Below are 44,798 nucleotides of genomic sequence, written 5' to 3'. Positions count from 1 at the left end.
GCGGGGTGGGAGGCTTCGACGACGTGCATGATGATTCGCCAGATTCGACTGGAGAAATTTTTGCATTCGTCGCGGGAGATTTCTTATCTAAAACAGCCTGTATTGGCTTATAAGAGAATCATGTAATTCTTTAAATAATGATTAATGGGTATTTTTATGCACGCTGAATTGGACGTGTACGACCGGCGCATTCTCGCGCTGTTGCAGGAAGACGCTTCGCTCTCCAGCGCGCAGATCGCCGAACAGGTCGGCCTGTCGCAGTCGCCGTGCTGGCGCCGGATTAAGCGGCTGAAAGAGGAGGGTGTGATTCGCGGCCAGGTCACCCTGCTGGATCGCAAGAAAATCGGCCTTAATACGCAGATTTTTGCCGAGGTGAAACTCAACGCCCACGGCCGTTCCAACTTCACTGAATTCACCGAGGCGATTCGCGGTTTTCCGGAAGTGCTGGAATGTTATGTGCTGATGGGGGCGGTGGACTTTCTACTGCGGATCGTCACGTCGGACATCGAGGCGTATGAGCGGTTTTTCTTCGAAAAACTCTCGATGGTGCCGGGGATTCAGGAGGTCAACTCGATAGTGGCCTTGTCGGAGATCAAGTCCACCACGAGTTTGCCGGTGTTGCGCTGATAGTTGCCATGGCCTGACTTGAGTGGCGAGGGAGCAAGCTCCCTCACCACAAGGGTTTTACAGGCGCAGCAGAGTTTTCCAGGCGCGATTCTGATACACCGCAATCGCCTGATGCATCCGCGCATCCAGCGACTCATCGGTGATCGGCTGGTTGGCCAGGTGCGCCAGCTTGTTCAGCTCGCCATACAAACGGTCCAGCTCGGCGATATCCAGCACCTGGCGTGCATGGTGCAGCCAGGCCAGGATGCGTTCGATACGCGGCAGTTGCTCGGCCAGGTCTTCCGGCTGTTGCTGGTAGCGCGGCAGTTGCAGGGCAACGGCGTCATCGGCCAGCAGGCGCGGCAGCCAGTTGGCCAGCTGTGCAGCGCCCTGGCGATTGCCACGCACGTTGCGATCCGCGGCCCAGGTGCGGGCCAGCAGCCAGCGGGAAGTGGTCAGGGAGAACAAACCCCAGCGCACGTCTTCCAGTTCTTCGGCGAACTGCTCCGGCGCGGCCTTGCGGATGTCTTCATCGTCGTCACCGGCCTGGACCAGCGGACGCCAGTCTTCCAGTAAGGCGTCCAGTGCGGCGCGCAATTCGCTGGTGGACTGACGCGGTGCGGCCTGGCCGAGGCTGCCGAGCAGGGCCCGCAGTTCGCCGAGGTTTTCCACCCAGTCCTGCAGCAGACGCCAGTGGCCGTTAAAACGGTATTGCTCGGCCAGGCGCTGGCTGCTGCCCAACAGATGCCACATGACGGCAGCAAATGCGTCGTCCAGCGGCATTTCGGCGTGCAGCACCGGTGCCGGCAGGCTCAGGGAGTAGCTGTTGGCGTCGAACAGGCGATAGCCACGCTCGGCCTTGCTGATATCGCACGGCATCAGCGCCAGGGTCGCGGCCAGTTCAGCGGCCAGCTCCAGCAGGGCGGCCGGGTCGCCTTCGCGCAGTTCCAGTTCCAGCTCGCAGATTTCTTCTTTCTGCTTGCCGGCAACCACGTGGCCCAGGTCCAGGGCGGCTTCGATCACCACCTTGGCCTTGCCGCGGCCCCAGGCGATTTCAGCGCGTTCGCGGACGAAATCGGTGGTGAAGATCGGCTTGAGGGTCTTTTTGTCCAGCTCGGCCAGTTGCTCGGGCCAGCATTCGCCGTCGAGTTTCTTCACGTCGAGCTTGGCTTTGGCCAGGTCCCAGTTGTACTCATTGCGTTCCGACAAGCCGGCGACGCTCTGGCCACGGGTCTTGAGGGTCTGGATCACTTCGTCGCCGTCTTTGCGCAGGCGCAGGGCCACTTTGGCCTGGGCCAGGTCGCGTTCCGGGGTGTCGAAGTACTGGTTCATCAACTCACGGCGTTCCCAGCCACTTTTGTTGCGTTTTTTCAGTAACGGGTGCTCACGCAGCGCGGCGAGGGTTTCGCGGCTGACACGGAGCTTGATTTCGGTTTCTTTCTGCATGGCCGGAAAATCCAGGATCGGGAGCGCAGCCGGGGAAAAGAGTGGCTGCCAAGGTCGTGCAGTGTACAGGACTGAGCCCGGCAACGTGCCGCAACGGTTTATTGTGTCACTCAGATAGCTCTATGATGGGGTTCGTCCGGGAAGTTGAGAGACAGCGCATGCCTTTACCGTCCATGAAAGAACAATTCGCCGCGCTGATTGCCGCGCCTTCGGTCAGTTGTACCCAGGCCTCTCTCGACCAATCCAACCGCCCGGTCATCGATTTGCTCGCCACCTGGCTGGCAGACCTGGGCTTTGCCTGCGACATCCAGCAGGTCAGCCCAGGCAAATTCAACCTGTTGGCCAGTTTCGGCACCGGCCCTGGCGGCCTGGTGCTGGCGGGCCACAGTGACACCGTGCCGTACGACGGCGCCCTATGGCAGACCGATCCGCTCAAGCTGACGGAAGTCGACGGCCGCTGGGTAGGACTGGGCAGCTGTGACATGAAGGGCTTTTTCGCCCTGGTGATCGAAGCCGTCCAGCCGTTGCTCGACCAGCCTTTCAAGCAGCCGCTGCTGATTCTTGCTACCTGCGATGAAGAAAGCTCCATGGCCGGTGCTCGTGCACTGGCCGAGGCGGGTCGTCCCTTGGGCCGTGCGGCGGTGATCGGTGAACCCACCGGCCTCAAACCCATCCGCCTGCACAAGGGCGTAATGATGGAGCGCATTGATATCCTCGGGCGCAGCGGCCATTCGTCGGACCCAAGCCTGGGCCACAGCGCCCTCGAAGCCATGCATGACGCCATTGGCGAACTGCGTGGCCTGCGCCTGGCCTGGCAGCGCGAATACCGCAATCCGCAGTTCAGCGTGCCACAGCCGACCATGAACTTCGGCTGCATCCACGGTGGCGACAACCCCAACCGCATCTGCGGCCAATGCTCCCTGGAATTCGACCTGCGGCCCCTGCCGGGCATGGATCCCCAGGTGCTGCGCGCTGCCATCCGGCAGAAGCTCGAACCCTTGGCCGAGCGCCATCAGGTGAAGATCGACTACGCGCCGCTGTTCCCCGAAGTGCCGCCGTTCGAGCAGGCCGAGGATGCAGAATTGGTGCGGGTAGCTGAACGACTTACCGGTCATCGCGCCGAAGCAGTGGCGTTCGGCACCGAAGCGCCTTATCTTCAGCGCCTTGGTTGCGAGACCCTGGTGCTTGGCCCTGGCGATATCGCCTGCGCCCACCAGCCAGGCGAGTACCTTGAAATGTCACGCTTGACGCCTACAGTGCGTCTATTGCGTGAACTGATTCAACATTACTGCCTGACACCTGCATAAATTAACCCCTGCCCATCCGTACATAGAAGGAGAGCGAGCGTGTCGCCAAGCCTGTTCCGACGATAACCAACAGCCCGCTGTGCGTTTTGCGATTCATCCTTTTTTGGCTGCTTTTTATTACAGGCCCAGGTTTTTATGCCCGAATACGTCAATTGGCTTCGTCACGCTTCGCCTTACATCAATGCCCACCGGGATTGCACCTTTGTCGTCATGCTGCCGGGCGATGGTGTAGAGCACCCGAACTTCGGCAATATCGTCCACGACCTGGTGCTGCTCCACAGCCTGGGCGTGCGACTGGTGCTGGTCCACGGTTCGCGCCCGCAAATTGAAACCCGCCTCGCCGCCCGCGGCCTGACCCCGGCTTACCACGAAGGCTTGCGCATCACCGATGCCGCAACCCTGGAGTGCGTGATCGATGCGGTCGGCCATCTGCGTATCGCCATCGAAGCGCGGTTGTCGATGGACATGGCGTCCTCGCCGATGCAGGGCTCGCGCCTGCGGGTGGCCAGCGGCAACCTGGTGACGGCGCGCCCGATCGGTGTGCTTGAAGGCGTCGACTATCACCACACCGGCGAAGTGCGCCGGGTCGACCGCAAGGGCATCAACCGCCTGCTGGACGAGCGCTCCATCGTGCTGCTGTCGCCGCTGGGCTACTCGCCTACCGGCGAAATCTTCAACCTCGCCTGTGAAGACGTCGCCACCCGCGCGGCCATCGACCTGGGCGCGGACAAGTTGCTGCTGTTCGGTGCCGATCTCGGCCTGATCGACGAGCACGGCCGCCTGGTGCGTGAATTGCGGCCGCAACAGGTGCCCGCGCACCTGCAACGCCTGGGCAACAACTACCAGGCCGAATTGCTGGACGCGGCCGCCGAGGCTTGCCGGGGCGGCGTAGGGCGCAGCCACATTGTCAGTTATGCCGAAGACGGCGCCTTGCTGACCGAGCTGTTCACCCGGGATGGCGGCGGTACGCTGGTGGCCCAGGAACAGTTCGAACTGGTGCGCGAAGCGGCGATTGAAGACGTCGGCGGGTTGCTGGACCTGATCAGCCCGCTGGAAGAGCAGGGGATTCTGGTGCGTCGTTCCCGGGAAGTGCTGGAGCGGGAAATCGAGCAGTTCAGCGTGGTGGAACGTGAAGGCATGATCATCGCCTGTGCGGCGCTGTATCAGATCGCCGACTCCGACGCAGGAGAGCTGGCGTGCCTGGCCGTGAACCCCGAGTACCGCCATGGCGGTCGCGGTGACGAACTGCTGGAGCGCATCGAGACCCGTGCCCGGGCCCAGGGTTTGAAGACGCTCTTCGTGCTGACGACCCGTACCGCCCACTGGTTCCGCGAGCGTGGTTTTGTGCCGAGCACGGTGGATCGCCTGCCGTCGGCGCGGGCGTCGTTATACAACTATCAGCGTAATTCGAAGATTTTCGAAAAGGCGTTGTAAGCCTGAAGGGGCGAGGGGGCAATCCTCTCGCCTGTCACTTTGGCGAGTCATGCTCCTCGGCGGATGCATCGGCCCTGAACACAGGGTTTGCCAATTTATACATATAACTGACATCAAAGTGACATTATCACCGGGTACGGTGAGGTGGATTGCTGGGACGGCAGAAAAGTTTCATCGATACAAAAACTGTAACAAATTGACGGAATGATGTGCGTTTGGCCATGATGGCGTCGCGTTTTTGATCGTGAGTGACGTATGACCCCGTTTGGTCAACACAAAACGATCTAAAAAAGCGCAAAGACATACTCTTTCGGAAAACGCTTATGGAGCGGCATCGCCTGTCGGCTTGACCGTCCCATGGAAAGCGTTATTCCTGAATGGTATGAAAAAGGACGAAACAATTCTTTTTGGGTGTATGAAAAACTCATTACCCTGCAAGGACCAAATTAACTGCGGTTAGACGAAAGTAGTAGACACACAAGGTTACGATTGACTTGTCAGTCACTATCCGGTGCTAATCGCGCATCTGTGGATCGAGGGCGTCAGACCCGAGACCTAAGAAATACAAAAATTAGAAATGAGAGGAGCGGTACATGAAGAAGTCAACATTGGCGTTGGCCGTAGCTTTGGGGGCAATCGCCCAACAAGCAGGCGCCGCTGGTTTTATCGATGACAGCAAGATCACGCTGGGCGTACGTAACTTTTACATCAACACCGACAACCGCGATCTGAAGCCATCGGCTACCTCGAACACCCGCAGCAAAAACGCTGAATGGGGTCAGGGTTTCGACCTGCGTTTCATCTCGGGTTTTACCCAAGGTACTGTGGGCTTCGGTCTTGACGCCATCGGCCTGTACGGCGTGCGTCTGGATTCCAGCCGCGCTGATCACGGTAACTACACTGGTACTGCTTCCGGCGGCACCGTGTTCCCAAGTGATGGCAACAAGGCCGTTCACGATTTCGCCAGCCTGGGCGTGACCGGTAAGGTCAAGATCTCCCAAACCGTGCTGAAGATCGGTACCTTGCAGCCGAACAACCCGGTGATCAAGACCAACGACGGTCGTCTGTTGCCACAAACCTTCCAGGGCGGCGAGATCTCTTCGAACGAGTTCAAGGACCTGACCCTGACTGCTGGTCAGATCGAGCACTCCAAAGGCCGTAACTCCAGCAACAATGAAGGTCTGTCCCTGGCCGGTGCCAACGGCAGCTCGAACTACGACGCTGGTAACTTCGTCAACAAGTTCTACTACGCCGGTGCTGACTACAAAATCAACAAAGACCTGACCGCTTCGTACTACTTCGGCGAGCTGAAGGATTTCTACTCTCAGAACTTCCTGGGCCTGGTCCACAACTGGGCGATCGGTCCTGGCGTCCTGAAAAGTGACCTGCGCTACTACCGCAGCCGTGACAACGGTGCCAACGGTGATACTGCCGGTTACTACACCTCCGGCTACTACTCGGATCATCCGACCAACGCCACCAAGGTCAAAGGTAAGGTCGACAACGACCTGTACAGCTACCTGGCGCTGTACTCGGTTGCCGGTCACACCTTCGGTGCTGGCTACCAGTACACCAAGGGCGACAGCGACTTCCCTTGGCTGAACCAAGGTGACGGCTCGTCGAACAGCACCATCACCGACATGCAAATCCAGAAGTTTGCCCGTGCTGGCGAACGTACCTGGCAAGCTCGCTACGCCTATGACTTCGCCAAGATCGGCGTACCTGGCCTGACTGCCGGTGTGGTTTACCTCAAAGGTAGCAACATCGACACCACCGTCGGCGAGCGTAACGAGTGGGAACGCGACCTGACCCTGGCTTACGTTGTTCCAGAAGGTCCGCTGAAAAACCTGGGCGTTGCCTGGAAAAACGCGATGTGGCGTACCGACCTGGCGAACACCCGTTCCCAGGACGAAAACCGCGTAATCCTCAGCTACACCTACGCGTTCAAGTAAGAGCGTAAAACCTTGCCCGGCGCAATGCCGGGCAGGGTGCTTTACTTTTCAAGCCGGGCTCAACCCCCGCAAGCCCGTCCTGAACCCCTCTTTGTACAGCGTCTCAAGGCCTTCTCGAACCTTGAAGCGGATGTTGATCCACGCCCGTTGCCAAGTCCAATGAACAGATTTTTAATATTCCTTTATCGTCTAGATAAATCGATATTTATTCTTTTTAAATAATCCGCGACACAGGCACAGTGGGCTCCATAAGCACTCATCAGGAGCCACACCATGAGCCTCAGACTGGGCGACATCGCCCCCGACTTTGAACAGGATTCCAGCGCCGGCAAGATTCGCTTCCACGAGTGGCTGGGCGATAGCTGGGGCGTGCTGTTTTCCCACCCGGCGGACTTCACCCCGGTGTGCACCACCGAGCTGGGTTTCACCGCCAAGCTCAAGGATGAATTCGCCAAGCGGGGCGTCAAGGCCATTGCGCTGTCGGTGGACCCGGTGGACTCCCACCACAAGTGGATCGAAGACATCAACGAAACCCAGAACACCATCGTCAACTTCCCGATCCTGGCCGACGCTGACCGCAAGGTCTCCGACCTGTACGACCTGATCCACCCGAATGCCAGTGACACCCTTACCGTGCGTTCGCTGTTCGTGATTGATCCGAACAAAAAGATTCGCCTGACCATCACCTACCCGGCCAGCACCGGTCGCAACTTCCACGAAATCCTGCGGGTGATCGACTCGCTGCAACTGACCGACAACCACAAAGTCGCGACCCCGGCCAACTGGCAGGACGGTGACGAAGTGGTGATAGTGCCGTCGCTCAAGGACGAGGAAGAGATCAAGAAACGCTTTCCGAAGGGTTACCGGGCGGTGAAGCCGTACCTGCGGCTCACCCCTCAACCGAATCGCTGACACACAACCACATGTGGGAGCGGGCTTGCTCGCGAATGCGCACTGTCAGTTGATGCATCTTTGAATGACACACCGCTTTCGCGAGCAAGCCCGCTCCCACACTTGCGCGCATTTCAAGTCTCACATAGCAGGGGTTTTAAGGCCGTTTCGACGGCCTTTTTTTATGCCTGCGATTTAGTCGGCAGCATATGCATTTAAAGAATAAACAAATGAAAAAATAAGATTTATAGATATATAAATTGGCTGATATGGTCTGTCCCATCTTGGCGCCATCGCCACATAGCGAACCGCCGACACTTTCCAAAGGAATTTCCTACATGCTGGTCGTAACACTTGGTGGTAGCCCCAGCCAACGTTCCCGGTCCGGGGTCTTGCTGGATCACACCCGCAACTGGTTGCAGCAACAAGGCGTGGAAGTGGTGAGTTATCAGATACGGGACTTCCCGGCCGAAGACTTGCTGCACGCGCGGTTCGATAGCCCGAAAATCATCGACCTGTTGCAGCAAGTGGCGAACGCCGATGGCCTGGTGATTGCCACGCCGGTGTACAAGGCTTCGTTTTCCGGCGCGCTGAAAACCATCCTCGACCTGCTGCCTGAACGCGCCCTGGCCCACAAAATAGTGTTGCCGATGGCCACCGGCGGCAGCATCGCCCACATGCTCGCGGTGGACTACGCGCTGAAGCCGGTGCTGTCGGCATTGAAAGCCCAGGAATTGCTCCACGGGATTTTCGCCGAAGACAGCCAGATCGCCTACGGCGAAGGCAGCGCCCAGGCGCAACTGGTGCCGGTGCTGGAACAACGCTTGAGCGAGGCTTTGGAGACGTTCTACAGCGCCATGGCCCGCCGCCCGAAACCCCTTGACCCCAATGTGTTGAATGAACGTTTGTTGAGTGCTCGCTGGAGCATTTAAGCCTTACCCAGCTTTACCTGAATTCGACAAGTACTACTCACCTTACTCAGCCGCCAACGGCCAAGCAGGTGCAGCCAACCCCCTAATCGTATATTTGGAGAGAGCGCCATGCGCACTGTCATCTTGCGTCGTGGTCTGGTCGCACTGTTTGCTGCGGCTGTGTCCTTCGGCGCCATTGTTCAAGCCCAGGCCGCCGAAACCTTGCGGATCGGCTATCAGAAATACGGCACCCTGGTGCTGCTCAAGGCCAAGGGCTCGCTGGAAAAGCGCCTGGCCGAGCAGGGCGTGCAAGTGCAGTGGACCGAGTTTCCCGGCGGCCCGCAGTTGCTGGAAGGATTGAACGTAGGCTCCATCGACTTCGGCGTGACGGGTGAAACCCCGCCAGTGTTCGCCCAGGCTGCCGGTGCCGATCTGCTCTACGTCGCCTATGAACCGCCGGCGCCTACCAGCGAAGCGATCCTGGTACCGAAAGACTCGCCAATCAAATCGGTGCAAGACCTCAAGGGCAAGAAAGTCGTCCTCAATAAAGGCTCCAACGTGCATTACCTGCTGGTACGTGCCCTGGAAGATGCCGGCCTGAAATACACCGACGTGCAGACCGTGTTCCTGCCGCCCGCCGATGCCCGCGCCGCGTTCGAGCGTGGCAGCGTCGATGCCTGGGTGATCTGGGACCCGTACCAGGCAGCCGCCGAGAAGCAACTGCAAGCCCGCACCCTGCGTGACGGCACCGGCATTGCCGACAACCATCAGTTCTACCTGGCCACCAAGCCGTACGCCGAAAAACACCCTGAAGTGATCAAGACGCTGGTGGAAGAAGTCCGCGCCGTGGGCGAATGGTCCAAGGCCAACCCGGAACAAGTCACCGAACAAGTTGCTCCGCTGCTGGGCCTGCCGGCCGACATCACCCTGACCTCGGTAAAACGCCAGGGCTACGGTGCGCAGTTCCTGACGCCTGAAGTGATCGCGGCGCAGCAGAAAATCGCCGACAGCTTCTACCAACTCAAATTGATCCCCAAACCCTTGAGCATCAAGGACGTGATCTGGACACCACCTGCCGCCGTTGCCAAAGCGCCGTAATCCGACTTCTTCAGGAGACAACTCCATGAGCCTCAATATTTTCTGGTTTCTGCCTACCCACGGCGACGGCCATTACCTTGGCACCGCCGAAGGCGCTCGCGCCGTTGATCACGGTTATCTGCAGCAAGTGGCCCAGGCGGCCGACCGCCTTGGCTTCGGCGGGGTACTGATCCCCACCGGCCGCTCCTGCGAAGATTCGTGGCTGGTGGCGGCGTCGCTGATCCCGGTGACCCAACGCTTGAAATTCCTTGTCGCGCTGCGCCCCGGGATCATTTCCCCGACAGTGGCTGCGCGTCAGGCCGCGACCCTGGATCGTCTGTCCGGCGGCCGCGCGTTGTTCAACCTGGTGACCGGTGGAGACCCGGATGAATTGGCCGGCGACGGTTTGTTCCTGAGCCATGAAGAGCGTTACCAGGCGTCGGTGGAGTTCACCCGCATCTGGCGCCGCGTACTGGAAGGCGAGACCGTCGATTACGACGGCCAGCACATCAGCGTCAAAGGCGCCAAGTTGCTCTATCCGCCGATCCAGCAACCGCGCCCGCCGCTGTATTTCGGTGGCTCCTCCGAAGCGGCCCAGGACCTGGCAGCCGAACAAGTGGAAATGGTCCTGACCTGGGGCGAGCCTCCGGCTGCGGTGGCGGAAAAGATTGCACAGGTTCGCGCCAAGGCCGCCAAGCTCGGACGTACCCTGCGCTTCGGCATTCGCCTGCATGTGATCGTGCGTGAAACCAACGCCGAAGCCTGGCAGGCCGCCGACAAACTGATCTCCCACGTGGACGATGAAACCATCGCCCGCGCCCAGGCGTCGTTGTCGCGCTTTGATTCCGTAGGCCAGCAACGCATGGCCGCCTTGCACGGCGGCAGCCGCGACAATCTGGAAGTCAGCCCCAACCTGTGGGCGGGCGTAGGCCTGGTACGTGGTGGCGCCGGCACGGCACTGGTTGGCGATGGCCCGACCGTGGCCGCGCGGGTGAAGGAATACGCGGACCTCGGTATCGATACCTTTATCTTCTCCGGCTATCCACACCTGGAAGAGTCGTATCGCGTAGCGGAGTTGCTGTTCCCGCACCTGGACATCGAGCGTCCCGAGTTGCCGAAAGGCGCCGGCTACGTCAGCCCGTTCGGCGAAATGGTCGCCAACGACATTCTTCCCAAAGCTGCGTCCCAGAGCTGAGGCGCCGCCATGAACCTTGAAAAGTTAAGTCATCGATTGGCGCCCTGGGCGCTGCCGATCCTGTTGCTGGCGGTATGGCAGCTGTCCGTCTCGGCCGGCTGGTTGTCGACGCGCATTCTGCCGGCACCCAGCGCGGTGATCGAAGCGGGTGTCAGCCTGGTGCGCAGCGGCGAAATCTGGACCCACCTGGCCATCAGCGGCTGGCGTGCGGGCCTGGGCTTTGTGATCGGCGGCAGCATCGGCCTGACCCTGGGGTTTATCACCGGCCTGTCGACCTGGGGTGAACGCCTGCTGGACAGCTCGGTGCAGATGATCCGCAACGTGCCGCACCTGGCGCTGATCCCGCTGGTGATCCTGTGGTTCGGCATCGACGAGACGGCGAAGATATTCCTGGTCGCCCTCGGCACGCTGTTCCCGATCTATCTCAATACTTACCACGGCATCCGCAACGTCGACCCGGCGCTGGTGGAAATGGCCCGCAGTTATGGCCTGTCCGGTTTCAGCCTGTTTCGCCAAGTGATTTTGCCGGGCGCCTTGCCTTCGATTCTGGTGGGCGTGCGCTTCGCGCTGGGCTTTATGTGGCTGACGTTGATCGTCGCGGAAACCATCTCCGCCAGTTCCGGTATCGGCTACCTGGCGATGAACGCCCGGGAATTCCTGCAGACCGACGTGGTGGTTCTGGCGATCGTGCTTTACGCGGTCCTCGGCAAGCTGGCAGACCTGGCGGCGCGAGGCCTGGAGCGAGTCTGGCTGCGCTGGCACCCGGCTTATCAAGTGAATAAAGGAGGTGCGGCATGACCGCTCAACAACCTCCACGCCTGCTGCGGGGCATTCCCCTGGCAGTGCGCAAGTTGCGCAAGGCTTTCGGCGCGCGGGAAGTGCTGAAGGAAATCGACCTGCATATTCCTGCCGGTCAATTCGTGGCGGTCGTGGGCCGCAGTGGCTGCGGCAAAAGTACCTTGCTGCGCCTGCTGGCCGGGCTGGACAAAGCCAGCGGCGGCGAACTGCTCGCCGGCTCCGCGCCGCTGAGCGAAGCGATTGAAGACACGCGGTTGATGTTCCAGGAAGCGCGCCTGCTGCCGTGGAAAAAGATCATCGACAACGTGGGTCTTGGCCTCAAGGGCAACTGGCGCCCGCAGGCACTGGAAGCGCTGGAAGCGGTCGGCCTGGCCGAGCGCGCCAATGAGTGGCCGGCGGCGTTGTCCGGTGGCCAGAAGCAGCGCGTGGCCCTGGCCCGCGCCCTGATCCACCAACCGCGCCTGTTGCTGCTGGACGAACCGCTGGGGGCGCTGGATGCCCTGACCCGGATCGAGATGCAGCAACTGATCGAGAACCTCTGGCAGAAGCACGGCTTCACCGTGTTGCTGGTGACCCACGACGTCAGCGAAGCCGTGGCCATTGCCGACCGGGTGATTTTGATCGAAGACGGCGAAATCGGCCTCGACCTGCACGTGGAACTCCCACGTCCGCGGGTGCGTGGCTCCCACCGCCTGGCGGCGCTGGAAACCGAAGTGCTTAACCGTGTGTTGTCGCTGCCCGGCACCCCGCCGGAACCCGAACCTGTTTCACCGCTGCCTACGCAATTGCGTTGGGCTCAATAACTCACTTGTCTTACACAGGAAGAACGACCATGACTATCAAAGCCATCAACGTGCGTAACCAGTTCAAAGGCACCATCAAGGAAATCGTCGAAGGCGACGTGCTGTCGGAAATCGACGTACAGACCGCGTCCGGCATCGTCACTTCCGTGATCACCACCCGCTCGGTGAAAGAGCTGGAACTGGTGATCGGCAGTGAAGTGATTGCCTTCGTGAAATCCACCGAGGTGTCGATCGCCAAGTTGTGATCAATGGTTCGCACAAACCCCGAAGGTGAAAGCCTGTCGGGGTTTTTGTCGTTCTCAAGATTGCTTTCGCGAGCAAGCCCGCTCCCACATTTGACCGAGTGCTACCTTTGGAATACGGTCGAATGTGGGAGCGGGCTTGCTCGCGAAGAGGCCCGGACAGGCAACAAAAAATCAGAGCGCAGCCACCCGCTTGGGCAAGAACGCCGGCAGATAAAGCCCCACATACGCATCAAACACCCGCATGCCTTCCTCGGCCATGCGCGGGGTGATTTGCCCATGCTGATGCACCGAGCGCGCGTAGACGCGGTCGCTCAGTTCCAGGGCCAGGGCAAACACGTCGACATCGGCGGGCAGGCTCGGCACCTCGAAGTGCCGGTTGAACACCTCAAACATCAGGTTTCCCAGCTCCAGGTCGTGCTGGCGGTCGGCCTGTGTCACTTCGGTCAACCCGTGCTGGGCCAGGATCAATTGGCGGGCGGCGGCGTCGTTGCTGTAGATGCTGAGCATGCGCTGCTCCACCACGCAGGACAGGTCGCGCCAGTGCTTGAGTGAATCATGATCGATGGGCGCCTGAATGGCCGCGCGAAAGGCCGCATGAACGTCAGCGGTCAGCGCCTCCAGCAACGCCGGCACGCTGGCGAAGAAGTGATACACCGATGACGGTGGAATCTGCGCCCGCTCGGCCACGCTGTAGATCGACAGGCTGGCCACGCCTTCGGCGGCCAGCAAGGTGCGGGCGGCATCGAGGATCGCGTCGATCCGGGCCTGGCTGCGGGCGCGGGGTTTGCGAGGAGTGGCAGGGCGATTCATTGAAGTCTCCTACAGGGCAGCGGGCATTGTACGCAGAGCCACTGGATGATCCATACCCTGTGGCGAGGGAGCTTGCTCCCGCTGGACTGCGCAGCAGGCCCAAGACCTGCACCTCGGTTCCGCCTGAAAGAACCCGGTGTTCTTATTGGGGCCGCTTCGCAGCCCGGCGGGAGCAGGCTCCCTCGCCACAACAGCCATAAAAAAACGCCGTAGGCCAAAGGCCTGCGGCGTTCTTTTTAGCCCGGCAACCGCTTACACGGTATGCAGGTACCAGTTGTACTCAAGGTCGGAGATGGAGTGTTCGAACTCCTCCAGCTCACTTTCCTTACAGGCGACGAAGATATCGATGTATTTAGGATCGATGTACTTGGCCATCACCTCGCTGTCGTCCAACTCGCGCAGTGCATCACGCAGGTTGTTCGGCAGGCTCTGTTCGTTCTGCTCGTAGCTGTTGCCTTCCACCGGTGCGCCAGGCTCGATCTTGTTGGTCAGGCCGTGATGCACGCCCGCCAATACCGAAGCCATCAGCAGGTAAGGGTTGGCATCAGCCCCGGCCACACGGTGTTCGATACGTACGGCGTCGGACGAGCCGGTCGGTACGCGAATCGCCACGGTGCGGTTATCCAGGCCCCAGCACGGCGAGTTCGGCACGTAAAACTGTGCGCCGAAACGACGGTAGGAGTTGACGTTAGGGCACAGGAACGCCATTTGGGCGGGTAGGGTCTCCAGCACACCGCCGATCGCGTGACGCAATGCGGCGTTCTGCTCGGGATCCTCGCTGGCAAAGATGTTCTTGCCGTCCTTGTCCAGGATCGAAATGTGCACGTGTAGGCCGTTGCCTGCCTGGCCCGGGTAAGGCTTGGCCATGAAGGTGGTGTCCATCTCATGGTCGTAGGCGATGTTCTTGATCAAGCGCTTGAGCAGTACCGCGTAGTCGCAGGCCTTTATAGGGTCGGCAACGTGGTGCAGGTTCACTTCGAACTGCGCCGGGGCACTTTCCTTGACGATGGCGTCGGCAGGGATGCCTTGCTCTTTTGCACCTTCCAGAATGTCCTGGAGGCAGTCGACGTATTCGTCGAGGTCGTCGATCAGGTAGACCTGTGTCGAGTGCGGGCGTTTGCCGGAGATCGGCGAGCGGGGCGGTTGTGGCCGGCCATTCACGTTCTCCTGGTCAATCAGGTAGAACTCCAGCTCGAATGCGGCGCAGATGGTCAGACCGAGGTCGTCAAATTTGCTTACAACTTGGCGGAGTACTTCGCGAGGATCGGCGAAGAAAGGTTCACCTTCGAGTTCGTGCATGGTCATCAGCAGTTGCGCGGTTGGGCGCTTTTGCCAGGGTTCATTGCACAGGGTGTCGGGGATTGGATAACAGATTCGGTCAGCATCACCGATGTCCAGACCCAGGCCGGTGCTTTCCACCGTTGAGCCGTTGATATCCAGGGCAAATAGAGAGGCAGGCAGGTTAATGCCCTTCTCGTAAACCTTGTGGAGGCTGGTGCGTTCGATGCGCTTGCCGCGCACCACACCATTCATATCCGCAATTAGAAGGTCTACGTACAGAACCTCAGGATGATCCTTAAGGAACGCGTTCGCTTCGTTAAGCTGAACGGCACGCGGGGGTACCGACATGATGCAACACCTTTGTTGTTAAAAATATCAATCATTGATCTCTTCGGGTTTCAGTCAACCCGAACGGCATGCCGAAGTCAAGCGAGGCCTTTTTTGCCCTAAAAAAGCGCCGTGAGGGCTTTTTTGGGGCTTTTTGGGGCAATTTTTTGGGATTGGGGCTCTTGGAACCAGCACGTTTGAGCGGGCCGTGTTGTATTTTTTACGGGGGTGTTGTGTAAAAAAATGAACAAGGCTAAGCTCGATTCAAACCCATAACAGCAATAATACCGGGGTGCTTCATGTCTCGCCTGCCGTTAATCGGCGTCACCGCCTGCTCCAAACAGGTCGGTCTGCATGCTTATCACATCAGTGGCGACAAATACGTCCGTGCAGTGGCCACCGCTGCCAAGGGCTTGCCGTTGATTATTCCGTCCCTGGCGGATCTGCTCGACCCGGCCAATATTCTTGACGGCCTGGACGGCATTCTATTTACCGGCTCACCTTCCAATATCGAACCCTTTCACTACGACGGTCCGGCCAGCGCGCCCGGGACTGCTCATGATTCTGCACGGGACCAAACCACCCTGCCGCTGCTGCGTGCAGCCATAGCGGCCGGTGTTCCGGTACTGGGGATTTGCCGTGGCTTCCAGGAAATGAACGTGGCGTTTGGCGGTAGCCTGCACCAGAAGGTTCATGAAGTGCCGGGCATGATGGATCACCGCGAAGACGACACCCAGCCGCTGGACATCCAGTACGGCCCGGCACATCCGGTAACCATCTCCCCGAATGGGGTATTGGCAAGCCTGGGCTTGCCGTCGACGATCCAGGTCAACTCGATTCATTCACAGGGCATTGATCGCCTGGCGGCCGGTTTCCAGGTCGAGGCCACCGCGCCGGATGGCCTGATCGAAGGCTTTTCAGTGCCCGCGGGCAAGGCTTTTGCTTTAGGAGTGCAATGGCACCCCGAATGGCAGGTAAGCTCTAACCCGCACTACCTCGCAATCTTCCAGGCATTTGGCAATGCCTGTCGAAAGCGGGTGATGCAACGCGACGCGGATGCTGCGTCAACTTACGCCTGACCTTTAATGGATGTCAGGAAACACAGCCCAGAGGCATTTATGAGTAACAACCTCGACCAGCTCACCGATTGGTTGAAAGACCACAAGATCACAGAAGTCGAATGCATGATTGGCGACCTCACCGGCATCACCCGGGGCAAGATCTCGCCGACCAACAAGTTCATCGCCGAAAAAGGCATGCGCCTGCCCGAAAGCGTTCTGTTGCAGACCGTGACCGGCGACTATGTCGAAGACGACATCTATTACGAATTGCTCGACCCGGCCGACATCGACATGATCTGCCGCCCGGACGAGAACGCGGTGTACCTCGTGCCCTGGGCCATAGAGCCTACGGCCCAGGTGATCCACGACACCTACGACAAGCAAGGCAACCCGATCGAGCTGTCGCCGCGCAACGTGCTCAAGAAAGTCCTCAAGCTCTATGCCGACAAGGGCTGGCAGCCCATCGTGGCGCCGGAGATGGAGTTCTACCTGACCAAGCGCTGCGAAGACCCGGACTTCCCGCTGCAACCGCCGATTGGCCGTTCCGGTCGCCCGGAGACCGGCCGCCAGTCCTTCTCTATAGAAGCGGCCAACGAATTCGACCCGTTGTTCGAAGACGTCTACGACTGGTGCGAATTGCAGGAACTGGACCTCGACACGTTGATCCACGAAGACGGCACGGCGCAGATGGAAATCAACTTCCGTCACGGCGACGCACTGTCCCTGGCCGACCAGATCCTGGTGTTCAAGCGCACCATGCGCGAAGCGGCGCTCAAGCACGACGTGGCGGCCACCTTCATGGCCAAGCCCATGACCGGCGAGCCCGGCAGCGCAATGCACCTACACCAGAGCATCATCGATATCGCCACCGGCAAGAACGTGTTCTCCAATGAAGACGGGACCAAGAGCGAGCTGTTCCTGCACCACATCGGCGGCCTGCAGAAATTCATCCCCGAGCTGTTGCCGCTGTTCGCCCCTAACGTCAACTCGTTCCGCCGCTTCCTGCCCGACACCTCGGCGCCGGTCAACGTGGAGTGGGGCGAAGAGAACCGCACCGTTGGCCTGCGGGTTCCGGACGCCGGCCCACAAAACCGTCGGGTGGAAAACCGCCTGCCCGGTGCCGACGCCAACCCGTACCTGGCGATCGCCGCCAGCTTGCTGTGTGGCTACATCGGCATGGTCGAAGGCATCAGCCCAAGCGCGCCGGTGGTGGGCCGTGGTTACGAGCGCCGCAACCTGCGCCTGCCGCTGACCATCGAAGACGCCCTGGAACGCATGGAAAACAGCAAGACCATCGAGAAATACCTGGGTCACAAATTCATCACAGGCTACGTCGCGGTCAAGCGGGCCGAGCATGAAAACTTCAAGCGCGTGATCAGTTCGTGGGAGCGGGAATTCCTGCTCTTTGCCGTCTGATGCGCCGGGCGCGCCCTTCAAACGGCGCGCCCTCACCTGAAACATCTAGGAGATTGGTATGTCCAGCAACAACCCGCAAACCCGTGAATGGCAAGCCTTGAGCAGCGATCACCACCTGGCGCCGTTCAGCGACTTCAAGCAATTGAAAGAGAAAGGCCCACGGATCATCACCAAAGCCCACGGCGTTTACCTGTGGGACAGCGAAGGCAACAAGATTCTCGACGGCATGGCCGGCCTGTGGTGCGTGGCGATCGGTTACGGTCGCGATGAACTGGCTGATGCGGCCGCCAAGCAGATGAAAGAACTGCCTTACTACAACCTGTTCTTCCAGACCGCCCACCCGCCGGTGCTGGAACTGGCCAAAGCCATCTCCGATATCGCCCCGCAGGGCATGAACCACGTGTTTTTCACCGGCTCCGGCTCCGAAGGCAACGACACCATGCTGCGTATGGTCCGCCACTACTGGGCGATCAAAGGCCAGCCGAACAAGAAAACCATCATCAGCCGCAAGAATGGCTACCACGGTTCAACCGTGGCCGGCGCCAGCCTCGGCGGCATGACTTATATGCATGAACAAGGCGACTTGCCGATCCCGGGCATCGTCCACATCGCCCAGCCTTACTGGTTCGGCGAAGGCGGCGACATGAGCCCGGAAGAATTCGGCGTGTGGGCGGCCAACCAGTTGGAAGAGAAGATCCTGGAACTGGGCGTGGACAACGTCGGTGCCTTTATTGCCGAGCCGATCCAGGGTGCCGGTGGCGTGATCGTGCCGCCAGACAGCTACTGGCCGCGCATCAAGGAAATCCTCGCCAAGTACGACATTCTGTTCGTGGCTGACGAAGTGATCTGTGGGTTTGGCCGCACCGGTGAGTGGTTCGGTAGCGATTTCTACGGCCTCAAGCCCGACATGATGACCATCGCCAAGGGCCTGACCTCCGGCTACATCCCGATGGGTGGCCTGATCGTGCGCGACGAAGTGGTCGCCGTGCTGAACGAAGGCGGTGATTTCAACCACGGCTTCACCTATTCCGGTCACCCGGTGGCGGCAGCGGTAGCCCTGGAAAACATCCGCATCATGCGCGATGAACAAATTGTTAAGCACGTGCACGACGAAACGGCACCCTATTTGCAAAAGCGTTTGAGGGAACTGGCTGATCACCCGCTGGTGGGTGAAGTTCGCGGTGTGGGCATGCTCGGTGCCATCGAACTGGTTCAGGACAAGGCAACGCGCAAGCGTTATGAAGGCCGTGGTGTTGGCATGATCTGCCGCACGTTCTGCTTCGAGAATGGCCTGATCATGCGCGCCGTGGGCGACACCATGATCATTTCGCCACCGTTGGTGATCAGCAAGGCCGAGATAGACGAGTTGGTGACCAAGGCGCGGCACTGCCTGGACCTGACTTTGGCGGCATTGCAGGGCTAAATGCTAGGCTCAGAACGCAGCGCCTGTCGGGCGCTGCTTCTGGGGTGTTAGAAAAGCGGGGCATTGGTTGAAAGCCGGCCCCTGAACTTGCCAGACTGTCGCCCTGTTTTGTCGCCCTTAGACGGGCTGCGAAACACGTTGTAAGTAAAGAACGAACGTGGCCCAAAAAAGAAAAAATTGGAGCATGACCGAATGAAGGCATTAGGTTTGAAGAACGCTGGCAAGACCCTCCTGGCCTTGTCCCTGATGGGGGCCATGGCAGGCGCGGCAAACGCCGACGATAAAGTGCTGCACGTTTATAACTGGTCCGACTACATCGCACCGGACACCATCGCGAACTTTGAAAAAGAGTCCGGGATCAAGGTGGTCTATGACGTGTTCGACTCCAACGAAACCCTGGAAGCCAAGTTGCTGGCAGGCAAGTCCGGCTACGACATTGTCGTGCCGTCGAACAACTTCCTCGCCAAGCAGATCAAGGCCGGTGTTTACCAGGAACTGGACAAGTCCAAGCTGTCGAACTACGACAACCTGAACAAGTCCCTGCTTAAAGCCGTGTCCATCAGCGACCCGGACAACAAGCACGCCTTCCCGTACATGTGGGGCTCGATCGGCATCGGCTACAACCCGGAGAAGGTCAAGGCCGCACTGGGCATCGACAAGATCGACTCGTGGGACACCATCCTCAAGCCGGAAAACCTCGCCAAGCTCAAAGGCTGCGGTGTGAGCTTCCTCGACTCGCCAACCGAAATGCTGCCAGTGGCACTGCATTACCTGGGCCTGCCGACCGACACCCAGAAGAAGGAAGACCTCAAGCAAGCCGAGGCCCTGTTCCTCAAGCTGCGTCCTTCGATCGGCTACTTCCACTCGTCCAAGTACATTTCCGACCTGGCCAACGGCAACATCTGCGTAGCCGTGGGTTATTCGGGTGACGTGCAACAGGCCAAGTCCCGCGCGGCTGAAGCCGGTGGCAAGGTCAAGGTTGCCTACGACATTCCGAAAGAAGGTGCCGGCAGCTTCTATGACATGGTCGCCATCCCTAAAGATGCCGAGAACGTCGACGCTGCCTACAAGTTCATGAACTACCTGCTGAAGCCGGAAGTCATGGCGGGCATTACCAACAGCGTACGTTTCCCGAACGGTAACGAGAAAGCTACCGCGTTGGTCGACAAAGACATCACCAGCGACCCAGGCATTTATCCGCCAGCGGACGTGCAAGCCAAGCTGTATGCCATTGCTGACTTGCCGGCTGCTACTCAGCGGGAAATGACCCGCAGCTGGACCAAAATCAAATCGGGCAAGTAAAGCCGCTTTGATACCTGTTTTGCTAACTGCCGCGATGCGCGCGGTGGTTAGCGAAACAATTAAATGACAGAAAGTTTTGCCGGATCGGTTTATCGAGGGTAAGTTGCGCGCCGGTTTTGTTGCCGGGCAACAACTTCGGGCCCAACTATTTAAGAGGACCTCCACTTGCCAATTTCTTTATTTCGCAAAGCCTTGCTGGTGGGTGCAGGTATCACGCTGGCTGTCAGCGTGCAGGCCGCCCCGACTGTGCATATTTATAACTGGTCGGACTACATCGGCCCGGACACCCTGGCCAACTTTGAAAAGGCCACCGGCATCAAGCCGGTCTATGACGTGTTTGATTCCAACGAAACCCTGGAAGGCAAGTTACTTGCCGGGCGTACCGGGTATGACGTGGTAGTGCCGTCTAACCACTTCCTTGGCAAGCAGATCAAGGCCGGGGCGTTCCAGAAAATCGACAAATCGCAACTGACCAACTACGCCAACCTCGACCCGGCGTTGCTCAAGCGCCTGGAAAAGAACGATCCGGGCAACCAGTACGCCGTGCCGTATCTGTGGGGCACCAACGGTATTGGTTACAACGTAGATAAAGTCAAAGAAGTGCTGGGCGTCGACAAGATCGATTCCTGGGCCGTGCTGTTCGAGCCGGAAAACATGAAGAAGCTGGCGAGTTGCGGTGTGTCGTTCATGGACTCGGCGGATGAAATGCTGCCGGCGGTGCTCAACTACATGGGCCTCAACCCCAACAGCACCAACCCTGAAGACTACAAGAAGGCTGAAGAGAAACTCCTGAAAGTGCGTCCCTACGTGACCTACTTCCATTCTTCCAAATACATCTCGGACCTGGCCAACGGCAACATCTGCGTGGCGGCCGGCTTCTCCGGTGATGTGTTCCAGGCCAAGGCTCGTGCAGCCGAGGCGGGCAAAGGCGTGAACATCGCCTACGTGATTCCGAAAGAAGGCGGCAACCTGTGGTTTGACGTGCTGGCCATCCCCAAGGATGCCACCAACGTCAAAGAGGCCCTCGCCTTCATCAACTATTTGCTGAAACCTGAAGTGATCGCTCAGGTCAGTGATTACGTCGGTTACGCCAACCCTAACCCAGGGGCGGACAAACTGATGGAGCAATCGATACGCACCGACGAAGCGGTTTACCCACCGCAGGCGGTTCTCGACCGGACTTTTGTCAACTTCGAGCTACCCCCGAAAGTGCAACGTTTGATGACCCGTAGCTGGACCAAGGTCAAGACGGGCAAGTAAGGCTTAACGCTCAAACTATCCAAGGCTGGCCCGTATTGGGCGAGCTGCACTCTTTTTATTCTGGGAGTTTCGTAAATGGCAGTTGCCTCCGGCGCCTATAAGAAAGCCCTCGAGGGCGACCAGACACCGAAAAAGGTGCTGGTCAAAATCGACCGGGTCACGAAGAAGTTCGACGAGACGATTGCGGTGGACGATGTGTCCCTGGAAATCAAGAAAGGCGAAATCTTCGCCTTGCTCGGCGGATCGGGTTCGGGCAAATCCACCTTGCTGCGCATGCTCGCAGGCTTCGAGCGCCCAACGGAAGGACGCATTTACCTCGACGGTGTGGACATCACCGACATGCCGCCGTACGAGCGGCCGATCAACATGATGTTCCAGTCCTACGCCTTGTTCCCCCACATGACCGTGGCCCAGAACATCGCGTTTGGCCTGCAGCAGGACAAGATCCCCAAGGCCGAGGTCGACGCCCGTGTGGCCGAGATGCTCAAGCTGGTGCAGATGAGCCAGTACGCCAAGCGCAAGCCGCACCAGCTGTCTGGCGGCCAGCGTCAGCGGGTGGCGCTGGCGCGTTCCCTGGCCAAGCGTCCGAAACTGCTGCTGCTCGATGAGCCGATGGGCGCACTCGACAAGAAGCTGCGTTCGCAGATGCAACTGGAGCTGGTGGAGATCATCGAGCGCGTGGGCGTGACCTGTGTGATGGTGACCCACGACCAGGAAGAGGCCATGACCATGGCCGAGCGCATCGCGATCATGCACCTGGGCTGGATCGCCCAGATCGGCAGCCCGATCGACATCTATGAAACGCCGACCAGCCGCCTGGTGTGCGAGTTCATCGGCAACGTCAACATCTTCGACACCCAGGTGGTGGACGACGCCGAAGGCCACGCGGTACTCAAGTGCCCGGACCTGGACCGCGATATCTACGTCGGCTACGGCATCGCCACTTCGGTGGAAGACAAGTCGGTGACCTACGCCATCCGCCCTGAAAAGCTGCTGGTGACCACCGAAATGCCGACCTGCGAGCACAACTGGTCCAGCGGCAAGGTGCACGACATCGCCTACCTCGGCGGCCATTCGGTGTTCTACGTCGAATTGCCGAGCGGCAAGCTGGTGCAATCCTTCGTGGCCAATGCCGAACGCCGTGGCCAGCGCCCTACCTGGGGCGACCAGGTGTACGTGTGGTGGGAAGACGACAGCGGCGTGGTACTTCGCTCATGAACATGAAGAAGTTCAAACGCCAGCTGCAACGAATAACCCCCGGTGGCCGGCATGTGGTCATCGGGATCCCTTTCCTCTGGTTGTTCCTGTTCTTCATGCTGCCGTTCTTCATCGTCTTGAAGATCAGCTTTGCCGAAGCCGACGTGGCGATCCCGCCTTACACCGAGATCTACACCTTCGTTGAACAGAAACTGCAGTTGGTGCTGAACCTGGCCAACTACGGGATGCTGGGCGATGACGAGTTGTACATCGCGGCGTACCTGGGCTCGCTGAAGATGGCGTTTTTCAGCACCATCCTCTGCCTGCTGATCGGCTACCCGATGGCCTACGCCATTGCCAGCGCACGCAAGGAAATCCAGACCGTGCTGGTGCTGCTGATCATGATGCCGACCTGGACTGCGATCCTGATCCGGGTCTATGCGTGGATGGGCATCCTCAGCAACAACGGGTTGCTCAACGGCTTCCTGATGTCCATCGGGTTGATCAACGAACCGCTGCAGATTCTCAACACCAACATTGCGGTGTATATCGGCGTGGTCTATTCGTACCTGCCGTTCATGATCCTGCCGCTGTACGCCAACCTGGTGAAGCACGACCAGAGCCTGCTGGAAGCCGCGTCGGACCTGGGTTCGAGCACCTTCAACAGCTTCTGGAAAATCACCGTGCCGCTGTCCAAGAACGGCATCATCGCCGGCTGCATGCTGGTGTTTATCCCGGTGGTGGGCGAGTTCGTGATCCCGGAACTGCTGGGCGGTCCGGAAACCCTGATGATCGGTAAAGTGTTGTGGCAAGAATTCTTCAACAACCGTGACTGGCCGGTGGCGTCTGCCCTGGCGGTGGTGATGCTGGCGATCCTGATCGTGCCGATCATCCTGTTCAACCGCAGCCAAGCCAAAGAGATGGAGGGCAAGATATGAAGCGCGTCAGTTTCTCAAGCTTCATGCTGGTGGCGGGGTTGCTGTTCATCTACCTGCCGATGCTGATCCTGGTGATCTACTCGTTCAACGAATCCAAACTGGTGACGGTGTGGGGCGGTTGGTCGATCAAGTGGTACGTCGGCCTGTTGGACAACACCCAGTTGATGGGCTCGGTCGGTCGTTCCCTGGAAATCGCCTGCTACACCGCGATTGCGGCGGTGGCACTCGGTACATTGGCGGCGTTCGTGCTGACGCGCATCAGCCAGTTCAAGGGCCGCACGCTGTTCGGCGGCCTGGTGACGGCGCCGCTGGTGATGCCGGAAGTGATCACCGGCCTGTCGCTGTTGCTGCTGTTCGTGGCCATGGCGCAGATGATCGGCTGGCCGCAGGAACGTGGCCTGGTGACCATCTGGATCGCCCACACCACGTTCTGTTCGGCGTATGTGGCGGTGGTGGTGTCGGCGCGCTTGCGTGAGCTGGACCTGTCGATTGAAGAGGCAGCCATGGATCTGGGTGCGCGGCCGTGGAAGGTGTTCTTCCTGATCACCATCCCGATGATCGCGCCGTCGCTGGCGGCGGGCGGCATGATGTCGTTCGCGCTGTCGCTGGATGACCTGGTGTTGGCCAGCTTCGTGTCGGGGCCGGGTTCGACCACGTTGCCGATGGAAGTATTCTCGGCGGTTCGCCTGGGGGTTAAACCCGAGATCAACGCCGTGGCCAGCCTGATTCTGTTGGCGGTGTCGATCGTGACCTTCCTGGTGTGGTTCTTCAGCCGTCGTGCGGAAGAGCACCGCAAGAAAGCGATCCAGCAGGCGATTGAAGAAGCGGCTGCGGATGGTTGGGAGAAGCCGGCGGATTCGCGTCGGGCTCCAGCACCGGTCTAATCAGGTAGCCCTGAAGAAACCGGATCAAAAATGTGGGAGCGGGCTTGCTCGCGAAAGCGCAGTGTCAGTCACCGGATGTATTGACTGATCCACTGCCTTCGCGAGCAAGCCCGCTCCCACATTTTGATTGCATTCCAATTCGGGTTAAGCAGTCCAAGGCGACTTGCGAATCACCTCGACGAAGTTCATCGGCTTGAACCCCGGCTCCTGATCCACCAGCACATCGGTCTTCACGTTGCCAAACGTGGTCTGCGGACGATGGCGCAGGCCGTCGGCAAACGCGCAGATGATGCACTCCTTGAACCCTTCACCCCGTGGATGCGCATGCACCACCGCTTCGCGCTGCACGCTGGTAAACGCCGCGTACTCCATTCCCAGCACATCCATTTCCACGCCCGCCGTCACCAACGCCACGGTTGGACGCAAGTGCTTGGGCACCCCCGGTGTGGTGTGCAGGGCGATGGACAACCACACCTGTTCGATGTCGTCATCGCTCAACCCGTAAGGCTTGAGAAAGTCCGCCGCCGCGTTGGCGCCGTCCACTTCAAAGCGTTCGTCGTCACTGCGGTGACCTTCCACCAGGCCCAGGTCGTGGAACATCGCGCCGACGTACAGCAACTCCGGGTTATAGGCCAACTGCTGGCGCTCGCCGCTCAATGCGCCGAACAGGAACACCCGGCGGGAGTGGTGGTACAACAGGTCGGATTCGATGTCGCGGATGTATTCGGTGGTGGCCTTGGCCAGGGCGCTGTCCGGGATCTTGATGCCGGCGATGGTGGTGCTCATGGTCGTTCTCCTCAAGAAAGCGCCGGGGTTGGCGCCGATGAGTCCAGTCTGGTCGCGCGCCCGCGAAGGGGCCATCGCGGCGAGGATGCGATCCCGGCCAATGTGCCGCGATATCGCGCCAAGGCTATGCGCGATCAAATGTAGGAGCTGGCTTGCCTGCGATAGCATCACCTCGGTATACCTGCTACACCGAGGTGTCTGCATCGCCGGCAAGCCAGCTCCTACAAGGGTTGTGTTTATTCAGTTAGAAAAAGGTGTTCCTGCTCATGGGCAAAACCGTCGCCATCCTGATCTTCCCCGGCGTCCAGTCACTGGACGTGACCGGGCCCCTGGATGTGTTCTGCGAGGCCAACCGTTTTCTGCCGCCCGAGGCGCATTACCAGCTGGAGGTGATTGGCCTGGGGCACGGCAACATGGCCTGTTCCAACGGCTTGTCCTTGCAGGCACACCGGCATTTCAGCGAGGCCGTCGAGCCCTACGATTTACTATTGATGGCCGGCGGGCCGCAGTTGCCCTTCGAGGATTTCGGCCCGGTGTTCAATCAATGGCTGCGTGACGCCAGTGCGCGAGCCCGGCGCTTCGGCTCCATCTGCAACGGTGCCTTCATGCTCGCCCGCGCCGGGTTGCTGGACGGGCGCACCGTCACCACCCACTGGGGCGACGCTGCCGATCTGGCCGCCTTATGCCCATCGGCCCAGGTCGAAGCCGACCGCCTCTATGTGCAGGACGGCAACCTCTACACCTCGGCCGGGGTGACGGCGGGCATCGACCTGTCGCTGTACCTGCTGGCCCAGGACCACGGCCCGGAAGTCGCCCTCAGCGTGGCCAAGCGCCTGGTGGTGTTCACCCAGCGTTCCGGCGGGCAGTCGCAGTTCAGCCCGTTCCTGACACCCCACGCGCAAGCCACCTCGGCGGTGGCGCTGGTGCAGCTGTATGTATTGGCCAACCTGACGGGCGACCTGACCATCGCCGACCTGGCCAAAGCCGCCAACATGAGCGCGCGCAACTTCTCGCGGGTATTTGCCCGGGAAGCGCAGATCACTCCGGCGGAGTTCGTCGAGCGGGCGCGGGTGGATGCGGCGCGGGTGATGCTCGAAAGCACCCACGCACCGCTCAAGACCGTGGCGTATCAATGCGGCTTTCGCGACGCCCAGCACATGCGCAGTGTGTTCAATCGCCGGCTGGGCGTGACGCCGCAACAATTCCGGCTTAACTTTGCGGCGCCGGTTTGAGCGTGTCATAGGCTTCCAGGGCGCGCAGCGAGTAGATATACGCCGCGCCGGCATTCAGCGAGATTGCGGTGGCCAGGGTCGCGGCCACTTCTTCGCGGGTGGCGCCGGCCTTGATTGCCGCGTCGGCATGCACGCCGATGCAGCCGTCACAGCGGGTGGTGATGGCCACGGCGATGGAAATCAGCTCGCGGGTCTTGGCATCCAGGACGTCATTTTCCTCGGCTGCTTCCCCCAGCGCCATGTAGGCTTTGACCATCTTCGGGTTGCTCTTGCCCAGCGCGCCAAAGGCTTTCTTCACGGTAGGCAGCAAGTCGGACCAGTTATTGAACATCGTGTTAACTCCTGAACGGGTTGGGTGTGAAGCCAGTGTGCGCGGTTCAGGTTTGGCGCTTTTGTTCGATCCACTCACCTTTTTGACCGATGCTCGCAAATGAACTCCATCGACACCCTCATCGCGTTGGCCAACCTGCAGGGCAGCCTGGACCTGCGTTGCCAGTTCCAGGGCGCCTGGGCCATGGACCACGAGCCCGAGCCGCTGGGCGTGGCGCCGTATCACATTGTGCTGGCGGGCACCTGCCGCGCCGAATTGTCCGGCGGGCAGCAGGTGACGCTGGAGGAGGGCGACATCCTGTTGATGCCCGGTGGCGCGACGCACCTGGTGCGCAGCCAGGGCGCGCGGGTAAAGCCGGTGGCGCAGACCGTGATCGAAGGCGGCTTGCTGCCGATCCATCGCCTGGGCGGTGAGCAGCCGGACGTGGACATGCTCTGCGGCAGCTTTCGCTACAACCGCCAGTCGTTGTTGTTCAGTGCGTTGCCGGACTACCTGGTGGTGTCCAGCCGGCAATGGCAGGCCGATGGGCAGCTGGCGGCATTGATCGCACTGCTGCGCAGCGAGGCGGACGGGCAGCGGCTGGGGGCGCGGTTTTTCATTGATGCGCTGTCGTCGGCGTTGTTCACCCTGATCCTGCGGGCATGGCTGACGCAGCAAGCGCCGGTGGCGGGCACCTTTGCCTTGTTGACCGACAAACGCCTGGGCAAGGCCTGGCAGGCGATGCTGGCGGATCCTGGGCATGAGTGGACCATCGACAGCCTGGCCAGCGCCGCGTCGATGTCCCGGGCGACCTTCATGCGTGGGTTTGTCAAAGTGGCGGGCGTGTCGCCGTGGGTGTTGCTGACGCAGTTGCGCATGGAGCTGGCGTTCAACCTGCTGCATCAGTCGCGGCTGAGCCTGACGGATATTGCCGCTCGGGCGGGGTATCAATCCCAGGCGGCGTTCAGCAAGAAATTCAAGGAAACCTACGGTGAGGCGCCGGGGCGGCTGCGTACCCGCTAGAAGCAACAACGCAAATCAAAATGTGGGAGCGGGCTTGCTCGCGAATGCGGAGTGTCAGTCACCAGATGTATTGACTGATCCACCGCATTCGCGAGCAAGCCCGCTCCCACATTGATTTTTTGTTTCTTCAGTTATTGCGGTGTCCGGGCCGGCAATAGCTTGAGCGTACTGCGGGTATTCGCCGTCACTTCCTCATCATTGAAATGCGCCTGCTCATACCCGCCTTCGATGTACGTTTCCGCCTGATCGGAATAGTGCTTGTCGAACGGCACACCACTCTGCCCGACCGGGTTGATGGTCAGCCCATGTGCGGCATCGGCGAAATCAATCAGGCGCCGGGTCGACGGCCCGTACGTCACCGGCCACGGCGCCGGGCCGATCTGTGCGGATTGGTTGTTGGGCACTTCATGGGTGCCGGGAGCGGCAAACGGGCCTACGTTGACGATCTTGTCCAACGGCTTCTGCGAGCCCAGTGGATGGCCGTGGGTCAGGGTGTGGGCCTTGCCCCATTGCCACTGCGATGGATCCTCACCAAAGGTCGCCTTGAGGTGTTGCAGGCTGTTGTCCCAGGCAAGCTTGACGGTCTCGGCGCGGTGGCCATCCCACCACGGCGAATCCGCTGAAGCGGCCAGGCGCGGCAAGGCTGCGTCCACTACCCGAGTGGTGAGCAAGGTCTTGAACATCCCATCGCCCAGTTTCGGGTGGAACGCCGCGTCAGTGAGGTTGAACAGGAACTGGTTGAACAGCGTGGCACTGGTGGAGTCCAGCGGGTAATCGCCTTTCCAGGCTGCCAGTTGCTCCACCAGCTTCAACTGCGCCGGGTCCTTGACCACCTCACGCAGCACCGGCAGCAGCGGTGCCAGCAGCCGTGGGCCGTAGGCGGTGGTGGTGCCGAGCTGCAAGGCCTGGCTGTTTTCCACGTCCCATTTCACGCTGTTGTCGCTCAGTTGCGCGTTCAACTGCTGGCCACGGTCCGCCAGGTTGTAATACCCGGGGATCGGCATGCCGGTGGGTGACGCCGGCTGGGCATTGGCGGACACCACATAACCGCGGGCCGGGTTTTCTTCCTGGGGGTTGGCGCTGAATGGGTAGAAACCGAGCTTGTCCGCCTGGGCGGTACTGCCGTCGAGGATAAAGCCCGGGTTGACCCCGGCCGGGCGGATCGGCAATTGCGCCGCTGCCCACCAGCCGATATCGCCCTTGGCATTGGCCCATACGATGTTCAAGCCAGGCGCCTGGACCTTGGCCGCCGCCGCACGCGCTTTGGCGAGGGTATCGGCACGGTTGAGCTGATAGAAACCGTCGAGGATCGGGTTTTCGGTATCCAGGAATGCCCACCACATGGCAATCGGCGTCTTGCCGGCATTCTCGCCGAGCACGTCATTGATGATCGGACCGTGGGGCGAGGTGCGCAGCGTCAAGGTTACCGGGTCCTGGCCCTTGACCGCGATCTGTTGCTCGCTGCTGGTCATGTCCACCCACTTGTCGTGGTACCAGACCTGGTTGGGGTTGTCCGGGTTGACCTTCTCGGCGATCAGGTCGAGGTCATCGTTCTGGAACATGGTCAGGCTCCAGCCGAAATCCTTGTTGTGGCCCAGGAACGCCACCGGCACCAGCGCGTTGTGATAACCGTACAGCTCGAAGCCCGGCGCCGACAGCTGCGCCTCGTACCACACCGACGGCACCGAGAAACGGATATGCGGGTCACCCGCCAGCAACGGCTTGCCGCTCTTGGTGCGGCTGCCGCTGATGGCCCAGGCGTTGCTGCCTTCGAACTGCGGCAGGCCGTTGTCGGCCATGGCCTGTTCGCTCAACTGGGCAATGGCGCCGAGGTCTTTCCAGTCACCGGCCGCCAGGTTCAGCGCGCCCTTGGGCTGCCAGTCGAGGTCGAAGACCTTCAGGTAGTCGTTGCCCAACTGATCGCGTACGTAGGTCAGCAAGGGTTCGGTGCGAAAGGCTGCGGCAAAGCTGTAGGCCAGGTAGCCGGCGACGCTGATGGTGTCTTCGGCGGTGAACGGGCGCTTGGGGATGCCCAGTACGTCGAACTCCATGGGTTTGGCGTGGCTGTCCTGATACTGGTTGACCCCGTCCAGGTAGGCTTGCAGGGCCTTCCAGGACGCAGACTCATGGTCCATGTGCTCGACGTAGCTCAAGGCGCGCTCGCGAATGCGCAGGCTGCGAAATAGCTTGTCGGTCTCCAGCAGCTTGGGCCCCAGCACCTCGGCCAGCTCGCCACGGGACAGGCGCCGCATGATCTCCATCTGGAACAACCGGTCCTGGGCATGCACGTAGCCGAGGGCACGGTACAGGTCGGTCTCGTTCTCGGCGCGGATATGCGGCACGCCTCGGTCGTCGTAGCGCACCGTGACCGAACCTTGCAGATGGGCCAGCTCCACCGTGCCCTGGCGGGTCGGCTGCTTGCTGTACACGTACCAGCCGGCGCCAACCATAAGGGCTACGAGCAGGATGGCCAGCGCGGTCAGGATGCGTTTCATGGGTTGTCCCTTATTAGTCGGTCACCGTGAAGATTCGGGCAGTTTAGTGGGTTTGGCGAGCGCTGCGGAAAATGCTCTCGGGTTCGTGCTCCCTGAACCTGAGCTGCATGAAGTGGGGGTTCTGAAGTGGGCCGCGGGTAGGCGGAGTATTATGTTTACTCTGTTACATGAAACCAGCGGCGCGATGATTCACCCCGTCATCCGGGCGCGCCTTTGCTATCACTTTCGGAATGCAATTTATGACAGATCCCAGCCGTGCACAGGTGCCTTATGCCTGCTGCATGGAAACGCCATCGCTGATCAGCAATTTTTTGCGATACCCGCCGGTGGGTTTCACTGCCCAGCTGTCAGCACAGGGACTGCCGTACTTTTTCACCCGGTTCGACCTGCAGACCACCGCCGACGATGAGCTGCGTAGCCGCCTGCGCAGTTGGCCGGGGTACCGTTTGTGGCAGTCATGGCTGCATATCGACACCTGTTTTATCGGCACCACGGTCAGCGAATATTCCCCGTTCCCGCTGAACGTACCGCCACAGGACATGGCGCAATGGCTGCAACAGGAGTGTGCACCGCAACGCAAGCTCACCATCGTCAAGGATGTGCCGCTGGATTCTCCGCTGCTCAGCGTTGAGGACAATCGCTACGCACACGCGTTGATCGAGGCCTGCACCCAGCGCGGATTCATCAATGTAGAGGGCCAGGCGCTGGCCTATGTACCGATCGACTTCAGCTCGACGGATGAGTATCTGTCGCGGTTGTCCCACAGCCGTCGCCGCAATATCCGCCGCAAGCTGCGCAGCCGTGATGAGCTGCGCATCGAGATCCTGGACACCGGCGATGCCCGCTTCAGCGATGAGCAATGGCAGCAGGAACTGTATCGGCTGTACAAGGCGGTGTACGCACAGAGCGAAATCCACTTCGACTTGCTCACGCCCGAATTCTTCATCCAGTTGCTCACCGATGCCGACAGCGGCGGGCATGTGTTCTGCTACTGGGACGAGGACGAACTGGTTGGCTATAACCTGTGCTACCAGCAAGACGGCAAGTTGCTCGACAAGTACATCGGCCTGAACTACCCGCTGGCGCTGGAGCACAACCTGTACTTCGTCAGCTGGTTTGTGAACCTGGAGTTCGCCCTGGAAAAGGGCCTGCAGTTTTATGTCGCGGGGTGGACCGATCCGCAGGTCAAATCCAGCCTCGGCGCCAAGTTCACGTTTACCCGCCATCTGGTGTGGGTGAGGAACCCGCTGCTGCGCAAAGTGATGAACCGTTTCCGGCACCATTTTGAAAGCGATACGCAGTGGCAGCAGGAGCAAACCGCATGAGCCAGGCCCGTCCCGCATTGATCCTCGATTTTGACGGGGCCGTGAATAACATTCCCGGCGCCCTTACCCTGCCGTTGCAAGCCTGGCAGGAGAAAATCCGTTTCGGCTGCCGCTGGGCGCAGTTCAAGGAGCTGGAGAGCGCCCTGCACGCGCAGATGCCCAGCGATTACGGCTGTGTGTTTACCGGCAGCGGTGATTATCACCACCTCAGCCAGCTGTTGTTGAACCGTCTTCCCACCCAGCAAAAGATCCAGCTGATCATTTGCGATAACCACCCGGACAACATGCGTTATCCGTTTGGTATCCATTGTGGGTCTTGGGTCTACTGGGCCAGCCGCCTGCCGCAGGTCGAGCACGTTCACGTGCTGGGCATTGGCTCGCCGGACATTTCCCTCAAGCACGCCTGGGAGAATCACTGGTCGCCGCTGGTGAAACGCAAGCTGACCTACTGGAACACCAACGTCGATACCCGCTGGTTGAACTGGATCGGCGCAGGCCGCAGCAATCGTGCATTCACCAGCGCGGACGAGTTGATGAGCGCGTTCCTGGCGCAGCTCGACCCTTCGCTGCCGGTGTATCTCTCCATCGACAAAGACGTGCTGAGCCCGCAGGTGGTGAATACCAACTGGGACCAGGGCGAGTTTCTGGAGAAGCATTTGAATGCGCTGATCGATGCCTGCCACGGCAGCATTATTGGCGCGGACATTACCGGCGACGTGTCCGCCTACCACTACCAGAGCAAGTTCAAGCGCTGGCTGAGTGCGTCGGATGGCCAGGAAGAGCTGCCGGAGAACCAGGTGGTGATCTGGCAACAGCAGCAGAATGAGCTGAATGCGCGCTTGTTGACCCGTATCGATCAAAGCTGGGCCTAGCGTTTAAGAATCCGCCGCAGATGATCCAGCACTTGCTCGAACAGCTCGTCCGTCAGCCAGTGGCTATTGCTGATCGACAGTGTCTGGGCGGCGAAGCTTTGCGCGCGGGGGATATCGGCGCCTTGCTGTAACAGCGGGGTGAGTGCCGGGTAGCCCGGCAATACGTGGATGAACAGGCGGGTCACGCCCAGGCCTGCCGTCCACAGCTGCGCCATCGCGGTATCGCGGGTTTGTGCGCTGGGCATCACCACCATCAGGAACGGCCAGGTGCCTTGCTGGCCCGGGCTGTCGGTCAACACCGACACGCCGGGCAAGCTGCTCAGCTGCGCCACGCGACGCAAGGCCCGCAGGCGGCCTTGTTGCAAATGCTCGGGCAAGCGTGCCAGGGCTGCGGCGCCGACCTTCTGGCGATAGCCGCCGAGGCGGTGCAACGGAATATCGTTGACGGAAAAGTCGTCGCCTACCGCCGCCACTTCATCGCCCCGCGCCAACGCCGCCCGCAGCGGCTTGCCGTACACGTACTTCAGCCCGCGGGGCTGATACGCCGCGGCATAACCCCACAGCTCGGCGCTGCGTTGCACTTCCCAGCGCAGGCTGAAGGGCAAGTCCTGCCGGCATTGCTGGTGCAACGCCTGATGCAGCGCCGGATCCCGGCTGAACAACACACCGCCTTCAGCCGTGGTCAGGCCTTTGCCCAGCGCCATGCTGAAAAAGCCGATGTCGCCTTTCAGTCCGACGCTTTTTCCATCATCCAGCGCGCCCATGGCCTGGGCGGCGTCTTCGATCACCGCAATGCCGAGTGGCTCGGCAATGCGCTTGGCAGCCTCCACATCCGCCACACGCCCGGCCAGGTGAGTGACGACGATCGCCAAGGTGTTTTGGTTGCACAGCTGCGCCAGCTGGTGTTCGTCCAGGTCGATGCTGCCGGGCTGCAGATCGCACGCCACCACGCGCAAAGGCGGGCAGTGATGGGCCGCCAGGGCCACCAGCGGGCAGGTATAGGCCGGCACGATAAGCTCGGTGCGCCCCGGCGTGCGCTGCTGCAACACCCGCAGCGCCATGATCAGCGCGGCGGTGCCGGAGCAGGGCAGGGCCGGCAGCGGGATGTCGAGCTGTCGGGCCAGGTCGCGGGCCAGGTCGCCCGAGCGGTTGAACAAGTCCTGCCAGCGCAGGGGAAGCCCCGCCGTTGGCGGAATCTCCCGCTGGCTGACAACGGGCGTCATGACGCCAGCGTCTGCGAGGGTTCGGCCTCGACGGTCTTGCTTTCTTTGTCTTCGCTGCGCGCCAGGCACAGGATGCCCGCAATGATCAGCGCGCCGCCGACGACCTTGGGCAGGGTCAAGGTGTCATTGAATAGCCACACGGAGATCAGCGTCACGCTGATCAGCTCCAGGTGGGAGGCCGCAAACGCCGGGCCCACCGGGGCGTATTTCAACAGCGTCATCCAGGTGAAAAACGCGCCGATGTAGCCCACGAATGCGCCGTAGATCCATGGCGCACCGAACACGCGGATCAACCACGCGGCGTCCATCGTCAGCGGTTCGGCATGAATCGAGGCGAACTTGAAACTGACCTGCGCCAAGGTATCGAAAATGATCAGCGACAGAAAACCCAGGATATAAAACCGTTTCATTACTCGAACCCCACGACGGTCACGCCACAGGCGATCAGCATGATGCCGATCAACCGCCATTTGCTCAGGCTTTCCTTGAACAGGAAACGCCCGGCAATCATGATCACGACAATATTGATGGAGCCCAGCATCACCCCGACCGACAACGGCACCAGTGTCAGGAAGGCCAGCCACAGCACGAATTCGAACACATAGCAGATGATGCCCAGCCAGATCCACGGACGCTTGAGCATATGGCGCCAGTGGGCCATGCCGTCATGCTCGGCGCTGGCGGAGGCTGCGGCTTTGAACGCCAACTGGCCGGACGTATCAACGATGACGTTGAGTATCCAGAGGATGATGGTTAATTGGCTCATGTGTTCCCGTGTCGTCTGCTTGTTCGGCTCGTTGCTTACGATACAGGAGCGTGCCGATACAGTTGTTCGAGTTTGTCGAACGAACAGCGTCTGTTCAGCTTGCCGGGTCAGGGTGGAGACGTTTCCCCGTTCCACTCGCAATAACAGCCGACCGCCAGGGTGTGGGTCGCATTGACCTCGCGTCCGCCTTCGAGGGCTTGCAGGATCGGCTCGATAAAGCTGTTGCTGGAGTTACACGTCAACCCTTCGCTGTAGGGCCCGAAATACGCCAGCTTGCCGCTGCGGTCCCAGATGCCCACGGCAGGGCTGGCCGGCAGATGCTGGGCACCGGGCACGGCCTTGAGGGCCTTCATCGAGCCCAGGGTGGCGGGCAACTGCCCGTGGCTGCCGGCTTTCTGCAGGGAATAGAACTCCACGCCCTGGGGGGCGTACTGCTCGATCAACTCGCCAAGGTGCTGCTGGTTGCCGACATTGCACGGGCAGGCGGGGTCCCAGAAGTGCACCAGGCGGATCGGGCCCGGGCCGGCAAGCTCGGCCGGCAGGCTCAGGCTGTCACCGGAAAACACCGCCGTATGCTCACTGAATGCCCGCAGGTAGCGTCCCTGGAACCAGTCATACGCCGCCCACAACACCCCGGCGCAAATGATCACGATCAGGCTGGCGAAGAGGGTGGTGCGGTAGGGCTGTCGCATTTGGATCAATCCTCGGAGGACGCGTAGCTTGCCATGCTTGCCCTGACAGATGAATATCGCGGCTCGATATTCATCTGTTCAATGCGTTGAAGCCACAGTCTGGAAGTTCTTATGCCCGTTACGTTTGACCCTGATCATCTACGCGAAAGCTTGCGCCCACTGGTGGACGCGCAGCCGCTTTCAGCCGAGGCCCGGGTCTACCAGCGCTTCTACGGCCTGGACCTCGCTGCCCGCAAGGTGCCCGCGACAAGCCGCCTGGGGCGGTTTGCGGTGGATGGGTTCGACGTGGTCTGCCAGGTGTGGTGGCCACCGGTGCCGGTGGCGACGATGTTCCTGTTCCATGGCTTCTACGACCATATGGGCCTGTACCGGCATGCCGTGGACTGGGCGCTGGACCAGGGTTTTGTGGTGATCGCCTGCGACTTGCCGGGCCATGGCCTGTCCAGCGGCGAGCGGGCCAGCATTGATGACTTTGCGGTGTACCAGGACGTGGTGCAGGCGTTGTTTGAACAGGCCAGGGCGCTGCAATTGCCGCAGCCGTGGCACTTGTTCGGGCAAAGCACCGGCGGCGCGATTGTGGTGGATCACCTGCTTAGCCACGGCGTCGACAGCCCGGCCCAGGGCAAGACGTTCCTGTTGTCACCGCTGGTGCGGCCCCGCGCCTGGGGCTGGTCGCAGCTCAGTTATTACCTGCTCCGGCCGTTCGTCAAAGGCATTGCCCGGCGCTTCAGCGATAACACCAACGACCCGCAGTTCAAGCCGTTCCTGGAGGCCGACCCGTTGCAGCCACGGCAGTTGCCGACTGCCTGGGTGGGCGCCCTGGCGCGCTGGATCAAACGTGTTGAAGCGGCGCCACGCAGCACGCGGCGGCCGTTGATCGTGCAGGGTGAGGAAGACATGACGGTGGACTGGCAGCACAACCTGAAGGTGCTGCGCAGCAAGTTCGACCAGCCGGAGGTGTTGATGCTGCCGCGTGGCAGGCATCACTTGGCGAATGAGATTCCGGAGATTCGGCAGCAATACTTCGGGTTTCTCACCGACCACCTGAAATAACGCAATCCAAATGTGGGAGCGGGCTTGCTCGCGAAGGCGGTCGATCAGTTAGCATAACCAGTGACTGGCACACCGTCTTCGCGAGCAAGCCCGCTCCCACAGGGTTACTGCGCCAGGCTCGAGGTGCTTTGGCCGACCGCCAGCCCGGCGCGAATCGCCGCCAGTGCCGCCTTGTAGTACGCCTTGCCCTCCGGCGACTCCGCGAACGTCGCGAACTCTTCCAGCTCCGGGTCGGACAAATCCCGGTAGACGTACAACAGCGTGTTGTTCAGATCGTTGCCGATCTGCTGCATCAGGCGCTCACGCTGGCCGTTCAACATGCCCTGCGCCTGGCCTCCGCCCAACAGCCCGGGGATCATCTGGCTCAAGCTGTCGGCCGCCACGCCGGCAATCGCCAGGCTGACTTCAGCCCCGGCTTCCCGCGCAGGCAAGGCCTGGGCCAGGTGGCCGATGATCAGGCTGCGGGTGGCATCGGCTTCCATGTGCGGCAAGCCCTGGGCGTTCTTCGCCAGTTGATCGCGGCGGGTGGCCAGCAACTCGGCGGCGACAATCTTGCGGCCCAGCGGCGACTGGAAGAAGGCCAGTGCCGGCTTAGGGTCCGCCAAATTCTTGCGCAGTTGCGCTTCGGCGCGCTGGTCTACCGACTGGGGCGCGAAGCGTTTATTGCTGTTGTCCACCAGCGCCTGATACACCGCCGGCGGCAGGCTGTTGCGGTAGCGTTGCTGGGCGGCACTGAGGGCGTCATTAAAATGCGCGCGCTGGTCTGCCCAGCCGGCGACCTTGTACAACTGGTCATGGCTGTCTGCCCAGGCGGGCAAAACGCAGAACATCAGCAAGGAAAAAAACAAACGACGCATATGGACTCCTGTCAGTCGGCCACTATTGTCCGTGTCGGGCGTAGGATTTGTCGAGAAATCCTATCGGTCACCTGACTAAAGTGTATTCAGACGCTCGGCGGCTCTGTCGGATTCACAGGCGTATGGATACTATGCGCGCCATGCCCATACCCTCCGATCACCCGCTGCTGTTACGCATTGTCGATGACCTGGCCGCACAAGGCTGGTCGCAGCAGAATATCTTCCTGCCCGAGGCTCTGACCCTCGAACTGGCGGCTGAGTGCCAAAAACGCGCCGCCGAAGGTGAATTGGCGCCCGCGGCGGTCGGACGGGGGCCTTCCCAGGAGATTCGCGAGGGCATCCGGGGTGACCATATCCAGTGGCTGGAGCCGGGCGAGGTGGTGGCCTGCGATAACTACCTGGAGCTGATGGACAGCCTGCGGGTGGCGATGAACCGTGGCCTGTTCCTGGGCCTGGAAGACTTCGAAAGCCACTTCGCGATGTACCCGCCGGGGGCGTTTTACCTCAAGCATGTGGACCGTTTTCGCGATGACGACCGGCGCATGGTGTCGGCAGTGATCTACTTGAACAACGCCTGGCTGCCGGAACATGGCGGCCAGTTGCGCATGTACCTCAAGGGCGACGTCGAATACGATGTGGTGCCCACCGGCGGTTGCCTGGTGGTATTCCTGTCGGGGGAAATCCCCCATGAAGTCATGCCCGCCACCCGCGAACGCCTGTCCCTCACCGGCTGGTTTCGCCGGCGGGGCAACGAGCCGTTTTGATGATGCAAAAGATTCTGGTCAGCCGCTGCCTGCTGGGGCACCGGGTACGCTACGACGGAGGGGCCAGCGGGCCTTTCGATCAATTGGCCGCGTGGCAGGCCGAAGGCCGGGTGGTTGCCGTGTGCCCGGAAGTGGCGGGTGGCTTGCCGACGCCACGGCCGTCTGCCGAAATCCCGGGCGGGCAGGGGATTGACGTGTGGGAAGGCCGCGCCCAGGTGCTGACGGCCCAGGGGGAAGACTTCAGCGAAGCCTTCCTCGATGGCGCCCGCCAGGCATTGGCGCTGGTACAGCGTCACAATATCCGCGTCGCCGTACTCAAGGCCAACAGCCCGTCGTGCGGCAATCTGCTGACCTATGACGGTACCTTCACCGGCGTGAAGGTCACGGGCGAAGGCGTGACGGCGGCCTTGCTCAAGCGCCATGGGGTGCTGGTGTTCAGTGAGCTGGAATTGCCCGAAGCGGCAGCGGCCCTGGCAAAATGCTCAAGCCCGACATAGATCAACATGTGGGAGCGGGCTTGCTCGCGAAAGCGCAGTGTCAGTCACCCGATGCTCAAGCCGAGCCACCGCATTCGCGAGCAAGCCCGCTCCCACATTGACCGAGTCGTTTATTCGGCCTTTTTCACCGGCTTGCTCGCATCCATCCCGAACCACTTCTCCGACAACGCCGTCAGCCGGCCATCGGCCTTAATCCGTTGCAGAGCCTTGTCCAGGCTGGCCTTGAACGCCGGGTTACCCTTCTGGAACGGAATCGCCAGGCTCAGCGTCGGGCCGACGTCTGCGCCTTCCTTCACCGGCAGCTGGCTGTCGCGAATCGCGTAGGGAATCAGCAGCCGATCACTGATGGCGGCATCGATCTGTTGATCGGCAACGTCCTTGATCGGCTGCCTGGCATCGGCATAGCTGCGCAAATCAACGCCCTCGGCGGTGCGCGCCTGCTCGACAAACTGGCTGCCCTGGGCCACGCCCAACGCCTTGCCCTTGAGCGCCGCAAAGCTGCCCAACGGGCGCTGTTCCTGCTTGCGCACGATCAGCTGTGCGCTGGAGTAGCTGTAGGGCTCGCTGAAGTCGAAACGATCCGCCAGTTCAGGAGTCATAGCGATATGGTTGATGGCCACGTCGTACTTGGCGCTTTCCACGCCGGGCAGCAACTCGGCGGCATCGACAGTGATAAAGGAGGGGCGTACGTCCATTTCCTTGGCCAGCAACTCACCCAGCTCCACTTCAAAACCGGTGAGTTTGTCGCCTTCCTTGAAGTTGAAGGGCGGGGTGTTGGCTTCCATTGCGATGCGCAGTTCCCCGCGGTCAAATACATCGTCGATCAGTTCGGCATGGGCCAAGGGACTTGCAAGGGGCAGTAAAAGTAACAGGCCAGGCAGGAAACGCATGGTCGCTCCTAAAGAATTCGAATGAGCGAAGCGTTGTTCAGGCTCGCTTTGCTATGGTGTTGAATGCCTTGGACAGCAATTTGTCGCGAAGTTGTCATAACCCTACAGATTTCCCGGAAAAACTGGAGAAGTGAATGAAAGCCTTTTTGACCCGTGCAACCCTGGCCAGCCTATTGCTGGGCGCTTCGATGCTGGCGACCGCTGCTGATGGCATCCCGCGCAGCGCTCCACCAGAAGGTGCCAAAGTGTTCATCGTGTCGCCCAAAGATGGCGCCACCGTCGATAAAACCTTCACCGTGAAATTCGGCATGGAAGGCCTGAAATTGGCTCCGGCCACCAGCCAGGACCCGGGCACCGGCCACCACCACCTGCTGATCGACCAGAAAGAATTGCCGGATGCCAGCGTGCCGATCCCGGCCACCGATACCGTGATCCACTACGGCAAGGCCCAGACCGAAACCGAGCTGACCCTCACCCCAGGCAAGCACACGCTGCAACTGGTAGCCGGCGACAAACTGCACATGCAGTTCAACCCGACTGTAGCCTCGAAAGTCATCACGGTTAACGTCAAGTAAGATTTGTTCAGACAAAAAAAGGGAGACCCGAGGGTCTCCCTTTTTTATGCGCGTTTAGCGATTAGAACAACACGCGGCTACGGATAGTGCCGTTGATGTGTTGCAGCTTCTCTTGCGCCAGGTCCGAATACTCGGCGTCTACGTCGATAACCACGTAGCCGACTTTCTCGTTGGTCTGCAGGAACTGACCGGAAATGTTGATGCCGTTTTCCGCGAAGACCTTGTTGATCTCCATCATCACGCCAGGGATGTTCTGGTGGATGTGCAGCAGACGGTGCTTGCCAGGGTGCGCCGGCAGAGCCACTTCCGGGAAGTTGACCGAGGACACCGACGTACCGTTGTCGCTGTACTTGACCAGTTTCTCCGACACTTCCAGGCCGATGTTGGCTTGGGCTTCAGCGGTGGAACCGCCGATGTGCGGGGTCAGGATCACGTTGTCCAGGCCACGCAGCGGGCTTTCGAAGATGTCGTCGTTAGAGCGCGGCTCAACCGGGAACACGTCGATGGCGGCGCCGATCAGGTGCTTGTCCTTGATCGCGTCGGCCAGGGCGTCCAGCTCGACCACGGTGCCGCGTGCAGCGTTGATCAGGATCCCGCCCTTCTTGATGGCGCGGATTTCCTTCTCGCCGATCATCCACTGGGTCTCAGCGGTTTCCGGTACGTGCAGGGTCACGATGTCGGACATGCCCAGCAGCTCGGTCAGGCTCGACACCTGGGTGGCGTTACCCAATGGCAGCTTGGTCAGGGTGTCGTAGAAGAACACCTGCATGCCCAGGCCTTCGGCCAGTACCGACAACTGCGTGCCGATCGAGCCGTAACCGACGATACCCAGCTTCTTGCCGCGGATTTCGAAGGAGTTGGCTGCGCTCTTGATCCAGCCGCCACGGTGGCAGGAAGCGTTCTTCTCGGGAATACCGCGCAGCAACAGGATCGCCTCGGCCAATACCAGCTCAGCAACGGAGCGGGTGTTGGAGTACGGTGCGTTGAACACCGCGATGCCGCGCTCGCGCGCTGCGTTGAGGTCGACCTGGTTGGTGCCGATGCAGAAACAGCCGACAGCTACCAACTTCTTGGCGTGATCGAAGATCTCTTCGGTCAGCTGAGTGCGGGAGCGAATGCCGATAAAGTGCGCGTCGGCGATCTTTTCCTTGAGCTGGGCTTCCGGCAGAGAACTGGTGATGTACTCAATGCTGGTGTACCCGGCGGCCTTCAGGACTTCGACGGCCGATGGGTGGACGCCTTCCAGAAGAAGGAACTTGATCTTGCTCTTATCGAGAGAAGTCTTGCTCATCTGCGTAAACCTGTATCCCGGAGAAAAATGGCAGGGAATCGGATCACGTAAGCTGACCCGGACGGCAGGAAAGCCGTCACCGCAGAACGCCCTTGGGCACTATCCTGCGGGGGCGGTATGCTAGCATACGTGCCCCGCTAAACACCCATTCCTGCGACGTGAAGCGTTCTCAGGATGACCATGAATTGTTCGAGAGTTCTGTCGATGACCCATCCTGCCCTGATTGATGAGCTGAAGACCCTGGTTGAGCCTGGCAAGGTCCTGACCGATGCTGACTCCCTTGAGGCTTATGGCAAGGACTGGACCAAGCATTTCGCGCCGGCCCCGGTGGCCATCGTCTTCCCGAAGACCACCGAGCAGGTGCAGGCCATCGTCCGTTGGGCCAATGAGCACAAGGTCGCGCTGGTGCCGTCCGGTGGTCGTACCGGCCTGTCGGCCGCTGCCGTCGCTGCGAATGGCGAAGTGGTTGTGTCGTTCGACTATATGAACCAGATTCTCGACGTGAACCTCACCGACCGCACCGCCGTGTGCCAGCCGGGCGTGGTCACCAAGCAATTGCAGAACGTCGCCGAAGAAAAAGGCCTGTACTACCCGGTGGATTTCGCCTCGTCGGGTTCCAGCCAGATTGGCGGCAATATCGGCACCAATGCCGGCGGGATCAAGGTCATTCGCTACGGCATGACCCGTAACTGGGTGGCCGGTATGAAAGTCGTCACCGGCAAGGGCGACCTGCTGGAGTTGAACAAAGACCTGATCAAGAACGCCACCGGCTACGACATGCGCCAGCTGTTCATCGGCGCTGAAGGCACCCTGGGCTTTGTGGTCGAAGCGACCATGCGCCTGGACCGGGCGCCGAAAAACCTCACCGCCATGGTGCTCGGCACCACCGATTTCGACTCGATCATGCCGGTGTTGCACGCCTTCCAGAGCAAGCTGGACCTGACCGCCTTCGAATTCTTTTCCGACAAGGCCCTGGCCAAAGTCCTCGGTCGCGGCGACGTGCCGGCGCCGTTCGAATCCGACTGCCCGTTCTACGCGCTGCTGGAATTTGAAGCGACCACCGAAGAAGTGGCCAACGATGCCCTGGCCACGTTCGAACACTGCGTCGAGCAGGGCTGGGTGCTGGACGGCGTGATGAGCCAGAGCGAAACCCAACTGCACAACCTGTGGAAGCTGCGCGAGTACATCTCCGAGACCATCTCCCACTGGACGCCGTACAAGAACGACATTTCGGTGACTGTGTCGAAAGTGCCAGCCTTCCTGCAGGAAATCGACGCGATCGTCGGCGAACACTACCCGGATTTCGAAATCGTCTGGTTCGGCCACATCGGCGACGGCAACCTGCACCTGAACATCCTCAAGCCGGAAAACCTGAGCAAGGACGAGTTCTTCGCCAAGTGCGCCACCGTCAACAAGTGGGTGTTCGAGACCGTGCAGAAGTACAACGGCTCGATCTCCGCCGAACACGGCGTGGGCATGACCAAGCGCGATTACCTGACGTACAGCCGCTCGCCGGTTGAAATTGAATACATGAAGGCAGTGAAAGCGGTGTTCGACCCGAACGGGATCATGAACCCGGGCAAGATTTTCGCTGTTTAACAGTCCCTGAAGGAGTCGGTCCATGAGCTACCAGCACAAGTATGTCGACGGCACCAATATTCACTTTCCCCTGGGGAAGGTGGTGTGCATCGGGCGTAACTACGCCGAACACGCCAAGGAACTGGATAACCCGGTACCCACCGAGCCGCTGCTGTTTATCAAGCCCGGCAGTTGCGTAGTGGCACTGGAAGGCGGTTTTGCCATCCCTACCGAGCGCGGTTCGGTGCATTACGAAGCGGAAATCGCGGTGTTGATCGGCAAGCCGTTGTCGGCCAAACCGAGCCGCGAGGAAGTGCTGGACGCCATCTCCGGCTTCGCCCCGGCCCTGGACCTGACCCTGCGGGACAAACAGGCCGAGCTGAAAGCCAAGGGCTTGCCGTGGGAAATCGCCAAGTCGTTTGATGGCGCGGCAGTGATTGCCCCGTTCGTGGTCGGCAGCACCTTCCCGGATGTGACGGATATCGGCATTCGCCTGACCATCAATGGCGAAGTGCGCCAGGACGGCAACAGCGCGATCATGCTCAACCCGATCATCCCGATGATCCAGTACATGGCCGGCTGCTTCTCGTTGCAGGCCGGGGATGTGATCCTCACCGGTACGCCGGCAGGCGTGGGCCCGCTGAATGTGGGCGATGAACTGGTGCTGGAATTGCCGGGTGTGAGCCGCTTCGAAAGCAGCGTTCGCTGAATACCTGGCGAAACGCGGTCAAAAATGTGGGAGCGGGCTTGCTCGCGAAAGCGGTGTATCAGTGACAGATTCAGTGACTGATACTCCGCATTCGCGAGCAAGCCCGCTCCCACATTTGATCTGTGTACTGCCACCCAATCGTGTTTTTGCATTTTTTTCACACCCCATCCGGATAATCCTCAGCCTCCTGCGCGCGGACCTTTTGATCCTGTGCTATCCCCTAAAGCTGACTTTCTGGAAAGCGTAATGGCCGTGCCTCTCCCATCCGTAAAACCCACGTTTCGTTCACGCCTTGCCATGCGCTGGTATTCCTGGCTGTTCCTCGCCGGCGCGATCATTTACGGCGTGGCCTGGGCGATGCACTGGGACGACCGCGGTGTGTTGTGGCTGGCGGAGGGTTTCGAAACCCCGGCCGAGCGCCTGGAAAGCGTCTGGCTCCCGGACTACCACGCGGTGATCGACGCCAAGCTGCTGCCCGGCATGGAGAAGGACGAAGCCTCGGACCTCACCTACAACCCGCTGACCAAGACCCTGTTCTCGGTGATGGGCAAGAACCCGTTCCTGGTTGAACTGACCCTGCAAGGCGACGTGCTGCGCAAGATGCCGCTCAACGGCTGGAACAACCCGGAGGGCGTGACCATGATGGAAAACGGCCTGATGGCCGTGGTCGATGAGCGCCAGCACAGCCTGACCATCGTCAAGGTCGACCCGCAGACCCAGCAGTTGAACAAAGCCGACTTCCCGTCCTATGACCTGGGCCCGTCCAAGGACCAGAACAAAGCCTTTGAGGCGGTCACCTGGGACAAGCGCAACCAACAGCTGATCCTCGGCGAAGAACGCCCACCGGCCCTGTTCACCTGGAAAAGCGACGGCAGCCAGACCCTCTCCGGCGCCAAGCAAAAGCTCGCCAGCACTGAACTGGACATGCGCAACCTGTCGGCGCTGACCGTCGACCCGCGTACCGGCCACCTGCTGGCGCTGTCGGCGGACTCCCATCTGTTGCTGGAACTGGACGAGAAGGGCGAGCAGGTCAGCTTCATGACCTTGCTCGGCGGCTTCAATGGCTTGAAGAACACCATCCCGCGTGCCGAAGGCGTGACCATGGACGAGAACGGCACGCTGTATATGGTCAGCGAGCCGAACCTGTTCTATCGCTTCGAGAAGCAGGCGCAGTAGTTCGATTACGTCAGATTTTTCTCTATCTGCGGCATATGCCAGACACCCGGGGCGTTTAAGTTTAAATTCAGGCGACCATGATATTCATTCGCCAGTTTTTACTCTGAGCCCCGCCCGATG

The 44,798-nt window shown here is 60.4% G+C and carries 43 protein-coding genes; 30 read left to right on the top strand and 13 right to left on the bottom strand.

The genetic code is table 11. The features are described 5' to 3' along the window. Window positions 1–156 precede the first annotated feature (156 nt). Window positions 157–627 (top strand): Lrp/AsnC family transcriptional regulator, encoded by a 471-nt coding sequence (locus HX786_RS04185; RefSeq protein WP_178911760.1) that lies wholly within the window; start codon window positions 157–159, stop codon window positions 625–627. 57 nt (window positions 628–684) lie between these two features. Here the strand turns inward: HX786_RS04185 and HX786_RS04180 are convergent, their stop codons facing one another. After that, complete coding sequence (locus tag HX786_RS04180) at window positions 685–2,052, bottom strand: inorganic triphosphatase (protein ID WP_003213918.1); 1,368 nt, start codon at window positions 2,050–2,052, stop codon at window positions 685–687. Between the two features lie 158 nt (window positions 2,053–2,210). On the opposite strand from HX786_RS04180, the gene argE reads away from it, so the two are divergent. The 10 genes from argE (at window position 2,211) to HX786_RS04130 (ending at window position 12,665) form a co-directional block, all read left to right on the top strand. Then, on the top strand, window positions 2,211–3,359 hold the full coding sequence (gene argE / locus HX786_RS04175; RefSeq protein ID WP_003213916.1) for an acetylornithine deacetylase: 1,149 nt from the start codon (window positions 2,211–2,213) through the stop codon (window positions 3,357–3,359). Window positions 3,360–3,494: 135 nt separating this feature from the next. Further along, window positions 3,495–4,793 (top strand): amino-acid N-acetyltransferase, encoded by a 1,299-nt coding sequence (gene argA / locus HX786_RS04170; protein ID WP_003213914.1) that lies wholly within the window; start codon window positions 3,495–3,497, stop codon window positions 4,791–4,793. Window positions 4,794–5,386: 593 nt separating this feature from the next. Further along, window positions 5,387–6,745, top strand: coding sequence for an OprD family porin (locus tag HX786_RS04165; protein ID WP_003213912.1), 1,359 nt, complete (start codon window positions 5,387–5,389; stop codon window positions 6,743–6,745). 273 nt (window positions 6,746–7,018) lie between these two features. After that, a complete protein-coding gene (locus HX786_RS04160) occupies window positions 7,019–7,657 on the top strand; it encodes a peroxiredoxin (RefSeq protein ID WP_003213910.1) in 639 nt (212 codons plus the stop codon). Between the two features lie 317 nt (window positions 7,658–7,974). After that, window positions 7,975–8,568 carry an NADPH-dependent FMN reductase gene (gene ssuE / locus HX786_RS04155; RefSeq protein WP_003213909.1) on the top strand — a complete coding sequence of 198 codons (594 nt, stop codon included), beginning with the start codon at window positions 7,975–7,977 and terminating at the stop codon, window positions 8,566–8,568. A gap of 108 nt (window positions 8,569–8,676) precedes the next feature. After that, a complete protein-coding gene (locus HX786_RS04150) occupies window positions 8,677–9,645 on the top strand; it encodes a sulfonate ABC transporter substrate-binding protein (protein WP_003213907.1) in 969 nt (322 codons plus the stop codon). 25 nt (window positions 9,646–9,670) lie between these two features. Next, window positions 9,671–10,819: an FMNH2-dependent alkanesulfonate monooxygenase gene (gene ssuD / locus HX786_RS04145; RefSeq protein ID WP_003213905.1), complete on the top strand. Its 1,149-nt coding sequence runs from the start codon at window positions 9,671–9,673 to the stop codon at window positions 10,817–10,819. Between the two features lie 9 nt (window positions 10,820–10,828). Further along, complete coding sequence (ssuC, locus tag HX786_RS04140; RefSeq protein WP_008438905.1) at window positions 10,829–11,617, top strand: aliphatic sulfonate ABC transporter permease SsuC; 789 nt, start codon at window positions 10,829–10,831, stop codon at window positions 11,615–11,617. Continuing rightward, window positions 11,614–12,420, top strand: a complete 807-nt coding sequence (gene ssuB, locus HX786_RS04135; RefSeq protein WP_008438906.1) for an aliphatic sulfonates ABC transporter ATP-binding protein — start codon at window positions 11,614–11,616, stop codon at window positions 12,418–12,420. The genes ssuC and ssuB overlap by 4 nt, the downstream gene beginning before the upstream one ends. A gap of 29 nt (window positions 12,421–12,449) precedes the next feature. After that, window positions 12,450–12,665, top strand: coding sequence for a molybdopterin-binding protein (locus HX786_RS04130; RefSeq protein ID WP_003213899.1), 216 nt, complete (start codon window positions 12,450–12,452; stop codon window positions 12,663–12,665). Between the two features lie 171 nt (window positions 12,666–12,836). On the opposite strand, the gene HX786_RS04125 is transcribed toward HX786_RS04130, so the two are convergent. Further along, entirely contained in the window at window positions 12,837–13,475 is a 639-nt protein-coding gene (locus HX786_RS04125; RefSeq protein ID WP_003213896.1) for a TetR/AcrR family transcriptional regulator, read from the bottom strand. Between the two features lie 252 nt (window positions 13,476–13,727). Then, window positions 13,728–15,104, bottom strand: a complete 1,377-nt coding sequence (locus tag HX786_RS04120) for a glutamine synthetase family protein (RefSeq protein WP_003213894.1) — start codon at window positions 15,102–15,104, stop codon at window positions 13,728–13,730. A 278-nt stretch (window positions 15,105–15,382) separates the two neighbouring features. Between HX786_RS04120 and HX786_RS04115 the strand changes: the two genes are divergently transcribed. From HX786_RS04115 to HX786_RS04080, 8 genes are all read left to right on the top strand, one after another. Next, window positions 15,383–16,162, top strand: coding sequence for a gamma-glutamyl-gamma-aminobutyrate hydrolase family protein (locus HX786_RS04115; RefSeq protein WP_003213893.1), 780 nt, complete (start codon window positions 15,383–15,385; stop codon window positions 16,160–16,162). A gap of 39 nt (window positions 16,163–16,201) precedes the next feature. Continuing rightward, window positions 16,202–17,560 carry a glutamine synthetase family protein gene (locus tag HX786_RS04110; RefSeq protein WP_003213891.1) on the top strand — a complete coding sequence of 453 codons (1,359 nt, stop codon included), beginning with the start codon at window positions 16,202–16,204 and terminating at the stop codon, window positions 17,558–17,560. 58 nt (window positions 17,561–17,618) lie between these two features. Beyond that, entirely contained in the window at window positions 17,619–18,983 is a 1,365-nt protein-coding gene (locus HX786_RS04105) for an aspartate aminotransferase family protein (RefSeq protein ID WP_003213889.1), read from the top strand. Between the two features lie 207 nt (window positions 18,984–19,190). Then, on the top strand, window positions 19,191–20,285 hold the full coding sequence (locus HX786_RS04100) for a polyamine ABC transporter substrate-binding protein (RefSeq protein ID WP_177009125.1): 1,095 nt from the start codon (window positions 19,191–19,193) through the stop codon (window positions 20,283–20,285). A gap of 165 nt (window positions 20,286–20,450) precedes the next feature. Next, window positions 20,451–21,545: a polyamine ABC transporter substrate-binding protein gene (locus HX786_RS04095; protein WP_063026413.1), complete on the top strand. Its 1,095-nt coding sequence runs from the start codon at window positions 20,451–20,453 to the stop codon at window positions 21,543–21,545. A 75-nt stretch (window positions 21,546–21,620) separates the two neighbouring features. Continuing rightward, entirely contained in the window at window positions 21,621–22,763 is a 1,143-nt protein-coding gene (locus tag HX786_RS04090) for an ABC transporter ATP-binding protein (RefSeq protein WP_003195240.1), read from the top strand. Then, entirely contained in the window at window positions 22,760–23,680 is a 921-nt protein-coding gene (locus HX786_RS04085; RefSeq protein WP_003213882.1) for an ABC transporter permease subunit, read from the top strand. The genes HX786_RS04090 and HX786_RS04085 overlap by 4 nt, the downstream gene beginning before the upstream one ends. Further along, a complete protein-coding gene (locus HX786_RS04080; protein ID WP_008438909.1) occupies window positions 23,677–24,564 on the top strand; it encodes an ABC transporter permease subunit in 888 nt (295 codons plus the stop codon). The genes HX786_RS04085 and HX786_RS04080 overlap by 4 nt, the downstream gene beginning before the upstream one ends. 144 nt (window positions 24,565–24,708) lie before the next feature. Here HX786_RS04080 and HX786_RS04075 read toward each other — a convergent pair whose 3' ends face one another. Next, a complete protein-coding gene (locus HX786_RS04075; protein ID WP_003213877.1) occupies window positions 24,709–25,350 on the bottom strand; it encodes an HD domain-containing protein in 642 nt (213 codons plus the stop codon). 266 nt (window positions 25,351–25,616) lie between these two features. Here HX786_RS04075 and HX786_RS04070 point away from each other — a divergent pair, with 266 nt between their 5' ends. Beyond that, entirely contained in the window at window positions 25,617–26,582 is a 966-nt protein-coding gene (locus HX786_RS04070; protein ID WP_177022353.1) for a GlxA family transcriptional regulator, read from the top strand. Here the strand turns inward: HX786_RS04070 and HX786_RS04065 are convergent. Next, window positions 26,560–26,913, bottom strand: coding sequence for a carboxymuconolactone decarboxylase family protein (locus HX786_RS04065; protein ID WP_078739652.1), 354 nt, complete (start codon window positions 26,911–26,913; stop codon window positions 26,560–26,562). The two genes, HX786_RS04070 and HX786_RS04065, sit on opposite strands and share 23 nt — an antisense overlap. 99 nt (window positions 26,914–27,012) lie before the next feature. Here HX786_RS04065 and HX786_RS04060 point away from each other — a divergent pair, with 99 nt between their 5' ends. Beyond that, window positions 27,013–27,915, top strand: coding sequence for an AraC family transcriptional regulator (locus tag HX786_RS04060; RefSeq protein ID WP_178911759.1), 903 nt, complete (start codon window positions 27,013–27,015; stop codon window positions 27,913–27,915). 131 nt (window positions 27,916–28,046) lie between these two features. Here the strand turns inward: HX786_RS04060 and HX786_RS04055 are convergent, their stop codons facing one another. Beyond that, window positions 28,047–30,410, bottom strand: a complete 2,364-nt coding sequence (locus tag HX786_RS04055) for a penicillin acylase family protein (RefSeq protein ID WP_178911758.1) — start codon at window positions 30,408–30,410, stop codon at window positions 28,047–28,049. Window positions 30,411–30,649: 239 nt separating this feature from the next. Here HX786_RS04055 and HX786_RS04050 point away from each other — a divergent pair, with 239 nt between their 5' ends. After that, window positions 30,650–31,735, top strand: coding sequence for a GNAT family N-acetyltransferase (locus tag HX786_RS04050; protein WP_177022350.1), 1,086 nt, complete (start codon window positions 30,650–30,652; stop codon window positions 31,733–31,735). After that, entirely contained in the window at window positions 31,732–32,607 is an 876-nt protein-coding gene (locus tag HX786_RS04045) for a hypothetical protein (protein ID WP_003213870.1), read from the top strand. Before HX786_RS04050 ends, HX786_RS04045 begins: the two co-directional genes overlap by 4 nt. On the opposite strand, the gene HX786_RS04040 is transcribed toward HX786_RS04045, so the two are convergent. The 4 genes from HX786_RS04040 to HX786_RS04025 all read right to left on the bottom strand — a co-directional run bounded on the left by HX786_RS04040 (window position 32,604) and on the right by HX786_RS04025 (window position 35,288). After that, window positions 32,604–33,830 (bottom strand): DegT/DnrJ/EryC1/StrS family aminotransferase, encoded by a 1,227-nt coding sequence (locus HX786_RS04040; RefSeq protein ID WP_008438915.1) that lies wholly within the window; start codon window positions 33,828–33,830, stop codon window positions 32,604–32,606. The two genes, HX786_RS04045 and HX786_RS04040, sit on opposite strands and share 4 nt — an antisense overlap. Then, the gene (locus HX786_RS04035) at window positions 33,827–34,240 is read right to left on the bottom strand and encodes a multidrug efflux SMR transporter (protein WP_003213866.1); all 414 of its coding nucleotides are present in this window, start codon (window positions 34,238–34,240) and stop codon (window positions 33,827–33,829) included. Before HX786_RS04035 ends, HX786_RS04040 begins: the two co-directional genes overlap by 4 nt. Continuing rightward, window positions 34,240–34,596 (bottom strand): EamA family transporter, encoded by a 357-nt coding sequence (locus HX786_RS04030; RefSeq protein ID WP_003213864.1) that lies wholly within the window; start codon window positions 34,594–34,596, stop codon window positions 34,240–34,242. The genes HX786_RS04035 and HX786_RS04030 overlap by 1 nt, the downstream gene beginning before the upstream one ends. Window positions 34,597–34,703: 107 nt before the next feature. After that, a complete protein-coding gene (locus HX786_RS04025; RefSeq protein ID WP_003213861.1) occupies window positions 34,704–35,288 on the bottom strand; it encodes a DUF6436 domain-containing protein in 585 nt (194 codons plus the stop codon). 111 nt (window positions 35,289–35,399) lie between these two features. Here HX786_RS04025 and HX786_RS04020 point away from each other — a divergent pair, with 111 nt between their 5' ends. Beyond that, window positions 35,400–36,341 (top strand): alpha/beta hydrolase, encoded by a 942-nt coding sequence (locus HX786_RS04020; RefSeq protein ID WP_008438921.1) that lies wholly within the window; start codon window positions 35,400–35,402, stop codon window positions 36,339–36,341. A gap of 104 nt (window positions 36,342–36,445) precedes the next feature. Here HX786_RS04020 and HX786_RS04015 read toward each other — a convergent pair whose 3' ends face one another. After that, window positions 36,446–37,198, bottom strand: a complete 753-nt coding sequence (locus tag HX786_RS04015; RefSeq protein WP_008438922.1) for a DUF2059 domain-containing protein — start codon at window positions 37,196–37,198, stop codon at window positions 36,446–36,448. A 131-nt stretch (window positions 37,199–37,329) separates the two neighbouring features. Between HX786_RS04015 and HX786_RS04010 the strand changes: the two genes are divergently transcribed. Both HX786_RS04010 and HX786_RS04005 read left to right on the top strand, forming a co-directional pair. Further along, on the top strand, window positions 37,330–37,962 hold the full coding sequence (locus tag HX786_RS04010) for a 2OG-Fe(II) oxygenase (RefSeq protein ID WP_003213854.1): 633 nt from the start codon (window positions 37,330–37,332) through the stop codon (window positions 37,960–37,962). 2 nt (window positions 37,963–37,964) lie between these two features. Next, entirely contained in the window at window positions 37,965–38,459 is a 495-nt protein-coding gene (locus HX786_RS04005; RefSeq protein ID WP_063033885.1) for a DUF523 domain-containing protein, read from the top strand. Between the two features lie 110 nt (window positions 38,460–38,569). Here HX786_RS04005 and HX786_RS04000 read toward each other — a convergent pair whose 3' ends face one another. Beyond that, complete coding sequence (locus tag HX786_RS04000) at window positions 38,570–39,349, bottom strand: transporter substrate-binding domain-containing protein (RefSeq protein ID WP_087693266.1); 780 nt, start codon at window positions 39,347–39,349, stop codon at window positions 38,570–38,572. Between the two features lie 134 nt (window positions 39,350–39,483). On the opposite strand from HX786_RS04000, the gene HX786_RS03995 reads away from it, so the two are divergent. Then, window positions 39,484–39,924 (top strand): DUF4399 domain-containing protein, encoded by a 441-nt coding sequence (locus HX786_RS03995; protein WP_003213848.1) that lies wholly within the window; start codon window positions 39,484–39,486, stop codon window positions 39,922–39,924. 61 nt (window positions 39,925–39,985) lie between these two features. On the opposite strand, the gene serA is transcribed toward HX786_RS03995, so the two are convergent. Next, entirely contained in the window at window positions 39,986–41,215 is a 1,230-nt protein-coding gene (gene serA / locus HX786_RS03990; RefSeq protein WP_003213846.1) for a phosphoglycerate dehydrogenase, read from the bottom strand. 204 nt (window positions 41,216–41,419) lie between these two features. On the opposite strand from serA, the gene HX786_RS03985 reads away from it, so the two are divergent. The 3 genes from HX786_RS03985 to HX786_RS03975 all read left to right on the top strand — a co-directional run bounded on the left by HX786_RS03985 (window position 41,420) and on the right by HX786_RS03975 (window position 44,678). After that, window positions 41,420–42,814 carry an FAD-binding oxidoreductase gene (locus tag HX786_RS03985; RefSeq protein ID WP_102604101.1) on the top strand — a complete coding sequence of 465 codons (1,395 nt, stop codon included), beginning with the start codon at window positions 41,420–41,422 and terminating at the stop codon, window positions 42,812–42,814. Between the two features lie 22 nt (window positions 42,815–42,836). Continuing rightward, a complete protein-coding gene (locus HX786_RS03980) occupies window positions 42,837–43,502 on the top strand; it encodes a fumarylacetoacetate hydrolase family protein (RefSeq protein ID WP_003213842.1) in 666 nt (221 codons plus the stop codon). Window positions 43,503–43,748: 246 nt separating this feature from the next. Then, complete coding sequence (locus HX786_RS03975) at window positions 43,749–44,678, top strand: SdiA-regulated domain-containing protein (RefSeq protein ID WP_177080611.1); 930 nt, start codon at window positions 43,749–43,751, stop codon at window positions 44,676–44,678. Window positions 44,679–44,798: the final 120 nt, after the last annotated feature.

The organism is Pseudomonas sp. 21615526, from assembly GCF_013386245.1.
Taxonomy (GTDB): Bacteria; Pseudomonadota; Gammaproteobacteria; order Pseudomonadales; family Pseudomonadaceae; genus Aquipseudomonas.
Note: the sequence above shows the minus strand (reverse complement) of the source record. Positions and strands in the feature narration are given on the sequence as shown.

Excerpts from the sequence above, each read along its gene's own strand:
- HX786_RS04185 (WP_178911760.1), top strand. The coding sequence starts at position 157 with ATGCACGCTGAATTGGACGTGTACGACCGGCGCATTCTCGCGCTGTTG.
- HX786_RS04180 (WP_003213918.1), bottom strand. The coding sequence starts at position 2,052 with ATGCAGAAAGAAACCGAAATCAAGCTCCGTGTCAGCCGCGAAACCCTC.
- argE (WP_003213916.1), top strand. The coding sequence starts at position 2,211 with ATGCCTTTACCGTCCATGAAAGAACAATTCGCCGCGCTGATTGCCGCG.
- argA (WP_003213914.1), top strand. The coding sequence starts at position 3,495 with ATGCCCGAATACGTCAATTGGCTTCGTCACGCTTCGCCTTACATCAAT.
- HX786_RS04165 (WP_003213912.1), top strand. The coding sequence starts at position 5,387 with ATGAAGAAGTCAACATTGGCGTTGGCCGTAGCTTTGGGGGCAATCGCC.
- HX786_RS04160 (WP_003213910.1), top strand. The coding sequence starts at position 7,019 with ATGAGCCTCAGACTGGGCGACATCGCCCCCGACTTTGAACAGGATTCC.
- ssuE (WP_003213909.1), top strand. The coding sequence starts at position 7,975 with ATGCTGGTCGTAACACTTGGTGGTAGCCCCAGCCAACGTTCCCGGTCC.
- HX786_RS04150 (WP_003213907.1), top strand. The coding sequence starts at position 8,677 with ATGCGCACTGTCATCTTGCGTCGTGGTCTGGTCGCACTGTTTGCTGCG.
- ssuD (WP_003213905.1), top strand. The coding sequence starts at position 9,671 with ATGAGCCTCAATATTTTCTGGTTTCTGCCTACCCACGGCGACGGCCAT.
- ssuC (WP_008438905.1), top strand. The coding sequence starts at position 10,829 with ATGAACCTTGAAAAGTTAAGTCATCGATTGGCGCCCTGGGCGCTGCCG.
- ssuB (WP_008438906.1), top strand. The coding sequence starts at position 11,614 with ATGACCGCTCAACAACCTCCACGCCTGCTGCGGGGCATTCCCCTGGCA.
- HX786_RS04130 (WP_003213899.1), top strand. The coding sequence starts at position 12,450 with ATGACTATCAAAGCCATCAACGTGCGTAACCAGTTCAAAGGCACCATC.
- HX786_RS04125 (WP_003213896.1), bottom strand. The coding sequence starts at position 13,475 with ATGAATCGCCCTGCCACTCCTCGCAAACCCCGCGCCCGCAGCCAGGCC.
- HX786_RS04120 (WP_003213894.1), bottom strand. The coding sequence starts at position 15,104 with ATGTCGGTACCCCCGCGTGCCGTTCAGCTTAACGAAGCGAACGCGTTC.
- HX786_RS04115 (WP_003213893.1), top strand. The coding sequence starts at position 15,383 with ATGTCTCGCCTGCCGTTAATCGGCGTCACCGCCTGCTCCAAACAGGTC.
- HX786_RS04110 (WP_003213891.1), top strand. The coding sequence starts at position 16,202 with ATGAGTAACAACCTCGACCAGCTCACCGATTGGTTGAAAGACCACAAG.
- HX786_RS04105 (WP_003213889.1), top strand. The coding sequence starts at position 17,619 with ATGTCCAGCAACAACCCGCAAACCCGTGAATGGCAAGCCTTGAGCAGC.
- HX786_RS04090 (WP_003195240.1), top strand. The coding sequence starts at position 21,621 with ATGGCAGTTGCCTCCGGCGCCTATAAGAAAGCCCTCGAGGGCGACCAG.
- HX786_RS04085 (WP_003213882.1), top strand. The coding sequence starts at position 22,760 with ATGAACATGAAGAAGTTCAAACGCCAGCTGCAACGAATAACCCCCGGT.
- HX786_RS04080 (WP_008438909.1), top strand. The coding sequence starts at position 23,677 with ATGAAGCGCGTCAGTTTCTCAAGCTTCATGCTGGTGGCGGGGTTGCTG.
- HX786_RS04075 (WP_003213877.1), bottom strand. The coding sequence starts at position 25,350 with ATGAGCACCACCATCGCCGGCATCAAGATCCCGGACAGCGCCCTGGCC.
- HX786_RS04070 (WP_177022353.1), top strand. The coding sequence starts at position 25,617 with ATGGGCAAAACCGTCGCCATCCTGATCTTCCCCGGCGTCCAGTCACTG.
- HX786_RS04065 (WP_078739652.1), bottom strand. The coding sequence starts at position 26,913 with ATGTTCAATAACTGGTCCGACTTGCTGCCTACCGTGAAGAAAGCCTTT.
- HX786_RS04060 (WP_178911759.1), top strand. The coding sequence starts at position 27,013 with ATGAACTCCATCGACACCCTCATCGCGTTGGCCAACCTGCAGGGCAGC.
- HX786_RS04055 (WP_178911758.1), bottom strand. The coding sequence starts at position 30,410 with ATGAAACGCATCCTGACCGCGCTGGCCATCCTGCTCGTAGCCCTTATG.
- HX786_RS04050 (WP_177022350.1), top strand. The coding sequence starts at position 30,650 with ATGACAGATCCCAGCCGTGCACAGGTGCCTTATGCCTGCTGCATGGAA.
- HX786_RS04045 (WP_003213870.1), top strand. The coding sequence starts at position 31,732 with ATGAGCCAGGCCCGTCCCGCATTGATCCTCGATTTTGACGGGGCCGTG.
- HX786_RS04040 (WP_008438915.1), bottom strand. The coding sequence starts at position 33,830 with ATGACGCCCGTTGTCAGCCAGCGGGAGATTCCGCCAACGGCGGGGCTT.
- HX786_RS04035 (WP_003213866.1), bottom strand. The coding sequence starts at position 34,240 with ATGAAACGGTTTTATATCCTGGGTTTTCTGTCGCTGATCATTTTCGAT.
- HX786_RS04030 (WP_003213864.1), bottom strand. The coding sequence starts at position 34,596 with ATGAGCCAATTAACCATCATCCTCTGGATACTCAACGTCATCGTTGAT.
- HX786_RS04025 (WP_003213861.1), bottom strand. The coding sequence starts at position 35,288 with ATGCGACAGCCCTACCGCACCACCCTCTTCGCCAGCCTGATCGTGATC.
- HX786_RS04020 (WP_008438921.1), top strand. The coding sequence starts at position 35,400 with ATGCCCGTTACGTTTGACCCTGATCATCTACGCGAAAGCTTGCGCCCA.
- HX786_RS04015 (WP_008438922.1), bottom strand. The coding sequence starts at position 37,198 with ATGCGTCGTTTGTTTTTTTCCTTGCTGATGTTCTGCGTTTTGCCCGCC.
- HX786_RS04010 (WP_003213854.1), top strand. The coding sequence starts at position 37,330 with ATGCGCGCCATGCCCATACCCTCCGATCACCCGCTGCTGTTACGCATT.
- HX786_RS04005 (WP_063033885.1), top strand. The coding sequence starts at position 37,965 with ATGCAAAAGATTCTGGTCAGCCGCTGCCTGCTGGGGCACCGGGTACGC.
- HX786_RS04000 (WP_087693266.1), bottom strand. The coding sequence starts at position 39,349 with ATGCGTTTCCTGCCTGGCCTGTTACTTTTACTGCCCCTTGCAAGTCCC.
- HX786_RS03995 (WP_003213848.1), top strand. The coding sequence starts at position 39,484 with ATGAAAGCCTTTTTGACCCGTGCAACCCTGGCCAGCCTATTGCTGGGC.
- serA (WP_003213846.1), bottom strand. The coding sequence starts at position 41,215 with ATGAGCAAGACTTCTCTCGATAAGAGCAAGATCAAGTTCCTTCTTCTG.
- HX786_RS03985 (WP_102604101.1), top strand. The coding sequence starts at position 41,420 with ATGACCCATCCTGCCCTGATTGATGAGCTGAAGACCCTGGTTGAGCCT.
- HX786_RS03980 (WP_003213842.1), top strand. The coding sequence starts at position 42,837 with ATGAGCTACCAGCACAAGTATGTCGACGGCACCAATATTCACTTTCCC.
- HX786_RS03975 (WP_177080611.1), top strand. The coding sequence starts at position 43,749 with ATGGCCGTGCCTCTCCCATCCGTAAAACCCACGTTTCGTTCACGCCTT.